The organism is Streptomyces sp. NPDC046909, assembly GCF_040644695.1.
Lineage (GTDB): Bacteria > Actinomycetota > Actinomycetes > Streptomycetales > Streptomycetaceae > Streptomyces.
The window spans coordinates 1-57671 of the sequence record NZ_JBEYXC010000030.1 but is presented as its reverse complement, the minus strand read 5'-3'; the positions used below and the strand labels follow the sequence as shown (position 1 = coordinate 57671).

The 57671-nt window shown below is 71.4% G+C and carries 42 protein-coding genes (1 of these 42 running past the window's edge); 23 read left to right on the top strand and 19 right to left on the bottom strand.

Annotation, left to right across the window (positions count from 1 at the left end; all coding sequences use genetic code 11):
- Positions 1-547, bottom strand: partial view of a cell division ATP-binding protein FtsE gene (gene ftsE / locus ABZ928_RS51050; RefSeq protein ID WP_059192143.1) — the 5' portion only. 143 nt of this gene lie to the left of the window's left edge; 547 of the gene's 690 nt are visible here — the first part of the coding sequence; it begins with the start codon at positions 545-547; its stop codon lies off the left edge, out of view.
- Between the two features lie 232 nt (positions 548-779).
- On the opposite strand from ftsE, the gene ABZ928_RS51045 reads away from it, so the two are divergent.
- Positions 780-971, top strand: a complete 192-nt coding sequence (locus ABZ928_RS51045) for a hypothetical protein (protein WP_361536256.1) — start codon at positions 780-782, stop codon at positions 969-971.
- A gap of 96 nt (positions 972-1067) precedes the next feature.
- Here the strand turns inward: ABZ928_RS51045 and ABZ928_RS51040 are convergent, their stop codons facing one another.
- From ABZ928_RS51040 to ABZ928_RS51025, 4 genes are all read right to left on the bottom strand, one after another.
- The gene (locus ABZ928_RS51040; protein ID WP_361536254.1) at positions 1068-1685 is read right to left on the bottom strand and encodes a hypothetical protein; all 618 of its coding nucleotides are present in this window, start codon (positions 1683-1685) and stop codon (positions 1068-1070) included.
- 297 nt (positions 1686-1982) lie between these two features.
- Positions 1983-3086: a peptide chain release factor 2 gene (prfB, locus tag ABZ928_RS51035; RefSeq protein WP_361536252.1), complete on the bottom strand. Its 1104-nt coding sequence runs from the start codon at positions 3084-3086 to the stop codon at positions 1983-1985.
- A 188-nt stretch (positions 3087-3274) separates the two neighbouring features.
- Positions 3275-4513, bottom strand: coding sequence for a serine/threonine-protein kinase (locus ABZ928_RS51030; RefSeq protein ID WP_361536250.1), 1239 nt, complete (start codon positions 4511-4513; stop codon positions 3275-3277).
- Between the two features lie 105 nt (positions 4514-4618).
- Entirely contained in the window at positions 4619-6289 is a 1671-nt protein-coding gene (locus ABZ928_RS51025; protein ID WP_361536248.1) for a serine/threonine-protein kinase, read from the bottom strand.
- 374 nt (positions 6290-6663) lie between these two features.
- Here ABZ928_RS51025 and ABZ928_RS51020 point away from each other — a divergent pair, with 374 nt between their 5' ends.
- The 7 genes from ABZ928_RS51020 to ABZ928_RS50990 all read left to right on the top strand — a co-directional run bounded on the left by ABZ928_RS51020 (position 6664) and on the right by ABZ928_RS50990 (position 21285).
- Positions 6664-10359 (top strand): FHA domain-containing protein, encoded by a 3696-nt coding sequence (locus ABZ928_RS51020; protein ID WP_361536306.1) that lies wholly within the window; start codon positions 6664-6666, stop codon positions 10357-10359.
- A 346-nt stretch (positions 10360-10705) separates the two neighbouring features.
- On the top strand, positions 10706-12040 hold the full coding sequence (locus ABZ928_RS51015) for an ABC transporter substrate-binding protein (RefSeq protein ID WP_361536246.1): 1335 nt from the start codon (positions 10706-10708) through the stop codon (positions 12038-12040).
- Positions 12041-12045: 5 nt separating this feature from the next.
- Entirely contained in the window at positions 12046-13398 is a 1353-nt protein-coding gene (locus ABZ928_RS51010; protein WP_361536244.1) for a sugar ABC transporter permease, read from the top strand.
- On the top strand, positions 13395-14276 hold the full coding sequence (locus tag ABZ928_RS51005) for a carbohydrate ABC transporter permease (RefSeq protein ID WP_361536242.1): 882 nt from the start codon (positions 13395-13397) through the stop codon (positions 14274-14276). Before ABZ928_RS51010 ends, ABZ928_RS51005 begins: the two co-directional genes overlap by 4 nt.
- 168 nt (positions 14277-14444) lie before the next feature.
- Complete coding sequence (locus tag ABZ928_RS51000; RefSeq protein ID WP_361536240.1) at positions 14445-16712, top strand: bifunctional glycosyltransferase family 2 protein/CDP-glycerol:glycerophosphate glycerophosphotransferase; 2268 nt, start codon at positions 14445-14447, stop codon at positions 16710-16712.
- A gap of 120 nt (positions 16713-16832) precedes the next feature.
- A complete protein-coding gene (locus tag ABZ928_RS50995; protein WP_361536238.1) occupies positions 16833-18995 on the top strand; it encodes a CDP-glycerol glycerophosphotransferase family protein in 2163 nt (720 codons plus the stop codon).
- Between the two features lies 1 nt (position 18996).
- Complete coding sequence (locus tag ABZ928_RS50990) at positions 18997-21285, top strand: bifunctional glycosyltransferase family 2 protein/CDP-glycerol:glycerophosphate glycerophosphotransferase (RefSeq protein ID WP_361536236.1); 2289 nt, start codon at positions 18997-18999, stop codon at positions 21283-21285.
- Here ABZ928_RS50990 and ABZ928_RS50985 read toward each other — a convergent pair.
- A complete protein-coding gene (locus ABZ928_RS50985) occupies positions 21275-21688 on the bottom strand; it encodes an organic hydroperoxide resistance protein (protein WP_361536234.1) in 414 nt (137 codons plus the stop codon). The two genes, ABZ928_RS50990 and ABZ928_RS50985, sit on opposite strands and share 11 nt — an antisense overlap.
- 157 nt (positions 21689-21845) lie before the next feature.
- Here ABZ928_RS50985 and ABZ928_RS50980 point away from each other — a divergent pair, with 157 nt between their 5' ends.
- The 4 genes from ABZ928_RS50980 to ABZ928_RS50965 all read left to right on the top strand — a co-directional run bounded on the left by ABZ928_RS50980 (position 21846) and on the right by ABZ928_RS50965 (position 25434).
- Positions 21846-22310: a MarR family transcriptional regulator gene (locus ABZ928_RS50980; RefSeq protein ID WP_361536232.1), complete on the top strand. Its 465-nt coding sequence runs from the start codon at positions 21846-21848 to the stop codon at positions 22308-22310.
- Positions 22311-22480: 170 nt separating this feature from the next.
- Positions 22481-23287 (top strand): glycosyltransferase family A protein, encoded by an 807-nt coding sequence (locus ABZ928_RS50975; protein WP_361536230.1) that lies wholly within the window; start codon positions 22481-22483, stop codon positions 23285-23287.
- Positions 23288-23322: 35 nt separating this feature from the next.
- Positions 23323-24303 carry a UDP-glucose 4-epimerase GalE gene (gene galE, locus ABZ928_RS50970; RefSeq protein WP_361536228.1) on the top strand — a complete coding sequence of 327 codons (981 nt, stop codon included), beginning with the start codon at positions 23323-23325 and terminating at the stop codon, positions 24301-24303.
- A 168-nt stretch (positions 24304-24471) separates the two neighbouring features.
- Positions 24472-25434 (top strand): ADP-ribosylglycohydrolase family protein, encoded by a 963-nt coding sequence (locus tag ABZ928_RS50965; RefSeq protein WP_361536226.1) that lies wholly within the window; start codon positions 24472-24474, stop codon positions 25432-25434.
- Positions 25435-25519: 85 nt separating this feature from the next.
- Here the strand turns inward: ABZ928_RS50965 and ABZ928_RS50960 are convergent, their stop codons facing one another.
- Complete coding sequence (locus tag ABZ928_RS50960; RefSeq protein WP_361536224.1) at positions 25520-26146, bottom strand: TetR/AcrR family transcriptional regulator; 627 nt, start codon at positions 26144-26146, stop codon at positions 25520-25522.
- A 245-nt stretch (positions 26147-26391) separates the two neighbouring features.
- Between ABZ928_RS50960 and ABZ928_RS50955 the strand changes: the two genes are divergently transcribed.
- Together ABZ928_RS50955 and ABZ928_RS50950 are read left to right on the top strand one after the other, a co-directional pair.
- On the top strand, positions 26392-27312 hold the full coding sequence (locus ABZ928_RS50955; protein ID WP_361536222.1) for an ABC transporter permease: 921 nt from the start codon (positions 26392-26394) through the stop codon (positions 27310-27312).
- Positions 27305-28129, top strand: coding sequence for an ABC transporter ATP-binding protein (locus ABZ928_RS50950; RefSeq protein WP_361536220.1), 825 nt, complete (start codon positions 27305-27307; stop codon positions 28127-28129). Before ABZ928_RS50955 ends, ABZ928_RS50950 begins: the two co-directional genes overlap by 8 nt.
- Here the strand turns inward: ABZ928_RS50950 and ABZ928_RS50945 are convergent.
- Both ABZ928_RS50945 and ABZ928_RS50940 read right to left on the bottom strand, forming a co-directional pair.
- A complete protein-coding gene (locus tag ABZ928_RS50945; protein ID WP_361536218.1) occupies positions 28126-28554 on the bottom strand; it encodes a GtrA family protein in 429 nt (142 codons plus the stop codon). The two genes, ABZ928_RS50950 and ABZ928_RS50945, sit on opposite strands and share 4 nt — an antisense overlap.
- A 113-nt stretch (positions 28555-28667) precedes the next feature.
- Positions 28668-33599, bottom strand: coding sequence for an NAD-glutamate dehydrogenase (locus tag ABZ928_RS50940; protein WP_361536216.1), 4932 nt, complete (start codon positions 33597-33599; stop codon positions 28668-28670).
- Between the two features lie 547 nt (positions 33600-34146).
- On the opposite strand from ABZ928_RS50940, the gene ABZ928_RS50935 reads away from it, so the two are divergent.
- On the top strand, positions 34147-34713 hold the full coding sequence (locus ABZ928_RS50935) for a DJ-1/PfpI family protein (protein ID WP_361536214.1): 567 nt from the start codon (positions 34147-34149) through the stop codon (positions 34711-34713).
- A gap of 90 nt (positions 34714-34803) precedes the next feature.
- On the opposite strand, the gene ABZ928_RS50930 is transcribed toward ABZ928_RS50935, so the two are convergent.
- Positions 34804-35469: an HAD hydrolase-like protein gene (locus ABZ928_RS50930; RefSeq protein WP_361536212.1), complete on the bottom strand. Its 666-nt coding sequence runs from the start codon at positions 35467-35469 to the stop codon at positions 34804-34806.
- A 123-nt stretch (positions 35470-35592) separates the two neighbouring features.
- Positions 35593-36108, bottom strand: coding sequence for a hypothetical protein (locus ABZ928_RS50925; RefSeq protein WP_361536210.1), 516 nt, complete (start codon positions 36106-36108; stop codon positions 35593-35595).
- Positions 36109-36428: 320 nt separating this feature from the next.
- Here ABZ928_RS50925 and ABZ928_RS50920 point away from each other — a divergent pair, with 320 nt between their 5' ends.
- Entirely contained in the window at positions 36429-37274 is an 846-nt protein-coding gene (locus ABZ928_RS50920) for an Rv3235 family protein (protein WP_361536208.1), read from the top strand.
- 124 nt (positions 37275-37398) lie between these two features.
- Here ABZ928_RS50920 and secA read toward each other — a convergent pair whose 3' ends face one another.
- Positions 37399-40239, bottom strand: a complete 2841-nt coding sequence (gene secA / locus ABZ928_RS50915) for a preprotein translocase subunit SecA (RefSeq protein ID WP_361536206.1) — start codon at positions 40237-40239, stop codon at positions 37399-37401.
- A 270-nt stretch (positions 40240-40509) separates the two neighbouring features.
- Here secA and ABZ928_RS50910 point away from each other — a divergent pair, with 270 nt between their 5' ends.
- Both ABZ928_RS50910 and ABZ928_RS50905 read left to right on the top strand, forming a co-directional pair.
- Entirely contained in the window at positions 40510-41091 is a 582-nt protein-coding gene (locus ABZ928_RS50910; RefSeq protein ID WP_361536204.1) for a GNAT family protein, read from the top strand.
- Positions 41092-41162: 71 nt separating this feature from the next.
- Positions 41163-42356 (top strand): crosslink repair DNA glycosylase YcaQ family protein, encoded by a 1194-nt coding sequence (locus tag ABZ928_RS50905; RefSeq protein WP_361536202.1) that lies wholly within the window; start codon positions 41163-41165, stop codon positions 42354-42356.
- Here ABZ928_RS50905 and ABZ928_RS50900 read toward each other — a convergent pair.
- From ABZ928_RS50900 to mtnA, 7 genes are all read right to left on the bottom strand, one after another.
- Positions 42342-43088, bottom strand: a complete 747-nt coding sequence (locus tag ABZ928_RS50900) for a response regulator transcription factor (RefSeq protein ID WP_361536200.1) — start codon at positions 43086-43088, stop codon at positions 42342-42344. The genes ABZ928_RS50905 and ABZ928_RS50900 overlap by 15 nt on opposite strands.
- Positions 43089-43290: 202 nt before the next feature.
- Positions 43291-43983: a ribosome-associated translation inhibitor RaiA gene (gene raiA / locus ABZ928_RS50895; protein ID WP_361536198.1), complete on the bottom strand. Its 693-nt coding sequence runs from the start codon at positions 43981-43983 to the stop codon at positions 43291-43293.
- Between the two features lie 310 nt (positions 43984-44293).
- Complete coding sequence (locus ABZ928_RS50890; RefSeq protein WP_361536304.1) at positions 44294-45565, bottom strand: hypothetical protein; 1272 nt, start codon at positions 45563-45565, stop codon at positions 44294-44296.
- Between the two features lie 286 nt (positions 45566-45851).
- Positions 45852-47696 carry an LpqB family beta-propeller domain-containing protein gene (locus ABZ928_RS50885; RefSeq protein WP_361536196.1) on the bottom strand — a complete coding sequence of 615 codons (1845 nt, stop codon included), beginning with the start codon at positions 47694-47696 and terminating at the stop codon, positions 45852-45854.
- Positions 47686-49758 carry an MtrAB system histidine kinase MtrB gene (gene mtrB / locus ABZ928_RS50880; protein ID WP_361536194.1) on the bottom strand — a complete coding sequence of 691 codons (2073 nt, stop codon included), beginning with the start codon at positions 49756-49758 and terminating at the stop codon, positions 47686-47688. The genes ABZ928_RS50885 and mtrB overlap by 11 nt, the downstream gene beginning before the upstream one ends.
- A 1-nt stretch (position 49759) precedes the next feature.
- Positions 49760-50449, bottom strand: a complete 690-nt coding sequence (gene mtrA, locus ABZ928_RS50875; RefSeq protein ID WP_187822996.1) for a two-component system response regulator MtrA — start codon at positions 50447-50449, stop codon at positions 49760-49762.
- 197 nt (positions 50450-50646) lie between these two features.
- Positions 50647-51789, bottom strand: coding sequence for an S-methyl-5-thioribose-1-phosphate isomerase (gene mtnA / locus ABZ928_RS50870; protein WP_361536192.1), 1143 nt, complete (start codon positions 51787-51789; stop codon positions 50647-50649).
- A gap of 140 nt (positions 51790-51929) precedes the next feature.
- Between mtnA and ABZ928_RS50865 the strand changes: the two genes are divergently transcribed.
- Genes ABZ928_RS50865 through ABZ928_RS50845 form a run of 5 tightly spaced genes read left to right on the top strand, consistent with a single transcriptional unit; the run spans position 51930 to position 57525 of the window.
- Positions 51930-53282 (top strand): glycerophosphoryl diester phosphodiesterase membrane domain-containing protein, encoded by a 1353-nt coding sequence (locus tag ABZ928_RS50865; protein WP_361536190.1) that lies wholly within the window; start codon positions 51930-51932, stop codon positions 53280-53282.
- Positions 53283-53286: 4 nt separating this feature from the next.
- Positions 53287-54036, top strand: a complete 750-nt coding sequence (locus ABZ928_RS50860; RefSeq protein WP_361536188.1) for a DUF4129 domain-containing protein — start codon at positions 53287-53289, stop codon at positions 54034-54036.
- On the top strand, positions 54033-55226 hold the full coding sequence (locus ABZ928_RS50855) for a DUF4350 domain-containing protein (RefSeq protein WP_361536186.1): 1194 nt from the start codon (positions 54033-54035) through the stop codon (positions 55224-55226). Before ABZ928_RS50860 ends, ABZ928_RS50855 begins: the two co-directional genes overlap by 4 nt.
- Positions 55226-56215, top strand: coding sequence for a MoxR family ATPase (locus ABZ928_RS50850; protein ID WP_361536302.1), 990 nt, complete (start codon positions 55226-55228; stop codon positions 56213-56215). The genes ABZ928_RS50855 and ABZ928_RS50850 overlap by 1 nt, the downstream gene beginning before the upstream one ends.
- A complete protein-coding gene (locus ABZ928_RS50845) occupies positions 56215-57525 on the top strand; it encodes a DUF58 domain-containing protein (protein WP_361536184.1) in 1311 nt (436 codons plus the stop codon). Before ABZ928_RS50850 ends, ABZ928_RS50845 begins: the two co-directional genes overlap by 1 nt.
- Positions 57526-57671: the final 146 nt, after the last annotated feature.

Sequence of the window (57671 nt, the reverse complement as noted above, 5' to 3'; positions counted from 1 at the left end):
GGTCGAGGAGCTTCATGATGCCGACCGAGGTCTGCGGGTCGAGGTTGCCGGTGGGCTCGTCGCAGATGAGCAGCTTGGGCCGGTTGACGAAGGCCCGCGCGATGGCGACGCGCTGCTGCTCACCGCCGGACAGCTCACCGGGCATGCGCTCCTCCTTGCCGCCGAGCCCGACGAGGTCGAGCACCTGGGGCACGGACTTGCGGATCTCGCCCTTCGACTTGCCGATGACCTCCTGGGCGAAGGCCACGTTCTCGGCGACCGTCTTGTTCGGCAGCAGCCGGAAGTCCTGGAAGACCGTGCCGAGCTGGCGCCGGATCTGCGGCACCTTCCAGTTGGAGACGCGCGCGAGGTCCTTGCCCAGGACGTGCACCTGGCCGTGGCTGCACCGCTCCTCGCGGAGGATCAGCCGCAGGAAGGTGGACTTTCCGGAGCCGGAGGACCCCACGAGGAACACGAACTCGCCCTTCTCCACTTCCAGGGAGACATCCCTGAGTGCGGGGCGGGTCTGCTTGGGGTAGACCTTGGAGACGTTGTCGAATCGGATCACGGATGCACCACGGTTGGCCGGGGGTAGATGTGCGTGACCATACGCGACCGGGGTGTGCGAGCGCAGGCACCGGTTGCGGTTCCGCAACAGATGTGCGTTATGTGTACCTGCCCAGGGGTGCCCCTCCCGGAGCGCCGAGCCGTTTCCCGGGGAACCTGGCACAGTGGAGGGGGGAACGTTCCGCGTCCGGGGAACGTTCTCTTGGTGGAACCGGCACTAGGAGGGCGAGCGCATGACGTACGACCGGCTGGTGTGCGCCAACTGCGCGGCGCCCGTCAATGAGGGCCGCTGCCCCGTCTGCCGCGCGAACCGCGAGCGGCTGTCGCAGGACAACCTGTTCGCCCAGCTCAACCCGATGGCGCTGATCGCCCTGCTGGCGGTGCTGATCGCGGCGGTGGCCCTGCTGGCCCACCAGACCGCGTAGCCGCCGCACCGAACGACCGAGGGGCCCGGAGCGCGTAGCGCGCTCCGGGCCCCTCGTCGTGTTACGTGCGCACCTGGCGTGTGCGCGTGGCTACCGTCAGGCGGCAGCGCCGCCGCGGCCGCCCACGAGGCGCGGCAGGATGCGGAAGCCGATACCGCCGGCGATCATCGTCGCGGCACCGAGCAGCAGGAAGGTGGTCTGCGCGGCGCCGGTCTCGGCGAGCTCGCCGCCGCTGCCCTGGGCCGCGGTGTCCGAGCCGGTGTCGGTGAGGGCGGAGGTGCCCTCTTCCTGCGCGGAGGTGTCGGAGCCGCCGTCGGGGTCGGCGTTGTTCCCGCCGCCGCCGTTGCCGCCGTCGTCGCTGCCGCTGTCCCCGCCGTCGTCGGTCGGGTCCTCGGAGGGCTCCTCAGTGGGGTCCTCGGTCGGCTCGGTGGGCTCTTCCGTGGGCTCCTCGGTGATGGGCGGCTCCTCGGTGGGAGGCTCCTGCGTGGGCGGCTCCTCGGTCGGGATCTCGGTGGCCGGCGGGCTCGACACCGGCGGCTCCGGGGCGGGCGGCGTCTCGTCGTCGGCTTCGGTGCTGACGTTGACGCCGACACCGGCGACGTTGACGTCGATCTCCAGCGCGGATGCGGCACCGGCCGCGGTCAGCGAGGCACCGGCCGCGATCACGGCACCGGCGGCTATGCGCGCGATCCGGATCCGCGTCTTCTTGGTCATAAGGTTGCTACCCCCAGTAGCTCATCGTCAGTGAGGCGGCGCTCGGGGCCGTGATCGACGGGGGTGGCAGGGCTCAACTCCCCCGGTTCACATGCGCCCCAGAGATACGCATGCCACGCTTTACCCTTCCCATTTTTCAAAGCAACGTCAAGGCCGTTGCGTACGCGATGTCCGGGTAAGGGTTCTTTGCCGGGGAACAGAGCCTGTGAGTGTGATGTAAAACCCAGACATCCGGGTACGCAAAAGGCAACTGCCGCCGGGTCGGCGGCAGTTGCCTTGTCGACAAATCCCTGTCGGTTACTTCTCCTGCTGCTTGCGCCAGCGAATTCCGGCCTCGAGGAAACCGTCGATCTCGCCGTCGAGCACGGCCTGCGGATTTCCGACCTCGAACTCGGTGCGCAGGTCCTTCACCATCTGGTACGGGTGCAGGACGTACGAACGCATCTGGTTGCCCCAGGAACTGCCGCCGTCCTTGAGGGCGTCCATCTTGGCCCGCTCCTCCTGGCGCTGCCGCTCCAGCAGCTTCGCCTGGAGGACGTTCATGGCGGTGGCCTTGTTCTGGATCTGCGAGCGCTCGTTCTGGCAGGAGACCACGATGCCGGTGGGCAGGTGGGTCAGCCGGACCGCGGAGTCCGTGGTGTTCACGCCCTGGCCGCCGGGACCGGAGGAACGGTAGACGTCCACGCGCAGGTCCGACTCGTCGATCTCGACATGGTCGGTCTGCTCGACGACCGGGAGCACCTCGACACCCGCGAAGGAGGTCTGACGGCGGCCCTGGTTGTCGAAGGGCGAGATCCGCACGAGACGGTGGGTGCCCTGCTCGACGGAGAGCGTGCCGTAGGCGTACGGCACCTGCACGGCGAAGGTGGTCGACTTGATGCCGGCCTCTTCGGCGTACGACGTCTCGTAGATCTCGGTCTTGTAGCCGTGGCGCTCGGCCCAGCGCAGGTACATGCGCTGGAGCTGCTCGGCGAAGTCGGCGGCGTCGACGCCACCGGCCTCGGCGCGGATGTTGACGAGCGCCTCACGGGCGTCGTACTCACCGCTCAGCAGCGTCCGGACCTCCATCTCGTCCAGCGCCTTCTTCACGGAGGCCAGCTCGGACTCCGCCTCGGCGCGGGTGTCCGGGTCGTCCTCCTCCTCGGCCATCTCGAAGAGCACGGACAGATCGTCGATCCGCCCGCGCAGGGCCTCGGCCTTCCGCACCTCCGCCTGGAGGTGGGAGAGCTTGCTGGTGATCTTCTGCGCCTCGTCCGGGTTGTCCCACAGGGACGGCGCGGCCGCCTGCTCCTCGAGCACGGCGATGTCTGCCCTCAGCTTGTCGAGGTCCAGAACGGCCTCGATCGACTCCATGGTCGAGGAGAGGGACTTGAGCTCTTCGGATACATCGACGACTGCCACGCCTCCAGCCTAACGGCTGTGGCAACCGACCTCGGCCGGGCGGGCGTCGAGTGCGGCCTCCCAGCCCGTCCGGCGTTTGAGGACGAGGCCCCTTGAGGGCCGAAGGGGGGTCTGGGGGCACAGCCCCCAGGGATGGGACGGGTAGGGGCGGCGGGGGCGAGCAACCGGACGCGCACCCCCACCGGCCGTCACGGAGACGCCGGCGCCGAGTTCTTCGTGTCCTGGGGGGTCCCGGAGTCGTCCCCCGAGGTCGCGGCCCATGTGCCGACCCCGGCCGCGGCCACCAGCACCACCGCCGCCACGCTCACCACCACCCGGCGCCGGCGCGTGGCCGCCCGGTTGCGCGCGGAGCCCGGCCGCGGCGCGCCCGCCGCCCTCGGCACCCGTGCCGTGCCGTGCGCGCCCCCCGCCAGCTCGTCGGGTGCCGGCACCCTCATCGACGTATGGGTGTCGCGGTTGGAGTCGGCGGGCTTCGCGCCCGGGACCAGGGGTACCGCGCCCCGCCGTACCGGGCGCGCGGAGACCGGCTCCTCCGAGGAGGACAGGAGCTCCTCGGACTCCTCCTCGTCGGCGTCCGGCTCGTCCACGTCCAGCGGCGGCATCCCGGCCACCAGCGGCAGCAGCTCGCGCAGCCGTGTCCCCAGCTCCGAGGCGCGCAGCCGGGAGGCCGGTGCCTTGGCGAGGCACTGGACGATCAGCTGCCAGAGCTCGTCGGGGATGCCGGGGAGCGGGGCGACGGTCTCGGTGACGTGGCGGCGCAGGACCGCGCCCGGGTGTCCGCCGCCGAAGGGGGTGAAGCCCGCGAGGAGCTCGTAGAGGACGGTCGCCAGCGCGTAGATGTCGACCGCGGCGCGGGGCGGCAGGCCCTCCACGATCTCCGGGGCCAGATAGTCCGGCGTGCCGATGATCTTCGTCGCCCGGGTCCGGCGCGGGGTGTCGATGAGCTTCGCGACGCCGAAGTCCGTGAGGAGGGCGCGGTGCGAGCCGCCGGGGCCCAGCGGGCCCTGCATGTCGAGGAGGACGTTCTCCGGCTTGACGTCCCGGTGCACGACGCCCGCCGCGTGCGCGGCCGCGAGCCCGTCGGCGATGTCCGCGACGATCGCCACCGCGGCCTCGGGCGCCAGCCGCCGGTCGCGGTCCAGGCGGGTGCGCAGATCGGTGCCGCGGACCAGGTCCATGACCAGCGCGAGGTCGTTGCCGTCGACGACCAGGTCACGGACCGAGACGACGTTCGGGTGCTCCAGGCCGAGCAGGGCCGTGCGCTCCTGGACGAACCGGCCGACGAGCTCCTCGTCGGACGCGAGGTCCTCGCGCAGCAGCTTGATGGCGACGGGCCCCTCGGGCCCCTCACCCAGCCACACCGTGCCGGCACTGCCCCGCCCCAGGATCTGGTGGGCGGCGTACCGGCTGCCGATCTTCCGTGTCAAAGCTGCTCCTACGGACGCGTGTTGGCGACAAAGCTACGCGTCAGATGAGCCGACCTTCACCACGGAGGCGGAAATCACCCGCCAGGTGTCGACAAATCTCCAGAGTCACTGTCCGGAGGAGCCGCCCAGGTCCCCGATCCACCCGGACACCGTGCCGATCCAGTCGCCGATCTGGTCCCAGTAGCTCTTGCCCGTGCCGATCCAGTCCTGGAGCGGGCTCAGCTCCCAGATCAGCCAGCCCGCGACGAACAGGATGACGATCGTGAACAGGCACCCCTTGAGGCAGCCGAGACCCGGGATCTTCATCGGGTTCGCGCTGCGCTGCCGGGGCTCGCGCTGGGGCTGCTGCGGCTGCTGGGGCGGCGGGGGTGCGTACCGCTGCGGGGGCTGCTGGGGCTGCGGCTGGGGGGCGTACCGCTGCGGCTGCTGTTGCTGAGGCTGCTGCGGCGGATAGCCGCCGTAGCCCTGCTGGGGCTGCTGCGGCTGCGGGCGCTGCTGGGGGCGCGGCTGCTGCTGCGGGCGCTGGACCTGCCGCTGGGGGCGGCGGCGCAGCGGGTCCTGGTTGGGGTCGAGGTACTGGACCTGCGTCTGCTCGTTGCGGTCGCGGGCGGCGCGCAGCTGGTTCTGCCAGGGGTGCGGGTCCTCGGGCCCGCCCTGGCCATGCTGTCCCTGCTGTCCCGGCTGGCCGGGCGGCACCGGCGGCATGACGGCCGTCGGGTCGGCCGCGCCGCGGTTCGGGAGTACGGCGGTGGGGTCGGCGGCGCCGACATGCGGCAGGACGTTGGTCGCGGCGTTCGGGTCGTACGCCCCCGCGCCGTGCGGCAGCACCTGCGTGGGGTCGACGGAGCCCGGTACGGCCGCAGGGGCCGGGTCGGGTACGAGGAGCGCGGCGACGTTCTCGGCGGCGGCGATCTGCCCGGAGTTCGCGTGCACGCCGACGCCCTCGGCGACGACCCGGAGGCCGCGGGCGAGGTTCTCGGCGCTGGGCCGGTCGTCGGGGTTCTTGCGCAGACAGCGCTCTATGACCGTCCACAGCGGGTCCGGGACCGTGGAGGGGCGGCGGGGCTCGGCGCTCAGGTGCTGGTGGAGGACTTCCAGGGCGGAGCCGCCGGAGAACGGCGGACGGCCGGTGACCAGCTCGTACAGCAGGATGCCGGCGCCGTAGATGTCGACGGCGGAGGTCTGCGGGCGGCCCTCGGCGGACTCGGGGGCCACGTACGCGGGCGTGCCGACGAACTCGTGGGTGCGGGTCAGGCCGGGAGAGTCCGCGAGGCGCGCGATGCCGAAGTCGGTCAGCAGCGGGTGCATCTGGCCGCCGTGCTGCTGGAGCAGGACGTTGGCGGGCTTCAGGTCGCGGTGGACGACGCCGTCGGCATGGCTCGCGGCGAGCGCGTCGGCGATCTGCGCGGTGAGCAGGGCGGCGCCGACGGGGCTGAAGGGCCCGTTCTCGCGGAGGTACCGGTGCAGGTCGGGGCCCTCGACGAGGTCCATGACCAGGGCCAGCAGATCGCCCTCGACGACCAGGTCGCGGACCCGGACGATGTTGGGGTGGGTCAGCCGGAGCAGGACGGAGCGCTCCCGCAGGAACCGCATCACGATGTCCGGATCGCTCGCGAGCTCCTCCTTGAGGACCTTGATCGCGACGGTCTCACCGGGCTGGCCCTGCACGGCCGCCTCGGCGCCCGCGGCCTCGCGCTGGCGGGCTCGCCAGACGGTCCCCGTGGCACCGCGTCCGAGCGGCTCCTCGAGGAAGTACTTGCTGCCTACCGGCCGCACGTCATGCGCTCCCTGCTTGCTTGCCTGCGTTTCCGACCCACTGTAGTGCCGTCCCCCGAAGCACTACGTAGTCGCTGCGAAGCCTGTTCGCAGGAAAGACGCTCGACCTCGGTCTCTTGGTTGCCGGGAGCGGACGTGACCGATCTCAAGTGATCGCCGACGTCGCACTGGTCAGGCACTTTTGGGGCAGAGCTGACCATTCAAGATCACTTGCCCTCGGGGGGCGGGCGCATTGTCAGTGGCAGGTGCGAGGATGCCTTCAGTACTGGCCGATGTGCTCGTGCGGCGGTGGGGGAAGTCCGCGGTGTGGGGGACCGCGGGGTGGCTTCGTCCTCGTTCCGCGGGTGCCCGCGCAGAAGGGACCGCTGACGGCGATGCAGATCCGGCTGACCGTCGTAGACCCGCTGGCCCCGTCCGCGGAGACGGCCCCCGGCCGTGCCGCGAGCTGCGACGTGCTGGTCACGGCGCCCGCCGGGACGGCCCTCGCGGCGATAACGTCCGCGCTGGCCTCCGCGGTCTCCGGCGACGGCGCGCCGCCCTCCGGCACCGGACAGCCCGTGCTGTACGCCGGTGCCGAGCGGCTCGACGCCCAGCGCTGCACCCTCGGCGAGCCCCCGCTGACCGACGGCGCCGTGCTCGCCCTCGGCGCCCCCACCGACCCCGAGCCGCACCCCGAGGTGGACGACGCGCCCACCCGCCTCGACGTGGTCGCGGGCCCGGACGCGGGCGGGGTGCACCTCCTGCACGGCGGCCGCGTCGAGATCGGCCGCTCCGCCGACGCCGACGTCCCGCTCGACGACCCGGACGTCTCCCGGCTGCACTGCGCGGTCACCGTCGCCCCCGACGGCCGCGTCTCGGTCGCCGACCTCGACTCCACCAACGGCACGATCCTCGACGGCACACGCGTGGGCACCCGCCCGGTCCGCTTCGCGCCGGGCGCGTTGCTGCGCATCGGGGAGTCCGCCCTCCGCCTCGCCCCCGCCGGCGGCCCGGGCGGACGCCTGCGCACGGCCCCGGACGGCGAGGGCCACGTACGCGTGACGGACCTGGACCCGGAGGCCTCCGCCGGTCCGGAGGGGCCTTCCGGACCGACCCGGCACGCGTACGGCCCGGCGGACCTGGGCGGCGCGCAGGCGCAGCGCGGCGTGGAGCGGGGGCGTGCGGAGCAGCTCGTGGTGCCGGGACAGGGCGTGGCGCCCCGGATCGAGAGCAGGGGAGCGCAGCCGTACGACACGAAGGGCGCCGTCTCGCGTCGGCGGGTGTCCCAGGTGGCGGTGACCGGCACCGGGAGCGACCGGGAGACACACGGAGGACGGCCGGGAGCCCTTGGCGGTACGGCGGCGGGTGGGCGCACCGGCGCCGGCGACGTCGGCCCGCCCGCGGAGGCCACCCGCACCACGGCATTCGACGGTACGGCGGTGGCCGCGGGGCTCGCGGATCCCGGCGCCGGCACGGCCGGCGAGTCGTCGGAGTCCGGTGCCGCCGACCCCGCCGCCACCGACCCCGCCGCCACCGACGAGCACGCGCGCGCCACGGACGTCCCGGCGGGCAGCCGCCGCAAGGGCACTCCCCTCCGGGGGACCGACGTACCGCCCGGCGTACGCAAGCGTGGCGGCCTCGGTGCCTGGGCGCGGAGGCTGACCGGTGGGCGCGGCGAGCCGGGTACGGCGGACGGACCCCGCGCCCACGACGAGGCGGCGACCCACACGGCACCCTCGCCGTCGGCTGCCGCCCCGCACCAGCCGGAGACCTGGCCGGACCCGGCGGCGCTGCTGCTGACGGCGCTGGGACCGGGGCCCCGCCTGTGGGAGCGTGGGCCCGGTCACCCGGAAGCGCTCACCGTGCGGCTGGGCACGGCCGACCGGGCGGCGCCGGACGGCTCGGGGCTGCTGCCCGCCGTCCCGGTCACCGCCGATCTGCGCGAGGTGGGGGCACTGGGGCTGGCGGGTCCGCGCGCGCGGCTCGCCGGACTGGCCCGCGCGGTCGTCGCCCAGCTCGCCGCGCTGCACTCCCCCGACACCCTTGAGATAGTCCTGATCAGCGCCGACCGCTCCCGCTCCCTGCCCGAGCGCACCACCGAGTGGTCCTGGCTGGGCTGGCTCCCGCATCTGCGCCCGGGGCACGGGCAGGACTGCCGCCTCCTCGTCGCGTACGACCGCGAACAGGCGACGGCCCGCACGGAGGAACTCCTCCGCCGACTGGAGGAGACACCGCACACCGCGAGTGCCCCCGTACCGCCCGCCCCGGACAAGAGCGCGGCCCGGCGCCCCTCCTGGGCCCGGGACGACGACGCCGACCAGGCGCCCGGCTTCGAGGGGCCGTACACCGTGCTCCTCGTGGACGGCGATCCCGGTGGCGCCGATGTCCGCGAGGCCGTGGCGCGGCTGGCGCATGAGGGGCCGAGGGCCGGGATCCACGTGGTCTGTCTCGCCGAGACCGCACCGGCCTCGCCCGCGTCGCCGGTGACGGAGACCTACGAGACGGCGTGCGCGGCGTCCCCGGCGTTCCGGGAGTGCGGCGCGGTCGCCCTGCTCAGCGGGGATGTGGCGACGGCGTTGCGGCTGCTGCGGGTGGCGCGGGGCGGGACGGCACCGTCCACGAGCGGCCCCGCCGAACGCACCGGCACCACCGAACGCACCGGCCACGCCACGGCGGACCACACCCACGCCGATCGCCCCCGCCCCGACCAGAACACCTCCTCCGGCACCGCCCCCACCCACCACGGCACTCCCGCCCGCCACTTCACCTCCCACTCCGCCTCCCACGCCACCTCCCTCTCCGAGCCCCTCTCCGCCCACCCCACCGGCCCCGTCGGTCACGGCACCATCGCCGCCGTGGACGCCGTCTCCCCCGCCTGGGCGGAGCGGTTCGCGCGGGCGTTGGCGCCGTTGCGCACGGAGGGCGCCGGAGGGGAGCGGCACGCGCGCGTGTCCGCGCCGTTGCCTCAGATGGCGAGGCTGCTGGACGAGTTGGGGCTGGCGCGGGCCACCCCGGCGTCGCTGATGGCGCGTTGGGCGGACGCGGCGGACGACACGGAGGCGCTCGGCGGACGGGCGCGGGCCGTGCTCGGGGCCGGGCCGCGCGGGCCGGTCTGCGCGGACCTCGTGGCCGAGGGACCGCATCTGCTGATCGAGGGCCCGGCGGGCAGCGGCCGTACGGAACTGCTGCGGGCGGTCGTCGCGTCGCTGGCCGCCGCTGAACGGCCGGACCGGCTGAGCATCGTCCTGATGGACGGCCGGGACAGTGTGGGCACGGGCGGGAGCGGCCACGGGGAGGGCTTGCGGGTCTGTACGGACGTACCGCATGTGACCACCCATCTCACCGCCAACGACCCGGTGCGGATGCGGGAGTTCGCCCAGTCGCTGAGCGCCGAGCTGAAGCGGCGGGCCGAGTTGCTGGGCCGTTCCGGGTTCGCGGAGTGGCACACCGGGCGTGAGCTGTCGGGCCGTATGGTCGCGCAGCGGGGAGCCTCCGCGAACGGCGACCTCGACAGCCCGCCCAGCTCCACCATGCGGCTGCGGCCCGCGGCGGCCCGTCAGCAGACGGACCCCGCGCCCCCGTTGCCTCGACTCGTCGTGGTCGTGGACGACCTGGACGCTCTCGTCTCCCCCGCGCTGGGCTCCCCCGGCAGACCCTCGGCGGGCTCGGTGATGCGGGCGCTGGAGGCCGTGGCGCGGGAGGGTGAGCAGCTCGGCGTCCATCTCGTCGCCGCGGCGGCCTCCGGTGGGCGTACGGCGGAGTCGGAGGCGGCCCGGCGGGCGGCGCTGCGGGTCACGCTGGACGCGGTGGCGCCGGGGCCGGACGAACCGGCGCCGGGGCGCGGCCGGTTGACCTGGGCGGACGGCCGTACGACCGCGTTCCAGGGCGGCCGGGTCACGGGACGCATCCCGCGTACGGCGACCCTGCGCCCGACCGTGGTCCCCCTGGACTGGCACCGCATGGGCGACCCGCCCGCCCGGCGCCCGGTGCGGGAGCTGGGCAACGGCCCGACGGACCTGGCGCTGCTGGCGAGCGCGCTGGAGCGGGCGGCACGGGAGGTCGCGGCGACGGAGGTCCCCTCGCTGCTCTAAGCGGACCCGGTGAAGTCGGCTGCGGTACGGCAGCGCCGCTAAGGGGCGCGGGGAACTGCGCGACCAGCCACGACGGCGCCGCAGACGAACGCCGACACGTCGCCGCACATCCAGCGGAGCGCTTAGTGCCGAGGCCCTCGCTGCTCCAGTACCGGCCCAAACCCGCTCGGAACACGGTGGAGTCCCGTTACGACGGGGTCACGATCCCCCGGTTGACACCGCAGGCGGTCTTGCCGACCCCATGCCCCCGGCGTAGACCAGAGCCCACGGGACAGCGCTCGACGTTCGACGACGAACGAAGAACGGGGCAGTGATGCACAGCACGAGCAGCACATACCGGACACAGATGGCCACCGCGACCGCCGCCCTCCTCGTGGGAGCCCTCTCGCTCACCGCGTGCGGTGGCGATGACGACAGCGGGGGCGGGGGCGGTGCCACGGAGAGCGGCGGCACCTCCGTCACGCTCCCCAAGCTGGACGGTCAGACGCTTGAGGTGGCCGCCGTCTGGACCGGAGCCGAACAGGAGAACTTCACCAAAGTCCTCGACGAGTTCACCAAACGCACCGGCGCCAAGGTCAAGTTCGTGCCGACCGGGAACAACACCTCCACGTTCCTCGGCGCGAAGATCGAGGGCGGCCAGCCGCCGGACGTGGCGTTCCTGCCGCAGGTCGGGGTGTTGAAGCAGTTCGCGGAGAAGAACTGGCTGAAGCCCCTCGGCGCGGAGGCGAAGGCCCAGTTGGACAAGAACTTCTCGCAGGGGTGGCGGGATCTCGGGGCGGTCGACGGCCGGCAGTACGGCGTGTACGCGAAGGCCGCCAACAAGTCCCTGATCTGGTACAACACCGCCGCGTTCGAGGCGGCCGGGATCACCGGGACGCCGAAGACGTGGAAGGAGTTCCTCACCACCGCGCAGACGCTGTCCGACGCCGGTTCGCCGGCCGTGTCGATCGGCGGGGCGGACGGCTGGACGCTCACCGACTGGTTCGAGAACGTCTATCTGTCGCAGGCCGGGCCGGAGAAGTACGACCAGCTCGCCCAGCACAAGATCAAGTGGACGGACCCGTCCGTCAAGCAGGCCCTCACCACGCTCGCCGAGCTGTGGGGCAAGGACGAGCTGCTCGCGGGCGGCCGCAAGGGCGCGCTGGACACGGAGTTCCCGAAGTCGGTCACCCAGGCCTTCACCGGTGACACCCCGGCCGCGATGGTCTTCGAGGGCGACTTCGTCACCGCGAACATCAACGCCGACACCAAGGCGAAGGTGGGCACGGACGCCAAGGTCTTCCCGTTCCCGGCCGTGGGCGCCGACTCCCCTGTGGTCAGCGGCGGTGACGTGGCCGTGGCCCTGAAGGACAGCAAGGGCGCGCAGGCGCTGCTGACCTTCCTCGCCTCGACCGACGGGGCCGAGGTGTGGGCGGCGCAGGGCGGCATCCTCTCCCCGAACAAGGAGATGGACCAGAGCACGTACAAGGACGAGGTGACCCGGCAGATCGCCAAGGCGCTCATCGACGCCGGTGACGACTTCCGGTTCGACATGTCCGACCAGGCACCGGCGGCCTTCGGCGGCACGCAGGGCACGGGTGAGTGGAAGGACCTCCAGGACTTCCTGAGCAACCCGGGCGATGTGGCGGGCGCCCAGCAGAAGCTGGAGGCCGACGCGGCCAAGGCCTACGGGGCGAGCTGACGCCGATGGCCTCGGTGGCGAACTCGGCGGAGGGCGCCGGCGCGATGCCGACGCCCTCCGCGTCCCCGCACAAGAGCGTGACGCGGACCAGACTGTGGGTGGCGGTGCTGTTCCTGCTGCCCGCACTGATCCTGCTCGGCGCGCTCGTGGTCTACCCGATCGGGTACTCGATCTGGCGCAGCCTCTACGACGCCGACGGCTCCGGCTTCGTCGGCCTGGACAACTACGGCGACATCTTCAGCAATGACGCCACCCTCACCGCCGTACGCAACACCGCGATCTGGGTCGCGGTCGCCCCGGCCGTGGTCACCGCGCTCGGTCTGATCTTCGCGGTGCTGACCGAACGGGTGCGCTGGGGCACGGCGTTCAAGCTGATCGTCTTCATGCCGATGGCGATCTCCATGCTGGCCGCGGGCATCATCTTCCGGCTGGTGTACTCGGCGGACCCGGACCAGGGCGTCGCCAACGCGGTGGTGACGAGTGTGCACGACACGTTCGTGGACTCCTCGGTCTATCCGAAGGCCCGGCCGAACGCGGCGGTGAGCGATCTGAAGGCCTCGGGCGGCGGCTCGTTCACCTCGACCGGCACGGTGCAGTCGGGCACCCCGGCCCTGCTCCCGCTGGTCGGCATCGCGCCCAACAAGCTCCCCGGCAGCCCCGAGAACGCGAAGGCGGCCACCGGCGACGGGGTCACCGGCACCGTCTGGCTGGACTTCAAGCTGGGCGGCGGCGGCACGAAGGGGCAGATCGACCCGGGTGAGAAGGCGCTGGAGGGCGTGAAGATCGAGGCGGTGAAGGACGGCAAGGTCGTCGCCTCGACGACGAGCGGCGCCGACGGCACCTTCAACCTCCCCGGCGAGGCAGACGGGGCCCAACTCCGGCTGCCGGGCTCGAACTTCGCGGCGCCCTACAACGGCATCGACTGGCTCGGCCCGACGCTGGTCACGCCGTCCATCATCGGGGCCTACGTCTGGATGTGGGCGGGGTTCGCGATGATCCTGATCGCGGCCGGACTCGCGGGCGTGGACCGCAACCTCCTGGAGGCGGCCCGGGTCGACGGCGCCAACGAGTGGCAGGTGTTCAGAAGGATCACGGTGCCGATGCTGGCGCCGGTCCTGGTCGTCGTCCTCGTCACCCTGATGATCAACGTGATGAAGATCTTCGACCTGGTCTTCATCATCGCCCCGCAGCCCACCATGGACGACGCGAACGTGCTGGCGCTCCAGCTGTTCCAGTCGTCCTTCGGCGGTGGCGCGAGTTACGGCATCGGCAGTGCGATCGGCGTCATCCTGCTGCTGCTCGTCGTACCGGTGATGTGGGTGAACCTCCGTCGGCTGCGGAAGGAGCGTGAACGGTGACCACTCTCGACACGACCGTGCGTGCCAAGCGCTCCCTGGCCTCGCGGGTGGCGAGCGGGGCGGCCGGAGGCGCGCTGCGGATCTTTCTGATCGTCGTGGCGCTGATCTGGCTGGTGCCGTCCTTCGGACTGCTGGTGTCGTCGTTCCGCGCCCCGACGGACATCGCCGCGTCCGGCTGGTGGAAGGTGTTCACCGCGCCCGGCCAGCTCACGGCGAACAGCTACGAGACGCTCCTGAAGAACGAGGCGATCACCGACTCCCTCTTCAACACCGTCTGGATCACGGTCCCCTCGACCCTGCTGGTGGTGCTCATCGGCGCGATGGCCGGATACGCCTTCGCGTGGATGGACTTCAAGGGCCGCGACGGATGGTTCATGGTCGTGGTGGGGCTGCTCGTGGTGCCGGTACAGGTGGCGCTGATCCCGCTCACCGTCCTCTTCCGGGAGATCGGGATCTTCGGCGACATCATCGCCGCGGTCCTCTTCCACGTCGCGTTCGGACTCCCGTTCGCGATCTTCCTGCTGCGGAACTTCTTCGCGGAGATCCCCCGTGAACTCCTGGAGGCGGCCCGCCTGGACGGCGCTGGCGAGGCCCGCCTGTTCGCGACGGTGGTCCTCCCCCTGGCCGCACCGGCCCTGGCCTCGCTGGGCATCTTCCAGTTCCTGTGGGTGTGGAACGACATGCTGGTGGCCCTGGTGTTCACCAACGCCGACTCCCAGCCCCTGACGGTCGCCCTTCAGCAGCAGGTACGCCAGTTCAGCAGCAACATCGAGATCCTGGCGACCGGCGCCTTCATCTCGATGGTGATCCCGCTGCTCGTGTTCTTCGCGTTCCAGCGGCAGTTCGTGTCCGGGGTGATGGCGGGGGCGGTCAAATAGCCCCTGCGGTACGCGGATTGGCGTGATGAGGGGCCGACCGGAACCGGCCGGCCCCTTTCGCGTTCACCCGCGTTCACCCGGAATCCCCCGTATGCCGCAAGCGACGTAACCAAGTCGGCGCACCGGCCGTTCCCGGGCCGAACGCCCGCGCCGACTCTTGGATGTGCCTTGCCCAGGTTCAGTGTCATCGTCCCCGCATACAAGGTTCAGGCGTATCTGCACGAGTGCCTGGAATCAGTGCTGTCGCAGTCGTGTCCGGATCTGGAGCTGATCGTCGTCGACGACGGCTCGCCGGACGCGTGCGGCGAGATCATCGGCGAGTTCGCGGCGCGGGACGCGCGGGTGCGGCCGGTGCGGCTGGCCGAGAGCCAGGGTCCCGGCCCGGCGCGCAACGCGGGGATGGCCGTGGCGACCGGTGACTATCTGCTGTTCCTCGACGGGGACGACACCCTCACGCCGGGCGCGGTGGAGGCGATCGCCGACCGGCTGAAGGAGACCGGGGAGCCGGACGTCCTGGTGTACGACTTCGCCGTCACCCACTGGTCCGGCGAGGCCGTCCGCAACGCCCTCGCCGCCCAGCTCACCGAGCAGGGCCCGGCCCCGTTCCGCCTGGAGGACCGCCCGGGCCTGCTGCGCGTGCTCATGGTCGCCTGGAACAAGGCGCACCGCAGGGAGTTCGTCGAGCGCGAGGGCCTCAGCTTCCCGCCCGGCTTCTACGAGGACACCCCGTGGTCGTACCCCGTGCTGATGGCGGCGGAGACGGTGGCGACCCTGGACCGGGTGTGCGTGCACTACCGCCAGCGCCGCCAGGGCAACATCCTCCGCACCAGCAGCCGCCGCCACTTCGACGTCTTCGACCAGTACGACCGGGTCTTCGCGTACGTCGACGCGCGCCCTGAACTCGCCCAGTGGCGGCCGGTGTTGTTCCGCCGCATGGTGGACCACTTCTCGACGGTGTTCACCAAGCGCGACCGGCTGCCGCACGGCACCCGCGCCGAGTTCCTGCGCCGCGCCCGCGCCGACTACCTGCGCCACCGCTCCCCCGGCCACCCGGTCCCGCTCCGCTCCCGTTTCCGCCACTCCCTGGTCCGGCTCAGCCTGCACCGCACCTACCGCGTCCTGGAGTCGGCGCAGCGACTGGGCCACCGCACCGGAACGGTGGCGTCCCGGCTCGCCCGCGCCCTGCGCGCCGCGGCCCTCCAACTCCACTACCGCATCCAGCTCCGCCTCCCCCTGCGCGAGGACCGTGCCGTCTTCGCCGCCTACTGGAACCGCGGCCACAGCTGCAACCCGGGCGCCCTGGAAGAGGCGTTCCGCACCTACGCGCCGCACATCCGCACGGCGTGGATCGCCACCGCCGAGCACCAGCACACGATCCCGACCGGCACCCGCCGGCTGCGCCCCGGCACGGCCGCCTACTGGACGGCGCTGGCCCGCTCCAAGTACCTCGTCAACAACGTCAACTTCGACCGCCGCCTGGTCAAGCGCCCCGGCCAGGTCTTCGTCCAGACCCAGCACGGCACGCCCCTCAAGCACATGGGCCTGGACCTCCAGGAACGCCCGGCGGCCGCCCGTGACATGGACTTCGCGGCGCTCCTCGACGGCGTCGACAAGTGGGACTACGTCCTCTCCCCCAACCGCCACACCACACTGACCTGGGAGCGCGTCTACCCGGGCACGTACACGACCCTCCCCTACGGCTATCCCCGCAACGACCGTTTCCAGCGGGCGACTTCGCAGGACGTGCACCGGCTGCGCGAGTCCCTCGGCATCCCGGAGGGCTCGGTCGCGATCCTCTACGCCCCGACCCACCGCGACTACCGCCGCACCCAGCGCCCCACCCTCGACCTCGACCGCGTCCTGCGCCGCCTGGGCCCCCGCTTCGTCGTCCTGGCCCGTGCCCACTACTTCCACGGCGGCCCCCTCGCGACGAGCACCGGCCGGATCATCGACGTCACCGGCCACCCGAGCGTCGAGTCCCTCTGCCTCGCCTCGGACGCCCTGGTCACCGACTACTCGTCCCTGATGTTCGACTACGCCAACCTCGACCGGCCGATCGTGATCCACGCCACCGACGACGACCACGCGGCGTACGAGGCCGCCCGCGGCACCTACTTCGACCTCCGCGCCTTCCCTCCTGGCGCGGTCGCGCGCAGCGAGGACGAACTCACCGACATCTTCGCCACCGGGCACTGGCGGGGCTCCCGTTCCACCCAGCTGCGGTCGGCGTTCCGCGAGCGGTTCTGCCCGTACGACGACGGGCGCGCGGCGGAGCGGGTCGTACGGCGTGTGGTGCTCGGGGAGATGGAGCCGGTGCCGGTGCTGCCGCTGGCCGAGCGGTGTCCCGTACCCTCCGCTGCGGCGGCGCTGGATCTGGCGCCGCTTCCCTCGGTGCCGCGGCCTTCTTCGCCGGTTGCCGTTGTCGAAACCCTTTGAGAGTTCCGGGAGTTCGTATGCCCTCCAGTCCTTCGCGGCCCACCCCGAGCAGGCCGCACACCTGGCGTCCGGCCGGACGTCCAGGACGTTGACCCGCCGCGCACCGACAGAAAGAGCAGCATGCCCCGCTTCAGCATCATCGTCCCGGCCCATGGAGTGGAGGGTCGGCTTCCCTTCGCGCTGGACTCGGTCCTCGCCCAGTCCTTCGGGGACTTCGAGCTGATCCCGGTCTGCGAGGCGTCGCCGTCCGACGACCCTCGGGTCGTGCCGGTGCAGTCCCCGCCGTCCGCCGGGCTCGCCGGGGCGCGTAATGCCGGGCTTCGGGTGGCTGCCGGGGCGTATGTGCTGTTCCTGGACGGGGACGACGAGTTGGCGCCGGGGGCGTTGGCGGCGTTGGACGCGCGGCTGGTGGAGACCGGGGACGTGGATGTGCTGTATTTCGAGCACGAGCGGGTGCCGTGGTGGGTGGGTGAGCCGACGAATCCGGCGGCGGCGGTCCTGGCGGGGCCGCCGCGGCCGGCCGGGGTGCGGTTGCCGGCGTGGAGTGCGGCGTACCGGCGGGCGTTTCTCGGCGAGCGGCAACTGACCTTCCCTGACGGCCACTTCACGGACGTCGGCTTCGGGGGGCTGGTGGCGCTGCGGGCCGAGCGGGTCGGCGTCGCGCGCACGGTGGTCGTACGGCATCACGCGCGCCGTCAGGGCGACCGGCTGAGCATGCCGGGCGAGCACCACTTCGAACTCCTCGGCCAGGTGGACCTGGTGCTCACGCGGGCCGCCGAACAAGGGCTGGCGGGTGAGGCGTTGGGGGCGTTGTTCGGGGCGCTGTTCGTGAGGGTGCTCAGGTCGGCCCTGCGGGTGCCGTCGGGGCGGCGGGCGTTCTTCCGGCGGGCGGGCAGGCTGTACCGGCGGCATCGGCCGGCCGGGTTCCGGGTGCCGGACGGTGGTCTCGGGGTGCAGTTCCGGCTGCTGGCGACGGGTTCGTACACCGCTTTCCGGGTGCTGCGGGGCGCGAGCCGGCTGCCGGGATGGATGCGTGCGGCGGCTCGTCCGCGGCTGGCCCGGGCGGTACGGGCGTGGCGGCGCCGTCGGGGCCTGTACGCCCGCGCGCTGCGGCGCCCGCTGGACGAGAACCTCGCCGTGTTCGCCGCGTACTGGGGTCGCGGCTATGCCTGCAACCCGGCCGCGATCCACGCCAAGGCCCGTGAACTCGCCCCGCACATCAGGCCGGTGTTCCTGGTGCAGGAGAAGGAACTGGCGCACATGCCGGCGGACGTGGACAGCGTCGTCATCGGCACGCCTCGCTACTGGCAGGTGATGGCCCGCGCGAAGTACACCTTCAACAACGTCAACTTCGAGACGGCGGTGCGCAAACGCCCCGGCACCGTCCACGTCCAGACCCACCACGGCACCCCGCTCAAGCGGATGGGCGTGGACCAGGTCGAGTACCGGGCCGTCGCGGCGGCCACCGGGAACTTCGGCACGCTGATGCGGCGCGTGGACCGCTGGGACTACTCCCTCTCCTCCAACCGGCACTCCACGGAGGTCTGGTCGCGGGCGTATCCGAGCCCCTTCGAGCATCTGGAGTACGGCTATCCGCGCAACGACCGCTACTTCACCGCGAGTTCGGCGGAGGTGGCGGAGATCCGTGCGCGGCTCGGCATCCCCGAGGACCGGATCGCGCTGCTGTACGCGCCGACGTACCGCGATTATCCCCGGGACCTGGCCGACCAGTTCGACCTGGCGGGCTTCTGCGCGGGCCTGGACCCGGGGTTCGTGGTCCTGCTGCGCGCGCACTACTTCCTGGACGGCAGCCCGGCCCTCAAGTCGGCTGTCGAGGCGGGCCGGTTGATCGATGTGACGTCCCTGCGCGAGACCGAGGACGTGTGCCTGGCCTCGGACGCGCTGATCACCGACTACTCGTCCATCATGTTCGACTACGCCAACCTCGACCGCCCGATCGTGATCCACGCCGACGACTGGGACGTCTACCGGGACACCCGTGGCGTCTACTTCGACCTCATGACCGAGGCCCCCGGCCATGTCTCCCGCACCCGCGAGGAGTTGCTGCGCCTGTTCACCGACGGCAGCTGGGCCGACGCCCGCGCCGCCGAGCTGCGCGGCCGGTTCCGGGAGCGGTTCTGCCAGTTCGACGACGGTCACGCCGCCGAGCGCGTCGTACGCCGGGTCCTGCTCGGCCAGTCCGAGGCCGAACTCCCGCCGCTGATCCCGCTCCAGGAGCGCACCCCCGCACCGTCGGTCTCCCGCTGTCTTCCCGGAAGGTGACATGCCCCGCTTCAGCATCGTCGTGCCCGTCCACAAGGTGCAGGGCTACCTGCGCGAGTGCCTGGAGTCCGTACTGGCCCAGTCCTACGGCGACTTCGAGGTCATCGTGGTCGACGACCGCTCCCCGGACGGCAGCGGACTGATCCTGGACGAGTTCGCGGCCCGCGACGACCGCGTGCGGGCCGTGCACCTGCCGGAGAACGCCGGCGTCGGCCCCTGCCGCAACCACGGAGTCTCCCTGGCCCGGGGCGAGTACCTCCTGTTCCTCGACGGCGACGACAGCTACACGCCGGGCGCCCTCGCCGCGATCGCCGCCCGCGTCGACGCCACCGGCGCCCCGGACGTCGTCCTCTTCGACTACGCCCGCGCCCACTGGCAGGGCGGCGTGAAACGCAACCGCGACGCCCACCTGTTCACCGAGCCGGGCCCGGACGTCTTCACGATCGCCGAACGCCCGGAACTCCTCGACCTGTTCACGGTCGTCTGGAACAAGGCGTACCGTCTCGACTTCTTCCGCGCGGGCGGCTTCGCCTTCCCCACCGGGTTCTACGAGGACGCCGTGGTCGTCTACGAGACCCTCTGGACGGCCCGCACGATCACCCTGCTCGACCGGGTCTGCGTGTACTACCGCCAGCGCCGCCAGGGCAGCGCGCTGCGCACCCCCAGCCGGGACCACTTCGCCGTCTTCGCCACCTACGAGCGGCTGTTCCGCTTCCTCGCCGAGCGGCCGGAGCTGGAGAGGTGGCGGCGCTTCCTGTACGACCACATGGCCGACCACTACTGGTTCATCATCCGGCAGCCGGACCGCGTACCGCCCTCCGCGCGCCGCGAGTTCCACACCCGGGCCCGCCGCGATCTGCGCCGCCACCGCCCAACAGGCGCCCCGCGCCTGGGATACGCGCTGCTGAGGGGCCCGTACGCCCTCTACCGGCTCTCCCGGGTGACCGCGCCGGCCCTCGGCCGACTACGGAAGAAGCAGCGCCAGTGGCTGCGCGGGCTGCGGAGGATCGTGCTGCGGGTGCTGCGCCGCCTTGCGCCCCGCCCACGCCTCGACCCCAACTTGGCGCTGTACAGCGCCTTTTCCCACCGGGGCGTCCAGGGCGACCCCGCCGCGATCTACCACAAGGCCCGCGAACTCGCCCCGCACATCCGGGGGGTGTGGGTGGTGGGGGCGGACGCCGAACACACGGTCCCGGCGGGTGTCGAGCACGTGCGGCCGGGCAGCCGCGCCTACCGGAAGCTGACGGCTCGCGCGAAGTACCTGGTGAACAACGCCAATTGGGCCAATGAGCTCGTCAAGCGCGAGGGCGCCGTACACATCCACACCCACCAGGGCACGCCCCTGAAGTCCATGGGCACGGACCTGCTCCCGTACCCGGGCGCGCGGCGCGGCTGGAGCGTGACCGCGATGCTGCGCCGCGCCGACCGCTGGGACTACAGCATCGCCGCCAACCGCCACTCGGAACTGACCTGGCAGCGCGTCTACCCCTGCCGCTTCACTTCCCTGCCGACGGGCAGCCCGCGCAACGACTGCCTCGCCGCCCCGGACCCGGCCCGCCGCGCGGCCGTCCGGCAGCGACTGGGCATCGCGGAGGACTCCCGTCTCGTCCTCTACGCACCCACCAACCGGGATCACCGGCAGGGCGGTTGGGCCCCCTCGACCGACCTGGCGCACCTGGCCAGCGGCTTGGGGAACGGTTTCACGCTGGCCGTGCGCCTCCACCCCGCCCTCGCCCGCCGCCACGAACGCGGCCTGCTCTACGGCGACTTGGCCCGCCAGGGCGTCTTCCTCGACGTCACCGACGAACCGTGCGTGGAGGACCTGCTGCTCGCCTCGGACGCCCTGATCACCGACTACTCGTCCCTGATGTTCGACTACGCCCTCCTGGACCGTCCGATCGTCGTCCACGCCTACGACTGGGAGACGTACAAGGCGAGCCGGGGCACGACCTTCGACGTCACGGCCGAGCCGCCGGGCCATGTCACCTGCACGGACGCCGAGTTGGCCCGCGTCTTCGCCTCGGGTGCCTGGCGGGACGAGGAGTCGGCGCGGCTGCGGTCCGTCTTCCGGTCCCGATTCACGGGGTACGACGACGGGCGCGCGGCCGAGAGGGTCGTACGGCATCTGATGCTGGGCGAGGGACTGCTGCCGTATGGCGGGGCGTCGACGACGTCGACGTACGAGTGGGCGGCGGGGCATGTCGGACGTGGCGAGGTGGTGCTCGCGTCCGACCGCCACGCCGCCGGGGCGGGGCCGGTGTCGGTTCCGGCGCCGGGGACTACTCGATGACGAGGTCGACCTCGATGTTGCCGCGGGTGGCGTTGGAGTAGGGGCAGACCTGGTGGGCGGTCTCGACGAGCTTGCGGCCGGTGGCCTCGTCGACGGTGTCGGGGAGCTCGACGCGGAGGGTGACGGCGAGACCGAAGCCCTCGCCCTGCTTGCCTATGGAGACCTCGGCGGTGACGGCGGCGTCGGTGACGTCGACCTTGGCCTGGCGGCCGACGAGACCGAGGGCGCTGCCGAAGCAGGCGGCGTAACCGGCGGCGAAGAGCTGCTCCGGGTTGGTGCCCTGACCGTTGCCGCCCAGCGCGGCCGGCGGGGCCAGCTGGAGGTCGATCTGGCCGTCGTTGCTGACGGCGCGACCGTCGCGGCCGTGGGTGGCGGTGGCGACAGCGGTGTAGAGCGCGTCCATGGGGTTCCATCCCTCTCAGGAGTCATGACGGGGGCGGCCGGCCCATCGGTCCCCCTCCGTTTCCGGCGGTTCCCGTCCGGGCCGTCTCACGACCACAAGTAGAGCACACAATTAAGTTGTGCACAACTAAATGGCGAACAAGAGCTACCCTGGAGACATGACCACGCCTTCGCCCACCACCGACTGGCTCCGCCTCGACCAGCAGATCTGCTTCTCCCTGAACGCCGCCTCGCGCGCCTTCGGCGGCGTCTACCGCGTGATCCTGAAGGACCTCGGGCTCACGTATCCGCAGTACCTGGTGATGCTGGTGCTGTGGGAGCACGGCGACCTGCCCGTCAAGAAGCTAGGCGAGCACCTGCGTCTCGACTCCGGCACCCTCTCCCCGCTGCTCAAGCGCCTGGAGACGGCCGGCCTGGTCCGCCGCGAACGCAGCACCCGCGACGAACGCTCCGTGGAGGTCCGGCTCACCGAGGACGGCGTCGCGCTGCGCGAGCGCGCGCTGGAGGTACCGCGCCGGATCGCCGCGGCGACCACCTTCGACGTCGACGAGATCCGGGAGCTGCGGGCCCGGCTGGACGAGCTGACGACGGCTCTGGACGCGGCGCAGCTGGAAGAGAAGTGAGGTGGCAGTGAAGTGAGGTGGCAGTGAAGTGACGTCGGGGGCGGGCACTGGCCAGTGCACCGGTCAGTGAACCCGGAGCCCCTTCGGATCATCTTCCGGATCGAGCGCCGCACGCCCCCCGGTGAGCGTCCGGCGCGCCCGCCCCTACGATCCCGGAACGCGCCCCCTCCATGCCCCTTCACGCCCCCCAGGTCTGCGTCGTCGTGACCGGCCACGACGACGCCCCGCGCGTGACGTCCACCGTGCGCTCCGCACTCACCCAGGGCGCCGCCGTCCGCGAGGTCCTCGTCGTCGACGACGGCTCGACGGACGGCGGCGCGGAACTCCTGAACCGCCTCGGTTCCCGCGACCCACGCGTACGCGTGCTCCGCCGCCGGGTGCACAGCGGCGGCCGGGGCAGCCCGCGCAACACCGCTCTCGACCGGGTGACATCGCCGTACGTGATGTTCCTGGACGGCGGCGACGCGCTGCTGCCAGGGGCGGTGGACGCGCTGTTGCCGGGGGCGGTGGGGGCGCTGCCGGCAGGCGGGCTGGAGGCGCTGCCGCCCGGCGCGCGCGTGGACGTCGTGAGCGGGTTGTGTGCGCGCCCCGCGCAGCGCCCGCTCTGGGCGCACGACACCGCGTGCGGCAACAAGCTCTACCGCACCGGCTTCCTGCACGAACACGGCATCCGCTTCCCGGAGGGCCGCTTCGCCCACGGCGAGGTCGTCTTCCACGCGCGCGTGCTGGCGGCGGGCCCGCGCGTCACGTTCGTACCGAAGCGGGTGTACGTGCCGCACGCCCCGCCGGTCCCCGACGCGCCGGCGCTCGCGGAGGCGTACCGGCTGGCGTACGACATCCTGCTGGCCGCCGGACGGACGGAGCTCGCGGAGACGGTGCGCTCGGGCCGGCCCGCGCGGACACCACCGTTCGCGACCTCGCGCTCACGGGGAGTCGTCGATGCTGTCCTCGGCGGACTGCGTCGCCTGATTCACTGATACCAGCGCACACCACAAGAAGGGGACGGCCGCACATGACCTGGCTGATCACCGGCGGCGCCGGTTACATCGGGGCGCACGTCGTACGGGCGATGACCGAGGCGGGCGAGCACGCGGTGGTGTACGACGACCTGTCGACCGGGATCGCCGAGCGGGTGCCGGACGGGGTGCCGCTCGTGGTCGGCTCCACGCTGGACGGCGAGCGCGTGGCCCGCGCCCTGACGGACCACGCCGTCACCGGGGTGGTGCATCTGGCGGCGAAGAAGCAGGTGGGCGAGTCCGTCGAACTGCCCCTGCACTACTACCGGGAGAACGTCGAGGGCCTGCGCGTCCTGCTGGAACAGGTGACCGAGGCCGGTGTCGGCGCCTTCGTCTTCTCGTCCTCGGCCGCGGTGTACGGCATGCCCGACGTGGAGCTGGTCACGGAGGAGACGCCGTGCCTGCCCATGTCGCCGTACGGCGAGACGAAGCTGGCCGGCGAGTGGCTGGTCCGCGCGACCGGCCGGGCGACGGGCCTGTCGACGGCGTCCCTGCGCTACTTCAACGTGGCGGGCGCGGCCGGCCCCGACCTCGCCGACACCGGCGTCTTCAACCTGATCCCCATGGTCTTCGAGAAGCTGACGGAGAACGCGCCCCCACGCATCTTCGGCGACGACTACGCCACCCCCGACGGCACCTGCGTCCGCGACTACATCCACGTCGTCGACCTCGCCGAGGCCCATGTGGCGGCCGCCCGCGCCCTCCTGACCTCCCCCGGCCGCGACCTGACCCTCAACATCGGCCGCGGCGAAGGCGTCTCCGTCCGCGAGATGATCGACCGCATCAACGCCGTCACCGGCTACGACCGCCCCCCGACCGTCACCCCGCGCCGCCCCGGCGACCCGGCCCGCGTGGTCGCCTCCGCCGAACGCATCGCCACGGAACTGGGCTGGAAGGCCAAGCACGATGTGCAGGACATGATCACGTCGGCCTGGGAGGGGTGGGTACGACTGCATCCGGGGGCGGCGCGCGCATAGGGCGGGGGCGAGGGTCGGGGCCGAGGACTGGGGCGCCTGCGTCCGGGGGCGGCTCGCGCCCAGGGCGCCTCGGGCGAGGGCTGATTACTCCGCCCCGCCCCCGCCCCGCTCTATTCCACCCGGCTCTATTCCGCCGCGCTCTGCTCCACCCCGAACTACTCCGCCCCGATGACCGACTCCCTCGACCGCGCCCTCGGCACCGTCATAGGCTCCGCCACCGGCGACGCCCTGGGCGCCCCCTTCGAGTTCGGCCCCGAGGGCGCCTTCTCCGCCCGCTTCCCGCGCCCCGGACACGGCGGCGAGATGTGCGGAGGCGGCGGCTGGGACCCGGGCGAGGCGACCGACGACACGCAGATGGCCGTGCTGGTCGCGGAGTCGCTGCTGGAGTGCGGCGGGCTCGAACTGCCGGACGTCTTCCGCCGGTTCCAGCGCTGGGCGGCCGCCGATCCCAAGGACATCGGCCTCCAGACGGAGGCGGTGCTGACCAGCGGCGACGCCTGGGACCTGGCCGCCGCACTCCACTTCCAGACGAACCAACGGGCCGCGGGGAACGGCGCGTTGATGCGGGCGGCCCCGTCGGCGGTCCACTTCGCCCCCGCCGGACGCCACGCCACCATGGACGCCGCCCGCCGCCTCTCCGCCCTCACCCACGGCGACCGCGCGGCCTGGGAAGGCACCGCGATCCTCCACGAGCTGATCCGCGTCGCCCTCACGGGTGCCGACCCGCTCACCGCCGTCCCCGACACCCTCACGGCCGTCCACCCGGACCACCGCGCCCGCTACTCCACCGTCCTGTCCCCCGCCTGGCACCCCGACCAGGCCACGGAGTTCAACGGTGCCGTCTGGCCCTGCCTCGGCTCGGCGGTCTGGGCGCTGCGCACCACCTCCTCGTACGAGGAAGCCGTACGCGCCGCCATCGACCTCGGCGGCGACACGGACACCGTCGCCGCGGTGACCGGCGCCCTCGCGGGGGCCGTGTACGGGCTGAGCGCGATCCCCGGGCGCTGGACCGAGGCCCTCCACGTCCCGCTGCCGGGCTTCGGCGGACGGGTGCTGCGCACGGCGGAGTTGACGGATCTCACCCGGGGCCTGTGCGGCGGCCGGGACAAGCGCGGGAGCGGCACGCTCTGAGCAACACCTCTGAGCCGCAACACCCCTGAGCCGCAACACCCCTGAGCCGCGGCCCCTCCACACCGCCCCGTCCCGCCCCGCCCCGCTACAACGCCTTGAGCGCCGCGGCCGTCCCCCGGGCCAGCGCGTCCAGATATCCCTTCGGCAGCTTCGGGCTGCGGATGATCACCGAGCGCCAGTACAGCGGCCCGGAGATCAGGTCGAGCGCCAGCTCGTCGTCGAGGCCCGCGCGCACCTCGCCCCGCTGTTCCGCCGCCACGAGGATCTTGCTGGCGACGCCCTCCTGCCCGTCCCGCAGCGCCTTCTGGACCGCCTCGGCGATCTCGGGGTTGCGGGCCGCCTCGGCCTGGAGGTCCGGGAGGATCTGGGAGGCGACGGGGTGGCGCAGCGCGCGGGAGGTGACCTCGTACAGGAGCCGCAGGTCGCTCTGGAGCGCGCCGGTGTCCGGGGCGGGCAGGCCCTGTACGGCGAGCGCCGAGACCACGTCGAGGACGAGGTGCAGTTTGGAGCGCCAGCGGCGGTAGACCGCGGTCTTGCCGACGCCCGCGCGGCGCGCGATCCCCTCGATGGACATCCGCGCGTAGCCGACGGCCGCGAGTTCCTCGAAGACGGCGGCGCGGATGGCTTCCGTCACATCCTCCCGGAGCACGGCGGCTCCGGCGGGGGCGCGGCGGCGCGGACGGGTCTGCGGCTCGTCGGCGTTCGTCGTCATGCGGACCAGCATAGGGCGTTACGACGAAACGGTCCCGTCGCGACGCGAGAGGTCACGACGTCACGACGAAACAGTCACGTCCCGGCGCACCTCGTCACGACGAAACGGTTGCGTTCCGACGTCGACTCGGCCTACGCTCACGTTGCGACGATACGGTCCCGTCCCGACGTAAGAGAACGTGAAGAGAAGCGTAAGGAAACGCCGGGCGTCGGACTCCCCACACCCCCCAAGTGAAAGCAGCGGATGTGAGCCAGGTCCTCCACACACCGCCCTCAGCACCGGCACCCCCGGCCGAGGACGACCTCGCGGCCCTCGCCGCCCGTCACGGCCTCTCGGTCAGCGGTGCCCGCCCGACCCTGCCCGAGTACATCCGCCAGCTGTGGGCCCGGCGCCACTTCATCACCGCGTTCTCGACCGCCAAGCTCACCGCCCAGTACAGCCAGGCGAAGCTCGGCCAGCTGTGGCAGGTGATGAACCCGCTGCTGAACGCGGCGGTGTACTTCCTCATCTTCGGTGTGCTGCTGGGCACCAAGAAGGGCGTGCCGGACTACGTCCCGTTCCTGGTGACGGGCGTGTTCATCTGGACGTTCACACAGAGCTCGATCCTGGCGGGCACCCGCGCGATCTCCGGCAACCTCGGCCTGGTGCGGGCCCTGCACTTCCCGCGGGCCGCGCTGCCGATCTCCTTCTGCCTCCAGCAGCTCCAGCAGCTGCTGTTCTCCATGTGCGCCCTGGTCGTGATCCTGCTCTGCTTCGGGGTGCCGGTGGCGGTGTCCTGGGTGCTGGCGGTCCCGGCGCTGGCCCTGCAGTTCGTCTTCAACGCCGGCGTCTCGATGGTCATGGCCCGGCTCGGCGCCAAGACCCCGGACATCGCGCAGCTGATGCCGTTCGTCCTGCGCACCTGGATGTACGTCTCGGGCGTCATGTGGAGCATCGAGAACCTCGCGAGCAAGCACCACGACTGGCCGTCGTGGGTGGTCCCCGTCCTCCAGGCCAACCCGGCCGCGATCTACATCGACCTGATGCGCTTCGCGCTGATCGACAGCTTCCACGCGAGCCAGCTGCCGGCCCATGTGTGGCTGATCGCGACGGGCTGGGCCCTGCTCGCCGGAGTCGGCGGCTTCATCTACTTCTGGAAGGCTGAGGAGACGTACGGCCGTGGCTGAGAACATCAACGGGAACGCCCCCACCGTCATCGCGGACAGCGTCGACATCGTCTACCGCGTCCACGGCACCGGCGCCGGCAAGGGCTCCGCGACCGCCGCCCTCAACCGCATCCTGCGCCGCGAGAAGACCGAGAAGGCATCGGGCGTGCGCAAGGTGCACGCCGTGAAGAAGGTGTCGTTCGTCGCCTACAAGGGCGAGGCGATCGGCCTCATCGGCACCAACGGCTCCGGCAAGTCGACGCTGCTGAAGGCCGTCGCGGGCCTGCTCCCCGTGGAGAGCGGCGCCATCTACACCGACGGGCAGCCCTCCCTCCTCGGCGTGAACGCGGCCCTGATGGGCGACCTGACCGGCGAGCGCAATGTCTACCTCGGCGGCCTCGCCATGGGCATGTCCCGCGAGCAGGTCAAGGAGCGCTACCAGGAGATCGTCGACTTCTCCGGCATCAACGAGAAGGGCGACTTCATCACCCTGCCCATGCGCACGTACTCCTCCGGCATGGGCGCCCGCCTCCGCTTCTCCATCGCCGCCGCCAAGGACCACGACGTCCTCCTCATCGACGAGGCCCTCGCCACCGGCGACCGCTCCTTCCAGAAGCGCTCCGAACAACGCATCCGCGAGCTGCGCAAGCACGCCGGCACGGTCTTCCTCGTCAGCCACAACAACAAGTCGATCCGCGACACCTGCGACCGGGTGCTGTGGCTGGAGCGCGGCGAACTGCGCATGGACGGCCCGACGGAGGACGTCCTGAAGGAGTACGAGGCCTTCACCGGCGACAAGACGGCCAAGCCGAAGCCCAAGCCCAAGGTCGCCGTCTAGCCCAGCGCCTCGGGCTGGAACACCCACGTCCGATAGACCAGGAACCGGAAGGCGGACGCCAGCACGATCGACACGGCCTTCACGGCATTCGACTCCAACGGACCGTGAAGGCCGAGGCCGTGATAGCCGACGTAGAAGAGGCCGCTCTCCATGGCCACGCCGATCGCGCTGAAGGTGAAGAACAGCACGATCTGCTGGTGGCTGCGCGCGTCCCGGTCCCGGTAGGCGAAAAAGCGGAAGCCAAGGTAATTCGTGCCCATGGCGACGAGGCTGGCGAGCGCCGTCGCCACCATGGCCCGCCATGCGAGGCCGTGCAGCAGCACATTGAAGACGGCGAAATTCACCACGACACCGCTGCCGCCGACGACACCGAACTGCACCACTTCGCGGATGCTGACACGCTCCTCGACCAGGTTCAAAGTCACGGCACAAGGCATAGCCCGGAACGGTAAGTCCGCTGCTCACCTTTGCCTAAAGCAGGCCAAGAAAAGGGCGCCCCGAGCCATCGCGGCTCGGGGCGCCCTTCTCGTCGTACAGCCTACGAATGCGTGCGCAGCAGCGTGCGCATCGTCCGCATCGCCACCGACAGGTTGGCGAGGTCGAAGGCCTCCGAGCTCTGGATCTCCTCCAGGGTCGAGCGCGCGCGGCCCAGGATCGCGGCGTTCTTCTCCTCCCAGGCCTTGAAGCGCTGCTCGGGAGTGGAGGTGCCGTTGCCGACCGCGAGGACGTCGGCGGTCAGGCCCGAGTGGGCGGCGTAGAGGTCCTCGCGGATGGAGGCGCGGGCCATGGACTGCCAGCGGTCGGCGCGGGGCAGCTCGATGATGCGGTCCATGAGCTGGGTGATCCGCAGGCGGTCGGCGAGGTCGTAGTAGACCTCGGCGACATCCAGCGGCTCCTTGCCCATGCGGTCGGCCACCGAGACGATGTCGAGCGTCGGGAAGGCGGAGGAGAACCCGGCCACACGCGTGGCGAGTTCGTCCGGGACGCCGGCGCCGGTGAGCTCGTCGTAGATCCGCTGGTACCACTCGAGGTCCGCGCCGCGCAGCAGCTTCGGCAGCTGCGACCACACCTGCTCGACCCGCTCGGCGAAGAACTCGACGGTCTCGGCGAGTTGCAGCGGCTGCGGCCGGTTGTTGAGCAGCCAGCGCGTACCGCGCTCGACAAGTCGGCGGGAGTGCAGCCGGATCCGGGTCTGTACGGCGGCCTCGACCTGGTTGTCGAGCGCCTCGACCCCGTCCCACACCACGTTGGAGCGGAAGATCGCGCGGGCCGCGGTCTGCGCCCGGACGATCTCCTCCAGGGAGGCGCCGGTCTCCTCGCGCAGACGGTGGAGGTAGGTCGTACCGCCCGTGTTGACCGTGTCGTTGACGAGCACGGTCGTGGTGATCTCGCGGCGCAGCGGGTGGCCGTCGATGTGCTCGGCGAACTTCTCGCGCAGCGCGCTCGGGAAGTACGCGTGCAGCAGCCCGCGCAGATACGGGTCGTCCGGGAGCGAGGTGTGCAGCAGCTCGTCGGAGACCGTGATCTTCGTGTACGCCAGGAGGACGGCCGTCTCCGGGCCGGTCAGGCCCTGTGCGGCGCCCAGGCGTTCGCGGATCTGACGGTCGGTGGGCAGGAACTCCAGGGCCCGGTCGAGGTGGCCCTCGCGGACCAGGTGGCGCATGAAGCGCTGCTGGGCGTGGAGCATGTCCTTGGACTGGGCGAGGGCGTTGGCGATCGCGGTGTTCTGCGCGTAGTTGTTGCGCAGCACCAGATGGCCGACCTCGTCGGTCATCTCGGCGAGCAGCTTGTTGCGCTGCTTGACCGTCATGTCGCCTTCGGTGACCAGCCCGTTGAGCAGGATCTTGATGTTCACCTCGTGGTCGGAGGTGTCCACGCCCGCGCTGTTGTCGATGGCATCGGTGTTGATCTTGCCGCCGCCCAGGGCGAACTCGATCCGGCCGAGCTGGGTCAGCCCCAGGTTGCCGCCCTCGCCGACGACCTTGACCCTGAGGTCGGCGCCGTCGACGCGGATCGGGTCGTTGGCCTTGTCGCCGACGTCCGCGTGGGTCTCGGTCGAGGCCTTGACGTACGTGCCGATGCCGCCGTTCCACAGCAGGTCCACCGGCGCCTGGAGGATGGCCTTCATCAGGTCGGCCGGCGTCATCTTGGACACCTTGCCCTCGATCCCGAGGGCCTCGCGGATGTGCGCGTTGACCGGGATGGCCTTGGCGCTGCGCGGGTACACCCCGCCACCGGCCGAGATCAGCTCGGAGTCGTAGTCCGCCCAACTGGAGCGCGGCAGCTCGAAGATGCGGCGGCGCTCGGCGTACGACGTCTCCGCGACGGGGTTCGGGTCGATGAAGATGTGCCGGTGGTCGAAGGCGGCGACCAGGCGGATGTGCTCGCTGAGCAGCATGCCGTTGCCGAACACGTCACCGGACATGTCACCGATGCCGACGACCGTGAAGTCCTCGGCCTGCGTGTTGACGCCCAGCTCCTGGAAGTGCCGCTTCACGGACTCCCACGCGCCGCGCGCGGTGATGCCCATGCCCTTGTGGTCGTAACCGGCCGAACCACCGGAGGCGAAGGCGTCACCGAGCCAGAAGTTGTACGACTCGGCCACCCCGTTGGCGATGTCCGAGAACGTCGCCGTGCCCTTGTCGGCCGCGACCACCAGGTAGGTGTCGTCCTCGTCGTGGCGTACGACGTCGGCGGGCGGCACGACCTCGCCGGCCACCATGTTGTCGGTGATGTCGAGGAGCGCCGAGATGAACGTCTTGTAGCTGGCGATGCCCTCGGCCAGCCACGCGTCCCGGTCCACGCCCGGGTCGGGCAGCTGCTTGGCGACGAAGCCGCCCTTGGCGCCGACCGGCACGATGACGGTGTTCTTCACCATCTGCGCCTTGACCAGACCGAGGATCTCGGTGCGGAAGTCCTCCCGCCGGTCGGACCAGCGCAGACCACCGCGCGCGACCTTCCCGAAGCGCAGGTGCACGCCTTCGACACGCGGCGAGTAGACCCAGATCTCGTACGCCGGGCGCGGCGCGGGGAGGTCCGGGATGGCCTGCGGGTCGAACTTCATGGACACGTAGTCGTGCGGCTTGCCGCCGAGCGCCTCCTGGAAGAAGTTCGTGCGCAGGGTGGCCTTGATGACGGTCAGGAAGGACCTGAGGATCCGGTCCTCGTCGAGGCTGGCGACCTGGTCGAGAGCCGCGTCGACCTCTTCGAGGAGGGCGTCCACGATCTCGTGCCCGGCGCGCTGGCGGTCCGGGGACATCCGGGCCTCGAACAGGGAGACGAGCAGCCGGGTGGTGTGGACGTTGTTGCGGAGGGTGTCCTCCATGTAGTCCTGCGAGAACGTGGAGCCCGCCTGCCGCAGGTACTTGGCGTACGCGCGCAGCACCATCGCCTGCCGCCAGTTCAGGCCGGCGCTGAGCACGAGGGCGTTGAAGCCGTCGTTCTCCGCGTGCCCGGTCCAGGTGGCGGCGAAGGCCTCCTGGAAGCGCTCACGGCCGTCGTCACCGAGATAGTCCCCGGCGCCGTTCTGCGACTGGGGCATGCGCAGCCCGAAGTCGTAGATCCAGGCCACGCTCCGGTCCGAGCAGCGCAGTTCGTACGGCCGCTCGTCCATGACCTCGACGCCGAGCCGGTTGAGGACCGGCAGCACGGCGGACAGGGTGATGGAGTCACCCTTGCGGTAGATCTTGAAGCGGCGCTCCTCGGGGGCGGCGCCGACCGGCTCGTACAGGCTCAGCGCGAAGTTGTTCTCCTCGCTGAGCTTCTCCAGGTGGACGAGGTCGGCGACGGCCGCGCGCGGGGTGTGGTCGGCCTTGTAGCCCTCCGGGAAGGCGTTGCCGTACCGGCGCAGCAGTTCGGCGGCGCGCTCCTCGCCGAGCTCGGCGGTGAGCGCCTCGGCGAAACCGTCGGCCCAGGAGCGGGCGGCCTCGACGAGCCGGGCCTCGATGCGCTCCTTGTCGGCGTCGCTGAGCTCCGGCAGCTCGGTGCCCTGCGGGACGCGGACCACGAAGTGCAGCCGGGAGAGGATCGACTCGGTGTTCCAGGCGGTGAAGTCGACGCTGGTGCCGCCGAGTTCCTCCTTGAGGATGTCGATGATCCGCAGCCGTACGCCGGTGGTGTACCGGTCGCGGGGCAGGTAGACGAGGGCGGAGTAGTAGCGCCCGTACTCGTCCTGCCGCAGGTAGAGCCGCAGCCGCCGGCGCTCCTGGAGGTACAGCACGCTGGTGACGATGGACTGGAGCTCGTCGGGCGGGGTCTGGAAGAGCTCGTCGCGCGGGTACGTCTCCAGGATCTGGAGCAGGTCGCGCCCGTCGTGGCTGTTGGGCGAGAACCCGGCGCGCTGGAGGACCTCGTCGACCTTGCGGCGGATGACGGGGACCCGGCGGACGGACTCGGTGTAGGCGGCCGAGGAGAACAGCCCGAGGAAGCGGCGCTCACCGACGACATTGCCCGCGGCGTCGAACTTCTTCACGCCGATGTAGTCGAGGTACGACGGCCGGTGCACGGTCGCCCGGCTGTTGGCCTTGGTCAGCACCAGCAGCTTGTGCTCGCGCGCCTTGGCGCGGGCGTCCGCGGGCAGCCGCTCGAAGGACGGGCTGACGGGGTGGCTCTCGTCCTCGGCGTGCTGCGGGTCGGAGCGCAGGATGCCGAGGCCGGTGCCCGGCACGGCGGCGAGGGAGTCGTCCTCGCGGAGCTGGTACTCGCGGTAGCCGAGGAAGGTGAAGTGGTCGGCGGCCAGCCAGCGCAGCAGCTCACGGGCCTCCTCGACCTCCTGCTCGCGCAGATCGGAGGCGATGGGCTCGGCGGGCAGCTCCTCGGCCATGCGCAGCGCCGCGTCCCGCATCTTCTCCCAGTCCTCGACGGCCTCCCGGACGTCCGACAGGACGCGCAGCAGATCGGCGGTGATCTGCTTCAGGTCGGCGCGGTCGGTCTCCCGGTCGATCTCTACGTGGATCCAGGACTCGGTGTGCGCGTCGTGCGGCAGCTCGCCGCTGGGGCGCTGGGCGAGCACCTCGATGAGCTTGCCGGTGAGGTCCCGGCGGACCACGACCTGCGGATGGATGACGACGTGGATGCCACGCCCCTGCCGGGTCAGCTCATTGGTGACCGAGTCGACGAGGAAGGGCATGTCGTCGGTGACGACCTCGACGATCGAGTGACTGCACGCCCAGCCGTTCTCCTCGACGGTGGGCGTGAGGACCCGCACGCTGGCCGTGCCCTGTGGCCGGTTCTCGGCCAGCCGGTAGTGCGAGAGCGCGGCTCCGAAGACGTCGACCGGGTCGCGGCCGGCGAGGTCCTCCGGGGCGGTGTGCAGGTAGTAGCGCTGGAGGAACGCGAGCACGGTCTCCCGGTCCGGGGTGCTCTCATCCGTCGTCCCAGTCGGTAGGTGCCCCCCGACCGGGCTGTTCTCAGCTACCCGGGCGGCCCTCTCGAGCAGCTCGGCCTTGGCTTCGTCCAGCTTGGTCTGCATTGTCCTCTGGCTCCTGTCGCGCGCCGTTGCGTGACGTAGAAGGAAGTACGGTCTCTTCCCCTGTGACGTGACGCCGTAACGCGGGGTGTCCGGTCTGTTCCGACGCTATGCCGCAAGGTGAGATGAGCGGGGGGTTATCAGCCATTCTCGACGCCCCCGACGGGTGTGACGCTGCTCTCTGCCGCGCTTCGACCCGGGGTGTGCTCGGCGTCCTGGCGGCCCTCAGGGCCTCGCCCCGCCCGCGAAGACCAGCGACCGCCGCCCGGTCACGGATGTCGTCCGTGCTCTCCGGGCGCAGGGCAGGGGCAACAGTGCCCCCGCGAGCTATCGCGCTGATCACGCCACAAGGCTATCGCTCCTTACAGGGGGCCCGTCATGAGCCGTATGTGTACAAAACCGGGGGGTGAAATTTGACGTTCTGCACAGGGCCGAGGGCGGGAGTGCCGTGCGATGCCGTGCGGCTCCGTGCTGCGAATTCGACAACCCTCGGGGTCCAATGCCGACCGCACCCCTTGGCAAGGCCGCCCCGCGGAGGCACGTTGCCGACATGACAGCCAAAATCCTGATCGTCACCGGCGACGCGGCAGAGTCACTGGAGGTCCTGTACCCCTACCAGCGCCTCCGTGAGGAGGGCTACGACGTCCACATCGCGGCCCCCGCCCGCAAGACGCTCCGGTTCGTGGTCCACGACTTCGAACCCGGCTTCGACACCTACACCGAGAAGCCCGGCTACACCTGGCCCGCGGATCTCGCCTTCGCCGAGGTCGACCCCGGCCAGTACGCCGCCCTCGTCATCCCCGGCGGCCGCGCCCCCGAGTACCTGCGCAACGACCCCGAACTCCGCAAGATCCTCAAGTCCTTCTTCGACGCGGACAAGCCGGTCGCCCAGATCTGCCACGGCCCTCTGCTCACCGCCGCCATCGACGGCCTGCGCGGCCGCCGCGTCACGGCGTACCCCGCCCTGGAACTCGACATGCAGGCCGCGGGGGCCACCTTCCAGGACGCCGAGGCGGTGGTGGACGGCACGCTGGTGTCGTCACGGGCGTGGCCGGACCATTCGCGGTGGATGCGGGAGTTCTTGACGATCCTGCGGGCGAAGGCGCCCGTGACGTAGTCCTTCGACTGCGGCCGGGTGGGGGCTGGTCGCGCAGTTCCCCGCGCCCCTGAGCACCGTCGGCTGAGCCTGCGCGACCCAGCCCAGCGGCTACGCCGCCAGCCGCTCCGCCTCCACCACCGCCTCGGCCAAGGTGTCCACCACAGGCACCCCGGCCTCCTCCAGGCTGGCCCGACTGTGCGAACCCCCCGTGTACAGCACAGCCCGGGCCCCCACATGCCGCGCCGCCACCGCGTCATCGGCCGCGTCCCCGATCACCACGGTCCGAGCCGGATCCACCCCGACCAGCGCCGCGAGATGACGGGCCATGTGCTCCGCCTTACTGCCCCCCGAGGGCCCGGTCCGCCCGTCGACACGTATGAAGTGCGCCTCGATCCCGAACCCCCGCACCAACGGCACAAGGTCCTCATGCCCGTACATGCTGAGGATCGACTGACTACGCCCCGCCGACCGCCACCCGGCGAGCAGCTCGGCCGCACCGACCGTGAGCCCGCACCCCACCCGGTGCTCGGTGTAGTACCGGTGGAACGTCTCGTCCATGACGAGCCACTCCGCCTCGGTGGGCAGCCGCCCCATCAACCGCTCGTAGAACTTCGGCACCGGCACGCAGTACAGCGCCCGGTACCGCTCCAGCGTGATCGGCTCCAGCCCCAGCTCGGCGAACGCCGCGTTCGTCGCCCCGATGATCGCGTCATTGTCATGGAACAGGGTGCCGTTCCAGTCCCAGACAATGTGCGCGTCCGTGTGCTTCCCCATGCCAAAAACGTACCCGCCCCCACTGACAATCAAGAGACCCGCAGGTCAGCCAGGCAGGGAACGCCAGCCGGCAGCCAGGTAGCCGACAGGAGCAGCAGGACCGGGCCGGAACTCCGCCGCGCCTCAGTCCCCCAGCCCGACCAGGTTCGGAATCTCCTGCGTGGCGAACCACAGCAGCTCATGGTCCTCGGCCCCGTCCACGACGAACTGCGCGTCGTCGTCCCCGCCGTCCGCCGCGTCCAGCGCCTCGGCGGCGGCGGTGACATCCGCCTCGGCGTCACTCGCGTCGACATGGACGGCGGCAGCCTTGGCCAGCACCACGACCCCGTCGACGCGCACCTCACCGAGCGCCGCCGGATCGAGCCCCCGGTCGGGGTCGGCGTGCGCCGCGCCATCGGGCACATCGACAGCGACCACGACCCGACGCCGTACCGCCTCGGGGTCGGCCGCCAGCAGCCGCAGCGAGGCGAGCGCGGCGCGGTTCAGCGCGGCGTACTCCAGTTCCTCGATGTCGTCGGAGAGGTACCACTCGCGCAACGCGGGCGTGACGGCGTAGGCGACGAGCGGTCCGGAGCCCAGCTCACCCGTCTTGTACGCCTCGGCGAGACCGGAGAGGGTCAGGGGGACGTAGACGCGCATGGGCTGCCGCTTTCATGGTCGGAACGCAGGGCTCAAGGCCTCGGGGAGCATGCCCGGAGGGCCTTCAGGATACGTGCGCGGGTCCCCTTTCGAGTCCCCACCCGCGGCCCCGGAGGCGTCCACCCACGTCCCGGAACTCACCCGGGGCACCCCCGTGCTTCCGGGCATTCACGGCCCCCCGCTCACTCGGATAAGTGAACATTCCGGCCGCTCGGCGCGGCCCGCCGCTTCCTTGCCGAGGCACCCCCGGTCCCCGTACAAGATCCCCAACCGCAAAAGTTACCGCCCGGTACATCTCCGGGCCGTCGAACGGGGACCCCATGAACAAGGTCATGACCAGGGCACACCACCGACCCGGCACCCGCCCCCCGACCCGCCGCGACCAGCGCCGCCCCGCCACCACCCCACCCCGCACCCCCACCACCGGCACCCGTCGCACCACAGCGGACGACGGCCCCCCACCGGGCCCCCGAACCGCCCCGACGAGCCGCACGACCCCCACCGACAACCGCCCGCCCACGGCGTCCGGCACCACGGCCGGCAGGCCCGGCACGACGGCTCGCACCACACCTCCCGGCGCACACCCCGCCGCCGCTGTCCCCGGAGCACGTTCCGCCGCCCCAGAGGCGCGTTCCGCCTCCTCAGAGGCGCGTTCCGGCGCCCCCGGCGCCCGAAGCGCCGCCCAGGCCGCCCCGACCGGCCCGGCTTCCCGCACCGCCGCCCACGCGGCCCGAGGCGCCACCACCGCGCCGCACCCCCCGGCAACCCCCGCAGGGCCCCTCGACGCCCCCGTAGTCCCCTCCCAGACCCCCCGCAGGCCGGTCCCCCAGCCTCGCCCCACCGACGTCTTCGCCGACCTCCTCCTGGCGGTCCTCAGCGGCCGGCGCCCCGTCCACTCGATGCTCCGCCACACGATCGGCCAGGCCTACGACGACCTCGCCGACCTCGCCGAGCGCGGCCTCCTCCGCACTCGCGGCACCCGCCCCGTGGTCCGCGACATCGGCTACTACGTCCCCCGGGACGGCGCCGTGGAGGCCTTCGCCCGCATCGGCGCGGGCGACCAGCTCCGCGCCATGGCCTTCCGCCTGGAACAGGGCCAGGACCGCCGCTGGCGCTGCACGGCGGTGGAGCTGGGCGGCCCCCGCAGCCCCCGCACGGAAGCCTGACGGACAAGAACCCACCCCACCCCGCCCCACTTCACCCGCACGCTCAATTCACGCCGAAGGGCCGAGCCACCCGAGTGACCCGGCCCTTCAATCCGCTCAATCCGCTACGGCGTCGCGGACACCGTCACTTCTTACGACGACGCCCGCCCCGCGCCTGCTTCCGCCGCTCGGCGCGCGTGAGGCCGTCCGCCTCGGACCGCACGGGCTCGTCGTCATCGGCGAACTCACCCTCGATGACGCCGCCCTCCCCGTCCACAGTGGGCGCGGAGAAGTGCAGATCCCGCCGCTGCGGAGCGTCCAGCCCCTTCGCGCGGATCTCGGGACGCGCACCGGCCTGCGCCGGCACCGAGTCCTGCTTCTCCAGGGACGGCGCGGTGTCCTCGACCGGGACCTCCTCGACCTGCTGCTCGACCTGGACCTCCAGGTTGAACAGGTAGCCGACGGACTCCTCCTTGATGCCCTCCATCATGGCGGTGAACATGTCGAAGCCCTCGCGCTGGTACTCGACCAGCGGGTCCTTCTGCGCCATCGCGCGGAGGCCGATGCCCTCCTGGAGGTAGTCCATCTCGTAGAGGTGCTCACGCCACTTGCGGTCGAGAACCGACAGCACGACCCGCCGCTCCAGCTCACGCATGATCTCGGAGCCGAGCTGCGCCTCGCGCGCCTCGTACTGCTCGTGGATGTCGTCCTTGATGGACTCGGAGATGAAGTCGGCGGTCAGCCCGGCACGGTCGCCGGCCGCGTCCTCCAGCTCCTCGACGGTGATCTTCACCGGGTAGAGCTGCTTGAACGCGCCCCACAGCCGGTCGAGGTCCCAGTCCTCCGCGAAGCCCTCGGCGGTCTCCGCGTCGATGTACGCGTCGATCGTGTCGTTCATGAAGTGCTGGATCTGCTCGTGCAGGTCCTCGCCCTCCAGAACGCGGCGCCGCTCGCCGTAGATGACCTCACGCTGGCGGTTGAGGACCTCGTCGTACTTCAGGACGTTCTTGCGCGTCTCGAAGTTCTGCTGCTCGACCTGCGACTGCGCGGACGCGATCGCGCGCGTGACCATCTTGTTCTCGATCGGCACATCGTCCGGGACGTTCGCCATGGACATCACGCGCTCGACCATCTGGGCCTTGAACAGCCGCATCAGGTCGTCACCGAGGGAGAGGTAGAAGCGGGACTCGCCCGGGTCGCCCTGACGGCCGGAACGACCGCGCAGCTGGTTGTCGATACGCCGCGACTCGTGCCGCTCGGTGCCCAGCACGTACAGGCCGCCGAGCTCCTCGACCTCGTCCTTCTCGGCCTTCACGGCCGCCTCGGCGCGCTCCAGGGCGGCGGGCAGGGCCTGCGCCCACTCCTCGATGTGCTCCTCGGGGTCGAGGCCGCGCTGGCGCAGCTCCGCCTCGGCGAGGTCCTCGGGGTTGCCGCCGAGCTTGATGTCGGTACCACGGCCGGCCATGTTGGTGGCCACGGTGACGGCGCCCCGGCGGCCGGCCTGGGCGACGATGATCGCCTCACGGTCGTGCTGCTTGGCGTTCAGCACTTCGTGCTGGACGCCGCGCTTGCTGAGCTGCTGCGAGAGGTACTCGGACTTCTCGACCGACGTCGTACCGACGAGGATCGGCTGGCCCTTCTCGTGCTTCTCGACGATGTCGTCGACGACCGCCTCGAACTTCGCGACCTCGGTGCGGTAGATCAGGTCCGACTGGTCCTTGCGGATCATCGGCCTGTTGGTCGGGATCGGGACGACGCCGAGCTTGTAGATCTGGTGGAACTCGGCGGCCTCGGTCATCGCCGTACCGGTCATGCCGGAGAGACCCGGCTGTTCCTTGCCGTCGTGGTCGTGGCGCTTGTAGAGGCGGAAGAAGTTCTGGAGGGTGATCGTGGCGAGCGTCTGGTTCTCGTCCTTGATGTCCACCCCTTCCTTCGCCTCGATCGCCTGGTGCATGCCCTCGTTGTAGCGGCGGCCGGCGAGGATACGGCCGGTGTGCTCGTCGACGATCATGACTTCGCCGTCCATGACGACGTAGTCCTTGTCCTTCTTGAAGAGCTCCTTCGCCTTGATGGCGTTGTTCAGGTAGCCCACCAGAGGCGTGTTCACCGACTCGTAGAGGTTGTCGATGCCCAGCCAGTCCTCGACCTTGGCGACACCGGCCTCGTGGATGGCGACGGTGCGCTTCTTCTCGTCGACCTCGTAGTCGCCGGTCTCCTCGATGCCCTTGAGGGGGTTGCCGGCCTCGCCCTTCTTGAGGCGGGTGACCAGCTTGGCGAAGTCGCCGTACCACTTGGTGGCCTGGTCGGCCGGGCCGGAGATGATCAGCGGCGTACGGGCCTCGTCGACGAGGATGGAGTCGACCTCGTCGACGATGGCGAAGTTGTGGCCGCGCTGGACGAGCTCGTCCTTGGACCACGCCATGTTGTCGCGCAGGTAGTCGAAGCCGAACTCGTTGTTCGTGCCGTAGGTGATGTCGCACGCGTACTGCTCGCGGCGCTGGGCGGGCGTCATGTTGGCGAGGATGCAACCGACGCTCAGGCCCAGGAACTTGTGGACGCGGCCCATCATCTCGGAGTCGCGCTCGGCCAGGTAGTCGTTGACCGTGATGAGGTGGACGCCCTTGCCGGACAGCGCGTTCAGATACGCGGGCAGGGTGCCGACCAGGGTCTTGCCCTCACCGGTCTTCATCTCGGCCACATAGCCGAGGTGGAGGGCCGCGCCACCCATGATCTGCACATCGTAGTGACGCTGGCCGAGCGCGCGCTTGGCGCCTTCGCGCACGGTGGCGAACGCCTCGGGCAGCAGGTCGTCCAGCGTCTCACCATCGATGTACCGCTGCTTGTACTCATCGGTGAGGGCCCGCAGCTCGGCGTCGGAGAGGTCGACGAAGTCCTCTTCGATGGAGTTGACCTGGTCCGCGATGCGGTGCAGCTTGCGCAGGATCTTGCCTTCGCCTGCACGCATGATCTTCGAGAGGACGGACACGGGGGTTGGTCTCCTTGCCGGTCGGGCCTGGGACGGTCGGTTTCCATTTGACTTAGCTGAGCAACGGCCATCGTATGCGAGGACCAGGCCACGTCGGGAGCCCGCCGGGAACGCCGACCTTCCGCTGCTTCAAATCTCCGTCAAAGGGGACAACGGCCGGGGGCCGCGGATGGTGCCGCGTCACGCCGACGAATTGAACAAGGTGTGATCACCCCCTCACGCAATGCAAAGAGATGGCGCCCCGGCCGAACTCCCGAGCAGAATCGGCCGATGGAACCCGTCACGCTCACCACCGGCCGCCTGGTTCTGCGCACGGTCGGCCCCGCCGACACCGACGCCGTGTTCGCCGCCGCCCAGGACCCCGAGACACAGCGCTGGATCTCCCAGTTCCCCTCGCCGTATCTCCACGAGCACGCGAAGCAGTTCACGGAACAGTTCGCCCCCGACGGCTGGGCCAACGACTCCATGTTCACCTTCGGCGCCTTCCTCCCCGCCGGCGAACTCGCCGGCATGCTCGGCATCACCATGCGCTCCCTCGGCGTGGCCGAACTGGGCTTCTGGGCGACCAAGGAACACCGCGGCAACGGCTACATCACCGAGGCCACCACCACGACCACCCGCTGGGCCTTCACCGCCCTCGCCGTGGACCGCATCGAATGGCGCGCGGAGGTGGGCAACGCCCCTTCCCGCGCGGTGGCCGAACGCGCCGGCTTCACCATCGAGGGCACCCTCCGCTCCGCGGTGAACAACAAGGGCGTACGACGGGACTGCTGGGTGGGTTCCCTGCTCCCGTCGGACCTGGGCCTCCCCTCGACGGCCCCCTACCTCCCGGCCCCGCCCGCCCACGCCTGACCGCCCGCATCCCACCCGAGAACCCCCAGCTCACCCCCCACTGTCAGTGCCACCTCCTATCGTGCGGAGGCATGACGACCCCGCGCCCAACCGCAGAGCTCACCGCAGACGAGGCCCGCCGCCTCGCCCTGCGGGCACAAGGCTTCCTCGGCACCCCCCACCGCAAGGCCGGCGTCCGCGGCATCCTCCGCCACCTCGGCGCGGTCCAACTCGACACCATCTCGGTCCTGGCCCGCTCCCACGAACTCATCCCGTACGCCCGCCTGGGAGCAGTGGGCCGCAAGACGGTCGAGGACGCCTACTGGACGACCGCACCCCTCGGCGCGACTCCGGCACGACCCCATGCCTTCGAGTACTGGTCCCACGCCGCGTGCATCCTCCCCATCGAGGAATGGCCCCACTTCGCCTTCCGCCGCCGCGCCTACCGCGGCCGCCCGCACTGGAACCACGCCCTCCCGGACGGCACCTACGACCAGGTCATCAAGCAACTCCGCGCGGAAGGCCCCCTCACCGCCACGGAGTTGGGCGGCGCGAAGAAGACCAGCGAGTGGTGGGACTGGTCCGGCACCAAGGTCGCCGTGGAGCGCGCGCTCATGTACGGCGAGGTGGTCTGCGTGGAACGCCGCGGCTGGAAGCGCGTGTACGACCTGGCGGAGCGCGCCGTACCGGAGGACCTCCTGCACGACGACCTGGACGACACCGAGTGCCTGCGCACCCTCGTCCGCCTCGCCGGCCAGTCCCTCGGCGTCGGCACGCGCGCGGACATCGCCGACTACCACCGCCTCAGGGCCGAGCAGGTCGACGCGGTGCTCGCCGACTCGGGCCTGGTCCCGGTCACGGTCGAGGGCTGGGGAAAGCCGGCCTGGGCCGACCCCGCGGCCCTGGAGACACCTCCGCGCGGCCGCCACCGTACGACCCTGCTGTCGCCCTTCGACTCCCTGATCTGGGAACGCGCGCGTACGGAGCGGATCTTCGGCTTCACCCACCGCCTGGAGGCCTACGTCCCCAAGCCGAAGCGGGTTCACGGCTACTTCGCGATGCCGGTCCTGGCAGGCGGCCACCTCGTCGGCCGGGTCGACCCCGCGCGCGAGGGCGGCACCCTGGTCGCCAGGCAGGTCACCCTGGACGGCCCGAAGGCGGTCCCGGCGGTGGCGCAGGCGCTGGTCGAGGCGGCGAGCTGGGTGGACTGCACGGACGTACGCGTGGAGCGGGTGGACGCACCCGAACTGCGCGAACCCCTCGTGAAGGCGCTAGCGGATCTCTAGGATCTTCTCCCGCATCGCGTAGACGACGGCCTCCATCCTGGAGTGCAGCTGCAGCTTCTCCAGGATGTTGCGCACATGGTTCTTCACGGTGTTCTCGGAGATGAACAACTCCTTGGCGATATCCCGGTTGTTCATTCCGGTGGCGACGAGTTTGAGAACCTCCAGTTCCCGGTCCGTCAGCCGCGGCGCGGGCACCAGTCGGCGCTCATCGGTCCGCTGGATCATCGACTTGAACTCGGTGAGCAGTTTCGACGCCATGGACGGACTGATCTGCGACTGCCCGTCGGCCACCGCGCGAATGGCGGTGGCCACCTCGTCCGTGGAGATCTCCTTGAGGAGATAACCGGTCGCGCCCGCCTTGATCGCGTCGTAGAGATCGGCCTCCTCATCGCTGATCGTCAGCATGATGATCTTGGCGCTGGGTGCGACCTCCTTGATGGAGGTGCACGCCTCGATACCGCCCCGCTTGGGCATCCGTACGTCCATCAGGACGATGTCGGGCAGCAGGTCGGCGGCCTTGTCGACGGCTTCGGCGCCGTCGCCCGCCTCGCCCACGACCTGGATGTCCTCCTCGGCCGCGAGCACGATCTCCAGTCCCCGCCGGAAGAGGGCGTGGTCGTCCACGACCAGGACCCGGATCGGCTCCTTGCGTGGTGAGCCCGCGTCCGGGCCCATGCCGACGACGCCGTCGTCGGCGTCCGCGTCATGCATCGGTCCGAAGCTGTCCGCCATCGTTCCTCCCCCTGAAGGCTGTGGCTGGTCCTGTGCCATCGCCAACCCAAGGCAACGGCCCACCGGTTGGGCCGGTGCGGCCATGATTCCATGCCCGGACGGCACTGCGGTGACAGAGCCGGGCGCGAAGGGGTCGCACACCGGTGCCCCTGGGGGCGCACACGCGCTCCAGGGGCACCGGCTCAGCCGTCAGTCGGGCGGGTCAGCCGCCCAGCGTGCCGCCGGCCGCGGGAGGCTGCGCCTGGGCGACCATCGGGTCGGTGCTGAGGTGGATGACGCCGTAGTCGTAGGCGTGCCGCCGGTAGACGACACTCGGTTCCTTGGTCTCGGAGTCGACGAACAGATAGAAGTCGTGCCCGACCAGCTCCATCTCGTAGAGAGCCTGGTCGAGGGTCATCGGGGAGGCGACGTGGGTCTTCTCGCGGACGATCAGGGGGCCTTCGCCCTTCACTTCCAGCGAGCCGATCTTCTTGGTGGGGACGCCGTCCGGCTCATCCTCATGGACCGGGTGGCCGTTCCCGTTGAGCGTCGCCGCGCCCGGCACGTGGTCGGGGACCTCGGCCGCCGTGAGCCGGCGTGAGCCGCGACGCGAGTAACGCTTGTCGTGCTGCTTGCGCAGCCGGGCGTCCAGCTTTTCCGCCGCCAGGTCGAGCGCCGCGTACGGATCGCTTGCCGCCGCCTCCGCCCGGATCACCGGACCGCGGGAGTGGAGCGTGATCTCCACTCGGTCGCAGCGGTCGGCTTGTCGGGGGTTCGGCTCCTTGGACACCTCGACGTCGAGGCTGATCACCTTGCCGTCGAGCTTCTGGATCTTCTCCAGCTTCAGCTTCTCGGCCACGTGCTTGCGGAACCGCTCGGGCACCTCGGTCTTGCGGCCCTTGACGACGATGTCCACGCAGAACTCCGTTCCCGGATCGCCCCGCTTCGCCGCGGAGCATCTCCCTTTTGCACCAGGCTCCGGTGAGCCCCGGAACCTCGGACTCGGTGACTTCCACCTCCTCCCCCGCGGGCAAGATCTCCACTCCACCGAGGCGGGTGATAGTGAAAAACCCGCGGCACGGCAATCGGATATGAGAGGTGTGGCCTGGGCCTTTCCTCACAACCGAACATATCTCGCCCGGACGGATGTCGTCACCCTCTACCGCGGCGTACCTCCGTTCAGGTGAATTGGCCCTCTCATTACCTGCAACGATGCAAGTTCGCAGTCAGTTCCGGTTTATTTCGAAAGAGTCCGGCGACGCCGCGACCACAGCCGCGCAGATCAGGTCACCGGCACGGTGTCCGCCGTAACCACGGGGTCCCCCCGCCATTCCCGGCCTGCCACCCACGCCAGCCTCCCTCACTCGGCCCCTCCGTTCCCCCATGCCTTCCCGAGCCGACGCCCCGTACACAGCCGTCGCGGCCGGACCATGAGCACCAAGGCGCCCACTCCCCCGCCGCCCGCCCACCTCCGCGGCACACGGGGCCCCCGCGCCGGCCTCCCCGCCCGTCTCGCCCACCCCCGCCTCCGCCGCCACCGCTGCCGCCATCGCCACCCGCACAGCACGCGCCGCCTCGGCCAAGGACGCCCCCGTGGTCATCAGGTCGTCGACGAGCACGACCCGGCCGCCCAGAAGCAGCCGCGCCCCACCGGGAACCACCCCCAGCGCGCCGGCCAGATTCTCCAGCCGCTCCCGCGAGTTCAGCCCGGCCTGATCAGCCACGGCCCGCCGCTGCCGCAGCACGGCGACCACACGGGCCGGCACCCCGCCCCGCCGCAGCTCCCCCGCCGCCGCCAACGCGATCCGCCGCGCCGGATCATGCCCCCGAGCCCCCACCACCCGCCGAGCGGACGGCACAGGCACGAGCAGCAGGGGAAGCTCTTCACCCTGGCCCTGGCCCTGGCCCCGGCCCTGGCCCCGGCCCCGGCCCCGACTCCCGCCCTCGCCCTCGCCCTCGCCCTCGCCCAAGGCACCCAGTCCCGCCGCACCCCCGGAATCAATCCCCCCGGCCCCCGCGCCCCGCCCGTCAGACACGCCCGCCGACCCGAGGCAACGCCCGCCAGGCACTACCGCAGGCCCCGGGAAACACCCGCCAGGCACCCCCACAGAGCCCAGGCAAGGCCCGCCAGGCACCCCCGCCCCCACTCCACGCCCGACAGACCCCACCGGCCCCACAGACCCCAGGCAACGGCCACGCCCGAACCCCATGGCCCCGTCACCCTGTGCGGCCGCGCTACAGTCCGACCCCCACCCCGGCCCAGCCGCCCCCGCAGCAGCCCTGGCAGCCCCCACAGCCCCCGCCACAGCCCCGTAATCCCGCCCCCGAGCCTCCCGCACCCCCGCCCGCACAGCCCCCGCCAGAGCGGCGCCCAGCGGCGCGGCCAGGGTCAGCGCGCCTCGCTCCTTGTGGGCCAGCAGCACGGCGCGCACCTCGTCGGCGTACCGCGCGGCCGCGTGCACGGCCGGCAGCCCCGTCGGCTCAGGCTCCGGTCGCACCCGGCACGGCGCGGTCCCGCTCAGGACGGCACGGCACTCCGGACAGAGCACCGCGCGCGGCCTCCCGCAGCCTCCGCACTCGGCCGGCAGCACCAGATCGGTGAGGTCCTGCCACCACCCCCGCATGCCCACCACTGTGCCAAGACCCGCGGCACCCGACCACCCCTGTGGACAACGTGCTGTGGGCAACCCGCCGAAGACCGTTCAGGCCGCTCCGGAGCCACCCCCGAGCCCCCTGCGGTCACCAAGCCCACCGCAGCCCCCACGGTCACCGAACCCACCCCGGTCACCCGGGATAGACCGGCGCCGTCCCGTCCTTCACGACCTGCTGCCACTTCGCCCCGGACGTGAGCCGGACGATGCCGTCCTCCTCCGAGTACGCCACCAACGGCAGTTGCTCGTCCTCGGACGAGGCGAGGGCCTTCACGCCCGTCAGCGCGGCGGGCGCCGACCCCACCGGAGTGGAGCCGTCGACCTGGACGTACGCCATCTGCTGCACGCCACCGTGTTCGCGCCCGACCACGACGAGCCGGCTGTCGCCCGCCCACGACATGGCGGTGACCTCCTCCAACTGCGGTGTCACCACGCGGGGTTCGACGACCGCGACGGCCTTCTCGCCGCTCGCCTCGTCACCCCGCTCGATCCGCCCGACGTAGAGGGACTGCTTGCCGTCCTTCTCCACGATGAGCGCGATCCGCACACCGTCGGCGGCCGTCCGCACCGCGTCGATACGCCCGTCGAGCCCCGTCGTGTCGACCTCGATCGGCTCACCCGCGCCCTCCTTCAGGAGCAGCAGCCGGGGACGCGCGGGATCGCGGTCGGCCACCCACAGGTCGCCGCCGCCGTCCCAGCTGGGCGTGGTGAGCCGGTCGTTCTGGGTCTTGCCGGCGCTGTGCAGGACCGGCTCGCCGAGCGAGGTGCCCGACACCAGCGAGCCGACGTACAGCGTGCTGCCGTCCGATGTGACCCCGGCCGCCTTGCGTTCGTCCCGGGACACGGCGGCCGACCGCAGCTGCTTGTCGCCGTCACCGAGCGCGCCCGGAACCGGGGTGAACTCCTTGCCGCTGCTCCCGCTCGCCAGCCGTACGAGCCGGTGCTTGCCGTCGATGAAGTACTGGTACTCGTCCTTCGAGGGCGCGTGCGCCACCACGAAGTCGGCGCCGCTCTCGTCGAGCGGGGGGCACAACTGTGCGCCGTTCGCCCCCTGGAGCTCGACCTCCTCCACACCCGTGGGGGTCAGATCCCGCAGGGTGAACAGGAGTTGGGCGGCCATCTCCCGGCACTTCTCGCCATTGACCCGGTCCGCGTTGACGTTCAACGGCACCGTCAGCTTGTTCTGGTCGTCGGGCGCGAGCGAACCGACGCCCTTCTTCAGCTCCGTACCCGTGGGGAAGCTCGACCTGACCACCGGGTTCAGCCAGCGGGTGGGCCCGGCGAGCAGCAGACTCACCGTCTGCGTCATCGGGTCGACCTTCTTGCGGACGAAGACGGGGTCGGCGACGGCCACCGGCAGCCCGCCCGTCCCGGTCGAGGAGTTGGACGCGAAGTAGTACTTGTTGACCGACGTGTAGTTGCGCAGGAAGTCCGACTTGCCCATGACCACGCCCGGCGGCGGCCGGTCGATGCGCCACTGCCCGGACTTCTTCTCGCGCACGAGGTGCAGCGTGTTGGTGTACTCGCCGGCGGCGGGCGCGTACGCCTGCTGCGCGTTCACGGTGGCGACCTTCTGGCCCACCAGGGAGAACGACACGGAGTCCGACGAATCGTCAGGGTCGCTCGGCCGCCCCTGGGACCGCTCCGGCCCGTCCGCGAGCACCGTGAGGGACGCATTGGGCCGCCAGGCCTGCGAGGCCTCCTTGGTCAGGTACTTGTGTGCCGTCTCGAACTCGGGATCGTCGCTGGTCAACGCCTCGAGGAAACCGTCGACGATCTCCCGCGCGTCGGCGTCCTCCCGGGGCGGCAGCGCCCAGACCCGCACCTGCGCGTCCTGCCGGGGCGTCGAGTCCACGCCGCGCAGATCCCCGCTGTCCGGCATGGAGGCGCACCCCGCCAGCAGTACGGCGCCGCACGCGACGGACACCCCCGCCCGCGCCCGCTTCCGCCGGCCGCCCCCCACACGGTCAGCGCCCACGGCTTGCCTCCCCTTGCTTGTCCCGGTCCTCCGCGACGCGCCCGTCCCGGTCCTCCGTGACGTCGTCACGGGCCCGCGCGGACGAGTCCGCGGCGACCGTGTCGTCCCCCGGCCGCGCTCCCGCGGCGGGCCGCGGCACCACGCGCGCGCCGTTGCCGGGCAGCGCCGTCGGATCGGCGGTCGGGGGCGCGGCCGGCACGCGCGGCGCGAGCGGCGTCGGCTCGCCCGACGTCTGCACCGGCACAGTGGCGCGTTTCTCCCCGTCGCCCGCCCCGCGCGGCAGACCGGCGTCATTAAGTCCACGATTGCGCCGCGAGTCCTTGGGCTCCAGCGGTATCGGCGAGCCCCGCAGCGGCTCGTCCGCCGTCCTTGGCAGCGTCAGCCGGAACTGCGAGCCGCCGCCCGGTTCGCCCCAGGCCTGCAGCCAGCCGCCGTGCAGCCGCGCGTCCTCCAGGGCGATGGACAGCCCCAGCCCCGTACCACCGGTGGTACGCGCGCGTGCCGGGTCTGCCCGCCAGAAGCGGCTGAAGACCCGGGTCGCCTCACCGGGCTTGAGCCCTACGCCGTAGTCGCGCACGGCGACCGCGACCGCCCCGCCCGCCGCGGCCAGCTTGACCACGACGTCCTTGCCCTCGCCGTGCTCCACGGCGTTGACGACGAGGTTGCGCAGCACCCGCTCGACCCGCCGGGCGTCCGCCTCGGCGACGACGGGCTGCTGGTCGCCCACGATCCGTATCCGCGTGCCCTTGCGCTCGGCGAGCGGCGCGGCCCCGCTGACGACCCGCTGCACGACCTCGCGCAGATCGATCGGCTCCGCCTCCAGCGCCGCCGCGCCCGCGTCGAACCGGCTGATCTCCAGCAGATCGGCGAGCAGCGACTCGAACCGGTCCAGCTGATCGGCGAGCAGCTCGGCCGACCGCGCGGTCACCGGATCGAAGTCCTCCCGCGCATCATGGATGACGTCCGCCGCCATCCGTACGGTCGTCAGCGGCGTCCGCAGCTCGTGCGACACGTCCGACACGAACCGCCGCTGCATCCGCGACAGATCCTCCAGCTGCTGGATCTTCAGCTGGAGGTTCTGCGCCATCTTGTTGAAGGCCTCACCGAGCCGGGCGATGTCGTCCTCACCGGTGACCTTCATACGTTCCTGAAGCCGCCCCGCGGACAGCCGCTCGGCGATCCCGGCCGCCATCCGCACCGGCGTGACCACCTGCCGCACCACCAGCCAGGCGATCGCCCCGAGGAGTACGACGACGAAGAGCCCGGCCGTCGCCAGCGTCCCCTTGACCAGGCTCAGCGACTTCTCCTCCTGCGTGAGCGGGAAAAGGTAGTAGAGCTGGTACGGGTCGTTGTTCGGGTCGTTGACCTGCTTGCCGATGATCAGCGCGGGCTGCGACTCCTGGCCGCCGGTGTACATGATCCGGGTGTAGCTCTGCGCAGGCAGCATGCTCTCGTCGACGCGGTCCCGCAGGTCCTCCGGCACACTCGCGGTGGGAATGACCTTGCCGGAGGCGCGCGGACTGCGTCCGCCGGTGTCTCCCGCACCGGGCAGCGTGACGACGTCGAAGGCACCCTGGCCACCGCTGGAGAGCGACTCCACGAGGTCGCCCATCCACACATTGACGTTCTGGCTGGTACGGCCGTCCGAGCCCGGGGCGTCTTCCTGGCTGGTGCTCGCCGCGGTGTCGGCCTTCTGCTTGGCCACCGAGAAACCACCCGTGGCCTGACTCTGCGAGGCCTTCACCTTGGCGTCGAGCAGGCCGTTGCGCACCTGCCCGATGACGACGAAGCCGAGCAGCAGCACCACGCCCAGCGACATCACCAGGGTGGTGACGACGACCTTGAGCTGGATGTTGCGCCGCCACAGCCGCATCACGGGCAGCAGCGGCCGGCGCACCCAGCGCATGAAAAGCCTCAGGACCGGGCTGCCCTGGACTCCGCCCTGCAGCAGCCCGCCCTCGAGGAAACGTCCCCAGCGGGATCCCGACGTCTTCCGGCCGACAGGCCGCTCCGCACGGGCCCCGGTCCGCCCGGGCGACGAAGCGGCACTGTCTCCGGACATGTCAGCTGGGTCCTGCCTTATATCCGACACCACGGACGGTCACCACGATCTCCGGCCGCTCCGGGTCCTTCTCGACCTTGGAGCGCAGCCGCTGCACATGCACATTGACCAGGCGGGTGTCGGCGGCATGCCGGTAACCCCACACCTGCTCGAGGAGCACCTCACGGGTGAACACCTGCCAGGGCTTGCGCGCCAGCGCGACCAGCAGGTCGAACTCCAGCGGCGTCAGCGCGATCGACTGCCCGTCCCGCTTCACGGAGTGACCCGCCACATCGATGACCAGGTCGCCGATGGCGAGCTGCTCCGGCGCCGGCTCCTCCGACCTCCGCAGCCGCGCCCGGATACGGGCGACGAGCTCCTTCGGCTTGAACGGCTTCACGATGTAGTCGTCGGCCCCGGACTCCAGGCCCACGACGACATCGACGGTGTCGCTCTTCGCCGTGAGCATCACGATCGGCACCCCGGACTCCGCCCTGATCAGGCGGCACACCTCGATGCCGTCCCGGCCGGGCAGCATCAGGTCCAGGAGCACCAGATCCGGCTTGGTCTCACGGAATGCGGCCAGCGCCTTGTCGCCGTCGGCTACGAAAGACGGCTCAAAACCTTCACCACGCAGCACAATGCCGAGCATCTCGGCCAGTGCGGTGTCGTCGTCGACGACAAGGACTCGTCCCTTCATAAACGCCATCATCCCATTCTCATAACAGTGACAGAGGCGCTGGTGAGGAGCGTCACTGGCCCGTGACGATAGTCGTACTCGGCCGTCACTGTCTGCCCCCGTCCGGCGATGTGGATATCAGCAACGGATGTCAGCCACCCAGCGTAGGCGCACCCCGACCACGCGGTCGGCCCTACGCCTTTCGGCCGGGCGGCGGCCCGGGCGGGCCGCTAGCCGATCGTCACCTGACGCGACCTGGCCACCAGCTCCTCCAGAGCCTCGGCCGTCACGGGCGAAACAACACCCTCTTCCGTGACGATCGCGGTAACCAGTTCGGGAGGTGTCACATCGAACGCCGGGTTGTACGCCTGCGTCCCCAACGGCGCCACCGCCACCCCACCGCCCGGCCCCGTCACCGGCACCTGCGGCGCGCTGACCTCGGTCACCTCGAACCCGGGACGCTGCTCCACCTCGATCGACGCCCCGTCGGCCGTGTCCACGTCGACCGTCGTCAACGGCGCCACCACGATGAACGGCACATGGTGGTACCGGGCCAGCACCGCGAGCGGATAACTCCCCACCTTGTTCGCCACCGACCCGTCCGCCGCGATGCGGTCCGCCCCGATCAGCACCGCGTCCACCTCCCCCGCCGCGAACAGCGACCCCGCCGCGTTGTCGGTGAGCAGGGTGTACGCCATCCCGGTGCGCGCCGCCTCGTACGCCGTCAGCCGCGCGCCCTGAAGCAGCGGACGTGTCTCGTCCACCCACAGCCGCCGCAGCCGCCCCTCCCGATGCGCCGCCAGCGCCACCGCGAACGCCGTCCCCTCCCCGCCCGACACCAGCGACCCGGTGTTGCAGTGCGTGAGGATCCGGTGCCCGCCACCGGGCAGCAGCTCGTCCAGCAGCGCCAGCCCGCGCTCCGCCATCCGCGCGCTCGCCTCGGCGTCCTCCCGGTGCAGCGCCCGCGCCGCCTCCAGCGCCGCCACCGCGGCCTGTCCGGCGTCACCGTCCTTGCCGAGCTCGGCGAGGTACGCGGCCTGGGCCCGGCGCACACCGACGGCGAGGTTCACGGCGGTCGGCCGGGCACCCGCCAGCGCGGTCGCGGCGTCGTCCACGTCGAACCCGCGCGCGGCGGCGAGCGCGACGCCGTACGCCCCCGTGATGCCGAGCAGCGGCGCCCCGCGCACGGCCAGCGAACGGATCGCCTCCACCAGCGCGGGCGCGTCCGTACAGACCAGCTCGACCTCCTCGGCCGGCAGCCTCGTCTGGTCCAGAAGGACCACGACAGGACCTTCGGGTGGCTCTTCCCAACGGATCGCGGGTATCTCGGTCGGCCTGCTGTCCTCGCCGGATTGCGCGTACTGATCAGCCATGCGGTCAGTCTGCCCCTTATCCGGCGGACAATTGAAGGTGTGCAGCCGATACCGCGCCCGGTCCCCCGGTGACCACCCCATGGCACGATGGCTGCCAACCTGCCACCGCGACCGCGGACGGGCACCGTGAAGGAGCGACGATGAAAGACACTCCGGGCTGGGCTTCGCCCGGATCTGCCCCGTCCGACGGGCAGGAGCCCGGTGCGTCCGGCCCTGCCGAGCCCGCAGACCGTCCCGGCCCCTCGGACCAGCCCGGCGCGGACCCCCAGGACTCCGGCTCGAAGTGGTCCAAGGAGCAGCCGCCACCGGCCCAGTGGTCCGCCCCGACCGGACAGCCCGCCCCCGGCCAGACTCCCCCGCCCCCACCGCCAGGCCCGGGCTGGGGCAGCCGACCCCCGGCCGGCCCCGGCAGATACGGCGGCCCTGGTGGGTACGGCGGATACGGCGGTCCCGGCGGCCCGGGTGGACACGGCGGCTGGGGAAGCGGCTGGGGCGGCCCCCCGCCCGCGGCCAAGCCCGGCGTGATCCCGCTGCGCCCCCTCGGCGTGGGCGAGATCCTCGACGGCGCGGTCTCCACCATGCGCACCTACTGGCGCACCGTCCTGGGCATCTCCCTCACCGTCGCGGTCGTCACCCAGATCCTCGTCATCCTGCTCGAGGGCCTGGTCCTGAACAACACCGACACCGCCGCCCTCGAAGACCCCAGCGCCACCCTCGACGAGCTCACCCGCGCCATGGGCGACGCCATGCTCAGCACCGGCGTCGTCTTCCTGATCTCCCTGATCGGCACGATCGTCGCCACCGCCCTCCTCACGACGGTCACCAGCCGCGCCGTCCTCGGCAAGCCGGTCACCATCGGCGAGGCATGGCGCGACGCCCGCCCTCAACTGCTCAAGCTGTTCGCCCTGATCTTCCTGCTCATCCTGATCGCCTTCGGAGTCGTCGCGGTCGGCACCCTGCCGGGCGTCCTCGTGGCCGTCGCGGGCTCGGGCGACGCGGGAGCCGGCCTCGCCGTCCTGGGCGGCCTCGGCGCCGGTGTCGTCGCCCTGTGGCTGATGATCCGCTTCTCCCTGGCCTCGCCCGCACTGATGCTGGAGAAGCAGGGCATCGTCAAATCCCTCAGCCGCTCCGCGAAGCTCGTCCGCGGCTCCTGGTGGCGGGTCTTCGGCATTCAGCTGCTCGCCACGATCATCGCCAACGTCGTCGCCTCGATCGTCGTCCTCCCCTTCGCCTTCCTCGCCGCCGCGCTGGACGGCGAAGGCTTCACCGGCCTCGTCAACAGCGGCGGCGACCTCGGCTGGACCTACCTCGTCGTCAGCGGCATCGGCTCGGTGATCGGCGCCATGATCACCTTCCCGATCACCGCGGGCGTCACCGTGCTCCTCTACATCGACCAGCGCATCCGCCGCGAGGCCCTCGACCTCGACCTGGCCCGCGCGGCCGGCGTCCAGGACTACGGCTCCGGCACCCCCGGCCCCACCCCCGGAGGCTGATGCGGTGAGCGTGACGGGGGGAGTTCTCACAGCGGTACGCCTGCTGCCGCGCATCGGCGACATCTCCGTGCTGTCGCTGACGCGCTCCGGCGACGAACCGCCGATCACCATCCCGCGTGATCCCGCGCGGGAGGCGGCGCGCCGCGAACTGTCCAAGCGCCTGTACCACGAGAACGACCCCAGTTGGCTCCAGCGCGCCCTCAACTCCTTCTGGAACTGGGTCGACGCCCTCTTCGCCACGGCCGCCACCGCGACACCCGGCGGAGTGATCGGCCTGGTCGTCATCGTCCTGGCCGTCCTCGCGGTCCTGGGCGCCCTGTGGTGGCGCCTGGGCAACCCGCGCCGCGAACCCGCCTCCTCCGCCACCCTGTTCGACGACCGCCCCCGCAGCGCCGCCGAACACCGCGCCGCCGCGGAGGCACACGCCGCCCAGGGCCACTGGAACCAGGCCGTCCAGGAACGCATGCGCGCCATCGTCCGCTCCCTGGAGGAACGCGCCCTCCTCGACATCCGCCCCGGCCGCACCGCGGACGAGGCCGCCGCCGAAGCCGCCCGCGCACTGCCCGCGCACACGGACCGACTGCACGCCGCCGCCCGCGACTTCGACGACGTCACGTACGGCGGCCGCAGGGCGAGCGAGCAGTCGTACCAGCGCATCGCCGAACTCGACCACGACCTGGAAAGCACCAAGCCCCAACTCGCGAGCAGCACCCCCAGCACGGCCCCCAGCGCCCGCCAGGGAGCCGCCGGATGACCACCGAGGCCACCGTCCCGTCCACCTCGGTCTCGCCCACGGCGCGCCAGCTCTGGACGCGCACACGAGGCATCGTGCTCGCCCTCGTCGTCCTCCTCGCGGCCGCCGTCACGATCGCCGTGATCCGCTCCGACACCCGCCACGGCAACCTCGACCCGCGCTCCGCCGACCCCTACGGCAGCCGCGCGATCGCCGAACTCCTCGCCGACCGCGGCGTGTCCACGCGCGTGGTCACCACCCTGGACGAGGCACGCGCCGCCGCCGGCCCGGACACCACCCTCCTGGTCGCCCTCCCCGACCTGCTGACACACCGCCAGCAGACCGGGCTGCACTCCGCGACCAGCACCTCCGGAGGCCGTACCGTCCTCGTCGCCCCCGGCAGCTGGTCCGTCGGCCGACTCGCCCCCGACGTCACGGCCGACCCCGCCACCAGCGTCGCCTCCGCGCTCGCGCCCGACTGCGAACTGCCCGACGCCCGACGCGCGGGCACGGCCGAGACCGGTGGCATCCGCTACACCACCACCCACCTCGAAGCCGACTCCTGCTACCCCAGCGAGCGACTGGCCACCCTGCTGCGCATCCCGGCGACCGGAGGCGGCGACACCGTCGTCCTCGGCGCGCCCGACATCCTCCGCAACGACCGCCTCGACGAGCAGGGCAACGCCTCCCTCGCCCTCCAACTCCTCGGCTCCCGCCCCCATCTGGTCTGGTACCTCCCCTCGCTCTCCGACACCTCCGCCGCCGACGAGGACGGCGAACGCAGCTTCCTCGACCTGCTCCCCGCAGGCTGGAAATGGGGCACGCTGCAACTCTTCGTCGCCGCAGCCCTGGCCGCCCTCTGGCGGGCACGCCGACTCGGCCCCCTCGTCCCCGAAAAACTCCCCGTCGCGATCCGCGCCTCCGAAACCGTCGAAGGCCGCGCCCGCCTCTACCGCAAGGCCAACGCCCGCGACCGCGCGGCCGCCGCTCTCCGCTCCACCACCCGCACCCGCCTCGCCCCCCTCGTAGGCGTCCCCGTCACCCAGGCGCACGCGCCCGAAGCCCTGCTCCCCGCCCTGTCCGCCCACCTCCGCGGCGACGGCCAGACCCTGCACACCCTGCTCTTCGGCCCGCCACCCGCCGACGACACAGCCCTCATCCTGCTCGCCGACCAACTCGACGCCCTCGAAAGAGAGGTACGCCGTCCATGATGGCCCCGACCACTGACAACGCCGGGTACCCCGGGGATCCGGGCGCCGCCCGGGCCTCCCTGGAAGCCCTGCGCGCCGAGATCGCCAAAGCCGTGGTCGGCCAGGACCCCGCCGTGACCGGCCTCGTCGTAGCCCTCCTCTGCCGCGGACACGTGCTACTAGAAGGAGTCCCTGGGGTAGCCAAAACGTTGCTCGTCCGCGCCCTCGCATCCGCACTCGAACTCGACACCAAGCGCGTCCAGTTCACCCCCGACCTCATGCCGAGCGATGTGACGGGCTCCCTCGTCTACGACACCCGCAGCGCCGAGTTCTCCTTCCAGCCCGGCCCGGTCTTCACCAACCTCCTCCTCGCGGACGAGATCAACCGCACACCCCCCAAGACCCAGTCGTCCCTCCTCGAAGCGATGGAAGAGCGCCAGGTCACGGTCGACGGAACCCCCCGTCCCCTCCCCGACCCCTTCCTGGTCGCGGCAACCCAGAACCCGGTCGAGTACGAGGGCACCTACCCCCTCCCCGAAGCCCAGCTGGACCGTTTCCTCCTCAAACTCACCATCCCTCTCCCCTCCCGCCAGGACGAGATCGACGTCCTCACCCGCCACGCCGAAGGCTTCAACCCCCGCGACCTGCACGCCGCCGGCATCCGCCCGGTAGCAGGGCCCGCGGACCTGGAAGCCGCCAGAGCAGCGGTCGCGAAGACAACCATCTCCCCCGAGATCACGGCCTACGTCGTCGACATCTGCCGCGCCACCCGCGAATCCCCGTCCCTCACCCTCGGCGTGTCCCCCCGAGGCGCCACGGCCCTCCTGTCGACCTCCCGCGCCTGGGCCTGGCTCACGGGCCGCGACTACGTCATCCCCGACGACGTGAAGGCCCTGGCCCTCCCCACCCTCCGCCACCGCGTACAACTCCGCCCCGAGGCCGAAATGGAAGGCGTGACGGCCGACTCCGTCATCCACTCGATCCTCGCCCACGTCCCCGTCCCCCGCTGATGGCACTCACCGGACGCACCGCCCTCCTCGCCGCCCTGGGCTCGATCCCCGTAGGCATCTGGAACCCCGGCCTCACGGGCCTCCTCGCGGTGAACGCCCCCCTGGCCGTGGCCTGCGCCTGCGACTTCGCCCTAGCGGCACCGGTACGCCGCCTGAGCCTGACCCGCTCCGGCGACACCTCCGTACGCCTGGGCGAAACCGCCGACGTCACCCTGACGGTCACCAACCCGTCCAACCGCCCGCTCCGCGCGCGCGTGCGCGACGCCTGGCCCCCCAGCAGCTGGCTCCCCGGCACAGAGACGACGGCCTCCCGCCACCACATCACAGTCCCCGCAGGCGAACGCCGCCGCCTCACCACCCGCCTACGCCCCACCCGCCGAGGCGACCGCCGGGCCGACCGCATCACCATTCGCTCGTACGGCCCCCTCGGCCTGTTCTCCCGCCAGGGCACCCACAACGTCCCCTGGACGGTACGGGTCCTGCCTCCGTTCACCAGCCGCAAGCACCTCCCGTCCAAGCTCGCCCGCCTCCGCGAACTCGACGGCCGCACCAGCGTCCTGACGCGCGGCGAGGGCACGGAATTCGACAGTCTTCGCGAATACGTCCCGGGCGACGACACCCGCTCCATCGACTGGCGCGCCACAGCCCGCCAATCCGCGGTCGCCGTCCGCACCTGGCGCCCCGAACGCGACCGCCACATCCTCATCGTCCTCGACACCGGCCGCACATCAGCAGGCCGCGTGGGCGACGCACCCCGCCTCGACGCCTCCATGGACGCGGCCCTCCTCCTGGCAGCCCTGGCCTCCCGAGCCGGCGACCGCGTGGACCTCCTCGCCTACGACCGCCGCGCACGCGCCCTGGTCCAGGGCCGCACAGCCAGCGACGTCCTCCCATCCCTGGTCAACGCGATGGCCACACTCGAACCGGAGCTAGTCGAAACAGACGCACGCGGTCTTACGGCCACTGCGCTCAGGACAGCTCCCCGCCGCTCCCTGATCGTCCTGCTGACAACCCTCGACGCCGCCCCGGTCGAAGAAGGCCTCCTCCCCGTCCTCTCCCAGCTCACCCAACGCCACACAGTCCTCCTGGCATCAGTGGCCGACCCTCACGTCTCCCGCATGGCAAAGGCCCGCGGAAACACCGAAGCCGTCTACGAGGCCGCAGCCGCCGCCCAAGCACAAAGCGAACGGCACCACACCGCCGAACAACTCCAACGTCACGGCGTCACCGTCGTAGACGCGACCCCCGATGAACTCGCGCCGGCGCTGGCGGACGCGTATCTGGCCCTGAAAACAGCGGGACGCCTGTAATTCGACTCTCGGGAGAGAACCTCCCGAGAAGTGGAAATAGAAATAGAAAAACAAAAAGGCCCACGCCTGATGGCGTGGGCCTTTTCTAAAATTTGTTCGGCGGCGTCCTACTCTCCCACAGGGTCCCCCCTGCAGTACCATCGGCG

Bases quoted from the DNA above. Each gene is read 5' to 3' on its own strand.
- ABZ928_RS50960 (WP_361536224.1), bottom strand. From the start codon at position 26,146: ATGACGACGAACGCCGACGAGCCGCAGACCCGTCCGCGCCGCCGCGCC.
- ABZ928_RS50930 (WP_361536212.1), bottom strand. From the start codon at position 35,469: ATGGGGAAGCACACGGACGCGCACATTGTCTGGGACTGGAACGGCACC.
- ABZ928_RS50935 (WP_361536214.1), top strand. From the start codon at position 34,147: ATGACAGCCAAAATCCTGATCGTCACCGGCGACGCGGCAGAGTCACTG.
- ABZ928_RS51040 (WP_361536254.1), bottom strand. From the start codon at position 1,685: ATGACCAAGAAGACGCGGATCCGGATCGCGCGCATAGCCGCCGGTGCC.
- mtnA (WP_361536192.1), bottom strand. From the start codon at position 51,789: ATGGCTGATCAGTACGCGCAATCCGGCGAGGACAGCAGGCCGACCGAG.
- ABZ928_RS50995 (WP_361536238.1), top strand. From the start codon at position 16,833: ATGCCCCGCTTCAGCATCATCGTCCCGGCCCATGGAGTGGAGGGTCGG.
- ABZ928_RS51020 (WP_361536306.1), top strand. From the start codon at position 6,664: ATGCAGATCCGGCTGACCGTCGTAGACCCGCTGGCCCCGTCCGCGGAG.
- ABZ928_RS50905 (WP_361536202.1), top strand. From the start codon at position 41,163: ATGACGACCCCGCGCCCAACCGCAGAGCTCACCGCAGACGAGGCCCGC.
- ABZ928_RS50980 (WP_361536232.1), top strand. From the start codon at position 21,846: ATGACCACGCCTTCGCCCACCACCGACTGGCTCCGCCTCGACCAGCAG.
- ABZ928_RS50910 (WP_361536204.1), top strand. From the start codon at position 40,510: ATGGAACCCGTCACGCTCACCACCGGCCGCCTGGTTCTGCGCACGGTC.
- mtrB (WP_361536194.1), bottom strand. From the start codon at position 49,758: ATGTCCGGAGACAGTGCCGCTTCGTCGCCCGGGCGGACCGGGGCCCGT.
- ABZ928_RS50845 (WP_361536184.1), top strand. From the start codon at position 56,215: ATGGCACTCACCGGACGCACCGCCCTCCTCGCCGCCCTGGGCTCGATC.
- ABZ928_RS50920 (WP_361536208.1), top strand. From the start codon at position 36,429: ATGAACAAGGTCATGACCAGGGCACACCACCGACCCGGCACCCGCCCC.
- ABZ928_RS50855 (WP_361536186.1), top strand. From the start codon at position 54,033: ATGACCACCGAGGCCACCGTCCCGTCCACCTCGGTCTCGCCCACGGCG.
- ABZ928_RS50990 (WP_361536236.1), top strand. From the start codon at position 18,997: ATGCCCCGCTTCAGCATCGTCGTGCCCGTCCACAAGGTGCAGGGCTAC.
- ABZ928_RS50985 (WP_361536234.1), bottom strand. From the start codon at position 21,688: ATGGACGCGCTCTACACCGCTGTCGCCACCGCCACCCACGGCCGCGAC.
- ABZ928_RS50900 (WP_361536200.1), bottom strand. From the start codon at position 43,088: ATGGCGGACAGCTTCGGACCGATGCATGACGCGGACGCCGACGACGGC.
- ABZ928_RS51015 (WP_361536246.1), top strand. From the start codon at position 10,706: ATGGCCACCGCGACCGCCGCCCTCCTCGTGGGAGCCCTCTCGCTCACC.
- ABZ928_RS50850 (WP_361536302.1), top strand. From the start codon at position 55,226: ATGGCCCCGACCACTGACAACGCCGGGTACCCCGGGGATCCGGGCGCC.
- mtrA (WP_187822996.1), bottom strand. From the start codon at position 50,449: ATGATGGCGTTTATGAAGGGACGAGTCCTTGTCGTCGACGACGACACC.
- ABZ928_RS50925 (WP_361536210.1), bottom strand. From the start codon at position 36,108: ATGCGCGTCTACGTCCCCCTGACCCTCTCCGGTCTCGCCGAGGCGTAC.
- ABZ928_RS50965 (WP_361536226.1), top strand. From the start codon at position 24,472: ATGACCGACTCCCTCGACCGCGCCCTCGGCACCGTCATAGGCTCCGCC.
- ABZ928_RS50865 (WP_361536190.1), top strand. From the start codon at position 51,930: ATGAAAGACACTCCGGGCTGGGCTTCGCCCGGATCTGCCCCGTCCGAC.
- ABZ928_RS50940 (WP_361536216.1), bottom strand. From the start codon at position 33,599: ATGCAGACCAAGCTGGACGAAGCCAAGGCCGAGCTGCTCGAGAGGGCC.
- ABZ928_RS50975 (WP_361536230.1), top strand. From the start codon at position 22,481: ATGCCCCTTCACGCCCCCCAGGTCTGCGTCGTCGTGACCGGCCACGAC.
- ABZ928_RS51010 (WP_361536244.1), top strand. From the start codon at position 12,046: ATGGCCTCGGTGGCGAACTCGGCGGAGGGCGCCGGCGCGATGCCGACG.
- ABZ928_RS51045 (WP_361536256.1), top strand. From the start codon at position 780: ATGACGTACGACCGGCTGGTGTGCGCCAACTGCGCGGCGCCCGTCAAT.
- galE (WP_361536228.1), top strand. From the start codon at position 23,323: ATGACCTGGCTGATCACCGGCGGCGCCGGTTACATCGGGGCGCACGTC.